The following is a 48,233-nucleotide window of genomic DNA, read 5'->3' on the forward strand; positions in this document are numbered from 1 at the left end:
TCAACACCGTAAACAAAGGGCTGGAGGTCAATGACTTCCTTAACCCAGCGAAATCGATCGAAACCTTCGTTGACGAGCTTAGCAACTGGTACATCCGTCGCTCCCGTGATCGCTTCTGGGGAAGCGGGCTTTCGGAGGATAAACTGGCTGCTTACCAAACGCTGCGGAGCGTTCTGCTTACATTATCGCGCCTAATTGCTCCCTATGCGCCTTTGCTTGCTGAGGATGTGTACGGCAACCTGGGCGGAGAAGGAAGCGTACATTTGGCGGATTATCCGAAGGCAGATGCAGCTGCGATTGACTCGACGCTTGAGCGCGATATGGAAAGCGCGAGGCAGATAGTCGAGCTGGCTCGAAATGTCCGCAATGAAACGGGCATTAAAACGCGGCAGCCATTGTCGGAGCTTATTGTATCGCTTGACCGTGAATTTGACGTAGCGGGTTATGAGGATATTATTAAAGACGAAATTAATGTCAAAGCTATCACCATTCAAAATTCGGACAGCGGCTTTGTTGATTTCACGCTTAAGCTGAATCTTAAGATTGCCGGCAAAAAATACGGCAAGCATGTAGGTCCTATGCAGGCCCGGCTTAAAGCGCTGACTGCTGATGAAACGCGGAGCATCGTTAATGGCGGCAGCTTCGACTTTGCCGCTGGCGATGGTGAACAGCTGGCCGTAACAGTAGATGAGCTTCTCGTGGAGAAGCAGGCGAAATCAGGCTTTGCATCTGCGTCCGACAGCGGTGTGACGGTAGCGCTAAATACCGATATTACGGCTGAACTCGAGCAGGAGGGCTGGGTTCGCGAGGTCATTCGCGCCGTTCAGGATACACGGAAGAAGCTTGATCTTCCGATCGAGAAGAGAATTGACCTTGTTCTTGATGTCGATGACGAGCTAAGAGCGTCGCTCGAAGCTTTCTCCAATGTTCTGCAAGACAACGTGCTTATTCAATCCGTTTCCTATGAAGCCTTAGACGGTATGGAACGAGTAACGCTAGGAGATAAGACAATTGGGATTTTCATACGCGGGTAAGGGTATAGTATAGAGGGGAAAAACAAACGAATAACGAGGCCGCCTTCTGGCAGCTGCTGCAAGCGACAAGTAAGCCCGCTTGACCGCAATGGCTGAAGGGCGAGCCTCGTTTTATTGTTTGCCGAAGGGGATGCCTCTTATGAAACCGAAAAATCATGAAAACACAAAGGATATGAATGAGCTTCAGAACACATTAAACGGGCTCGATAAGCGGCTTCAAAAGATTGCCACAGAAATGGAACATACACAAATTGCGGATTATGTTCAGCTCTTGAATAGACCGCGCACCCTGATTTGGAGAAATCTCCTTGCAGGAATCGCAAGAGGTGTCGGAATCGCCACCGGTTTTACCTTCTTTGCGGCTACCATTCTTTATGTGCTGCAAATATTAGGTGCGCTTAACCTGCCGATCATAGGTGACTATATCGCGGATATTGTACGTATCGTACAAATTCAGCTTGAAGGCAAAACATATTGACACCTACTGCTAGTTGATATCCTCTTGCTCCAAACCATGATCGCCTTCGCCGTTGTGCATGTATTTCGCGTATTCGCGATTTCGTATTACAGAAACATGGCGTCCGGTAATATCAGTAGCAAGAAAGCTTTCAAGAGGTTCCACGAAGCCGTCATTCTCATATGCCTCAATGCCGACATGCTCATAATCTGTCACTTCACGATTTTCTGACATGGCAGGAGAATCCGCATTGCCCCACTGCTCGACAATTTGCCATGCGTCCTCACCATCGAAGCCATTATAGTCATCATTCTCATCCATGCTGGACCGGCCGAAGGGAGGAGTCAGAAAAAGCTCCTCCGCGGGTCTGCGCAGAGACACATGCTGACGAGGAGCGTGTTCGATACAATAGACGGTATCCGGTACAGCATCCAGACGTTCGATAGGAATCGTTTCGCCGCAGGCTCTGCAAATCCCGTAGGTGCCTTCGTCCATAGCTTTCAAGGCAGCTTCTATGCGTTCTAAATGAAGCTCCTCCTGTTCATGAAGCGCGATATCCTTTTCCCGGTCATACAGCTCAGTCGCTGTATCTCCGGGATGATTATCGATAGGAGAAAGCTCCCCGGAATGATCGCGCTGTGAGTCAGAAAGCCCGTAGTGATCACTGTCGTGGATACGGTGTTCAATTTCCTTCTGTTCATCGAGAAGTCTATCCTTAAGCAGGCTTAGCTGTGCATTAGTTGGTCTTGCCATAAGCAACGCCGTCCTTTCATGAGTAGTTATGTTCAATCTTAGCTTTAGCTGCAGCGAAGCTTTTCAGTATGGACTTCGATGGAAGAACAGGGAGGCAGCGCAGCTTAACAAGCAGGCGCTGGCTCTCATTTCATCGGATGTGCTACAATCAATAAGAATCTTTATTATGCTTGGATGCTGAGGAGTGGTTGTGTGCGTATTTATTATTATTGGATTGCCTTATTCGTATTTGTTCTGGACTATGTGACGAAAAAAATCATTGCGACGCAGATGAACATTGGAGATCAAATTAGCGTAATCAGCAATTTCTTTCTTATTACATCGCATCGGAATCGCGGGGCGGCTTTCGGCATTTTGCAAGAGCAGCGATTGTTTTTCATTATTATTACGATTGTCATTGTAATAGGCATCATTTGGTACATTCAGGCCATGCGTAAAACCGCTAAGCCTTGGCTGTTAATCGGATTAGGACTAGTACTGGGCGGAGCGCTTGGTAATTTCCTTGATCGCGCACGTTATGGCGAAGTCGTTGATTTTCTGCAATTTAACTTCGGCAGCTACCAATTCCCGATTTTTAACGTAGCCGATTCCGCAATCGTTTGCGGTGTGGCACTAATACTGATCGATACGCTGCTATCCGCTAAGGATGAGAAGAAGCGTATGGATAACGGAGAGGACAAGGATTCTAACAATCATGAGCAACAGCCCGTATAATGAGGAAGCAGTGGAATGGATCGTTGAAGCGGAGCAATCCGGCGAACGATTGGACAAGTTCGTTACCGATAGCATAGATGATGCTTCGGTATCACGAACACAGGTACAGGAATGGATTAAAGCAGGAGCCGTGAAGGTGGATGGAAAAGCGGCAAAAGCGAATTATAAGGTTGCCGAGAGCAATCGGATCGTTTTGCAAATTCCGGAGCTTGAGGATGCGGCCATTATACCGGAAGCGATTCCACTCGAGATTATTTATGAGGATTCAGACCTCATTGTGATTAATAAGCCGCGAGGCATGGTCGTTCATCCCGCACCAGGTCATTCGTCCGGGACTTTAGTAAATGCATTAATGCATCATTGCAAGGATTTGTCCGGAATCAACGGCATGATTCGTCCAGGTATTGTACATCGTATTGACAAGGATACAACAGGACTACTGATGGCTGCCAAAAATGATCTGGCGCATGTCTCACTGGCAGAACAGCTGAAGGAGCATACCGTAACCCGAAAATATATTGCGCTTGTGCACGGAAACCTGCCTCATGACCAAGGCACCATTGATGCTCCAATTGGCCGCGACTCGAACGATCGTAAGCTGTTTACGGTAACGGAGCGCAACAGCAGGCATGCCGTGACGCATTTTGTCGTACTTGAGCGGTTGGGTGACTACACGGTGGTGGAGCTCCAGCTGGAGACAGGGCGTACCCATCAAATTCGCGTTCATATGAAGTATATCGGACATCCGCTGGCAGGAGATCCCGTGTACGGTCGTAATAAAACCGTAGCATTAAATGGACAAGCCCTACATGCGGCGCTTCTCGGATTCACTCATCCAAGAAGCGGAGAAAGAAAGCAATTTGAGGTGCCGCTCCCTGCGGATTTCGAGCATGTGCTGAACAGTCTGCGATTAAGGTAATGAAAGGTAACACGTGCAAAAGTGCAAACTTTTCATTACTTTATTCATTATTTCGAGCTGGGAAGTAAGTTATTCTAAACAATAACAACGAAAATAATGTTTAATAAGGATAGGTGACACGAAATGACAGCAATTAATCAAAATTATTTGGAGCTTCAGGGCAGTTATTTGTTTTCTGAAATTGCCAAGCGTCGTACTAAGTTTATTCAAGAAAATCCGAATGCGGAAATCATTAGTCTTGGAATCGGCGACGTCACGCGCGGTTTGCCGGATGCTGTACTGAAAGCGATGCACAGTGCAGTTGACGAATTAGCGGCGCCAGGCTCGTTCCGAGGCTATGGCCCAGAGCAAGGCTATGATTTTCTCATTAACGCAATTATTGAAAATGACTATAAAGCTCGCGGCATTGAAATCGCGACAAATGAAGTATTCGTCAGCGACGGCTCCAAATGCGATGTGGGCAACATCCAAGAAATCTTCAGCGAAAACAGCATTGTTGCCGTTCAAGATCCTGTATACCCGGTATATGTGGATACGAACGTAATGGCTGGCCGCTCCGGCAAATACAATCAGGAAACAAAGCGCTATGAGAATATCGCTTATCTGGAATGTACGGCTGAAAACAATTTTAAGCCAAGCCTGCCGGACCGCAAGGTTGACATTATTTATTTGTGCTACCCTAACAACCCGACGGGCATGACGCTCACGAAGGAAGAGCTTAAGGTATGGGTAGACTATGCGAAAGCGAATAACTGCATTATTTTGTACGATTCGGCTTATGAAGCGTTCATCCAAGAAGAGGATGTGCCGCACAGTATTTACGAAATCGAAGGCGCGCGTGAAGTAGCGATTGAGTTCCGCAGCTTCTCCAAAACAGCTGGTTTCACTGGCGTTCGCTGTGCATACACGGTTGTTCCTCGCGACCTGAAGGGCCTCGATGCTGCCGGCAACGAAGTGCTGATCAATGATCTGTGGAATCGACGTCACACTACGAAATTTAATGGTGTATCCTATGTAACGCAGCGAGGTGCTGCGGCGATTTACTCCGAGGAAGGCAAGGAGCAAATCAAATCATTGGTGGATTACTACATGGAGAATGCAGCGATTATCCGTGATGGCCTTGCTTCCCTCGGTCTTGAAGTGTTCGGCGGCGTCAACGCACCTTACATCTGGCTGAAAACACCGAAAGGCATGGATTCATGGTCGTTCTTCGATAAGCTGCTGTCGGAAGCCAATATCGTTGGTACGCCAGGCGTTGGATTCGGTCAAAGCGGTCAAGGCTACTTCCGTCTAACCGCATTCGGCAGCCGCGAGAATACGGAGAAGGCAGTTGAACGTATCCGTAAGCTAAGCCTATAGTAAATTACGCTTGCCTTGTATAGCATCCGGGAATGAATCCACAATAAGCACATGCGGAAATATTCGTTTGCACTTGACATCTTTTGTCGAACGTGGGATAATTCTTATGATATACAGCAGAACCTTTAACTCAGTCCCGAGAGGCTGGCAAGGTAGCGTGAATAACAGGTTTTTAGAAGAGATGAATAGGACATCCTGTAGTGCAGCTTTCTGTGACGGAGGCTGTGGTGGATGCGCCTGATCTTTTCTTGACTGTACACAAGCTCCTTGCGAATAACGCAAGGAGCTTTTTTTGTCGCAACCAGGCGATGGGGCAAGCAAGAAAGGAGAAAGCGGGAATGACGGAGGAAGAGCATTTGGTCATCATGGATGAGACGGCGATTCGCCGGGCATTAACGCGAATTGCTCACGAGATTGTAGAGAAGAACAAAGGCATCGATGATTGCGTAATTGTGGGCATTCGAACACGCGGCATTTACTTAGCGCATCGAATTGCCGAGCGCATCAAGGAAATTGAAGGCAAGCCGGTGCTGGTGAGCGAGCTCGACATTACAAGGTACCGTGATGATCGCAAAGTGTCTATTACAGTAGATGCAGATACAGCAACAAGTGGAGAGAAGGATGGGGCTCCTCTCACCGTGCAGGACAAAAGAGTCATTTTATTCGATGACGTGCTCTACACAGGGCGGACCATTCGCGCGGCAATGGATGCGCTGATGGATTGCGGAAGACCGCAAAGCATTCAGCTGGCTGTTCTCGTGGATCGCGGACACCGGGAGCTGCCGATCCGGCCGGATTTTGTAGGGAAGAACGTGCCGACCTCCAAGCAGGAGCAAATTGAGGTCGAATTAACCGAGATCGATCAAGCAGATCAAGTAACGATCATAAATCATAGGGGGCAGGCCGGGTGACAATGACGCAGCTGAAACAACGGAGTTTGCTCGGTTTGAAGGAATTAAGCATGGAAGAAATCGAATCGATTCTCGACCGTGCGGCTTTCTGGGAAAACCATTCAACCAAAGTACACACAACATTGCAAGGCAAATTTGCCGCAAACATGTTTTTTGAGAACAGTACGAGAACGAGATTTTCCTTCGAGGTAGCCGAGAAAAGGCTTGGAACCGAGGTGCTTAACTTCTCGGCAGCTGTATCCAGCGTTCAGAAAGGCGAATCGATTTACGATACAGTCCGAACGCTGGAATCAATGGGCATTGACGTCGGTATCATCCGTTTGAAGCCGATCGGCGTTCTTGCCGAGCTGGCAACGAAAATCAAGGTTCCTTTAATAAATGCCGGCGACGGCAATAATGAGCATCCGACACAGGCGCTGCTCGATATGTATACGATGCGCAAGCATTTTGGACAACTCAAAGGGCTGACAGTCTCCATCATTGGCGATGTGCTGCACAGCCGCGTAGCCAGGTCAAACCTATGGGCTTTGCAAAAGTTTGGCGTGAACGTCAACTTCTGCTCGCCGGCTAACATGCGAACGTCTGAGCTGGATGTTAAGTATGTCGGTATAGACGAAGCTTTAAAATCGGATGTCGTTATGATGCTTCGCGTCCAGCTGGAGCGCCATGAAAGCGGCATGCTGAGCTCGGCCGAAAGCTACCGCGAGCATTACGGGCTTACAGTCGAGAGAGCGAGCAAGCTGTCTAAGCATGCGATAATAATGCACCCGGCGCCAATCAACCGCAATGTAGAAATTGATGACGAGCTGGTCGAGCATCCGCAATCGAAAATTTTTTCGCAAATGGAAAACGGGGTTCCAATCCGAATGGCCGTCATCGAACGAGCACTCAGCTAAAAGCATGAACAAAGTCCGAATAAAACCGGAGGGTGAACAAACAATGTCATTATGGATTATTAACGGTAACGTATGGAATGAAGCTTTGGGCAGCCTGGAGAGCAAGCATATTCGTGTCGAGGATGGGAAAATTGCAGCGATCGTAGACGGCAGCGCGCTGCCTGATATGGGCAGCGCGGAGGTCATCGACGCACAGGGTAAGCTGGTGTCCGCTGGTTTTATCGATATGCACGTCCATCTGCGTGACCCGGGCTTCGAATATAAAGAAGATATCGCAACAGGAACACGCTCTGCGGCGAAGGGCGGCTTCACAACGATCGCTTGTATGCCGAATACGCGGCCTGTAACAGATACGCCTGAAACGGTTCGCTACATTAAAGATAAAGCTGAACAGGCTGGCATCGTAAAAGTACTGCCTTATGCTGCAATCACCAAAAATGAGCTGGGACGCGAGCTTACGGATTTCGCCGCTTTGAAGGAAGCGGGAGCAATCGGCTTTACGGATGACGGAGTAGGCGTGCAGAACGCGCAAATGATGAAAAATGCGATGGAGCTGGCGAACTCGATGGATATGCCGATCATCGCACATTGCGAGGATGATTCCCTGGTTGAAGGCGCTTGGGCATCGGAAGGCGAATTTTCCCGCAAGCACAATCTGAAAGGCATTCCGAATGAATCCGAAGCGATCCATGTAGGCAGAGATGTACTGCTGGCTGAAGCGACTGGCGTACACTATCACGTGTGTCACGTCAGCACGGAGCAATCGGTCCGGTTAATACGGCTGGCTAAACAAATCGGAGTGCGCGTAACTGCAGAGGTATGCCCGCATCATCTTCTGCTGTCCGATGAGGATATTCCGGGTCTTGATGATGCCAATTGGAAAATGAACCCGCCGCTGCGTACGCCGCGCGATGTACAAGCGGTAATTGAAGCGTTAGAGGATGGAACGATCGACATGGTCGTAACTGACCACGCACCGCACAGCGCGGAAGAGAAGGCGCGGGGGGTACAGCTGGCGCCATTTGGAATCGTCGGCTTCGAGACAGCCTTCCCGCTTTTGTATACAAAATTTGTACAAACCGGTCAATGGACGTTAGGCTTCCTGCTGAAGCGAATGACGACAGACCCGGCCCGCGTGTTCCGTCTGCCGACTGGACGACTAGTGCAAGGAGCTCCAGCTGATCTTACAATCGTGGATCTCGGAAGCGAGCGGATTGTTGATCCAAGCACCTTTGCTTCGAAGAGCAATAACACGCCTTTTAGCGGCTGGAAGCTCAGCGGATGGCCGGTTGCGACAATCGTTGACGGCGCTGTAGTATGGTCTGAATAGCAGTCAGTAACTTGAATTTAGTTTTATAATATAGGGCTAAACCATTAACACCTGAGGAGTGATACGGATGCAAGCAAGATTATTGTTGGAAGACGGTACATTATTTACAGGTCTTTCGTTCGGCGCTGAAGCGCAAATGATGGGCGAGGTTGTTTTTAATACAGGAATTACAGGCTACCAAGAGGTTCTCTCTGATCCATCCTATTGCGGTCAAATCGTGACCATGACCTACCCGCTGATTGGAAACTATGGCATTACACGCGATGATTTTGAAGCGATTCGTCCGTTCATCCACGGCTTCGCGGTACGCCGCCATGAAGAGGTGCCGAGCAACTGGCGCGCACAAATTTCGTTAGGCCAGCTGCTTAAAGAGTACGGAATTCCAGGTATCAGCGATATCGATACACGGATGCTTACTCGCAAGCTGCGTCATTACGGAACAATGAAGGGTCTTATTACGACTGGCAATGAGCGCGTTGAGGAGCTTGCTGAGCGTCTGAATATCTCGAAGCTGATGACGGATCAGGTTGCCCGTACATCAACGCCTAACCTGTTCTCCAGCCCAGGGCATGGCGAGCGCATCGTGCTTGTGGATTTTGGCGCTAAGAGTGGAATTTTACGTGAGCTGACAAAGCGCGGCTGCGATGTCGTTGTCGTTCCGCACAACACAACAGCTGACGAAATTCGTCGCCTCGCTCCAGACGGCATTCAGTTGTCAAACGGCCCTGGGGATCCAAAGGATGTTCCTTATGCTGTGAAGATGGTGTCCGAGCTGCTTGGCGAATATCCGATCTTCGGCATTTGTCTAGGTCACCAGCTGTTCGCGCTAGCTTGCGGCGCAGATACAACTAAGCTGAAATTCGGCCATCGCGGCGGCAACCATCCGGTGAAGGATTTGTCGACAAACCGCTGCTACATCACTTCGCAAAACCATGGCTATACGGTGCTTGAGGAGTCTGTAGCAAATACACAATTGTCTATCACGCACATTAATAACAATGACCGTACCATTGAAGGTCTGAAGCATAATAAATTTCCTGCTTTCTCGGTTCAATACCACCCGGAGGCTGCTCCAGGACCTTATGATTCAAGCTACCTGTTCGATGAGTTCCTGCAAATGATTCGTACGCACAAGATTAATAACCCACAAAAACCTCGTCAAGCGGTGTTATCGGAGACGTTGAAAGGAGAGCTTCAGTATGCCCAAAAATAATGAACTCAAAAAAATTCTCGTGATCGGATCCGGTCCGATCGTCATCGGACAAGCGGCTGAATTCGATTATGCCGGCACGCAAGCTTGCCAGGCATTGAAGGAAGAAGGCTACGAGGTTGTTCTTATAAACAGTAATCCTGCTACTATTATGACCGACACGAACATGGCGGATAAAGTCTATATCGAGCCGATTACACTGGATTTTGTGTCGCAAATTATTCGTCAAGAGCGTCCTGACGGCTTGCTGCCTACACTTGGCGGCCAGACTGGCCTTAACATGGCGGTTGAGCTTGCCCGCGCCGGCGTTCTTGAGCGCGAGAATGTGAAGCTGCTCGGTACACAGCTGACGGCCATCGAAAAGGCGGAGGATCGTGACCTGTTCCGCGAGCTTATGCGTGAGCTGGAGCAGCCGGTACCTGACAGTGACATTGTTACGACAATTGAGGATGCGGTAGCTTTCGCTAACCAAATCGGTTACCCGATTATTGTTCGCCCTGCTTACACGCTTGGCGGTACTGGCGGCGGTATTTGCGCTAACGAAGAGGAGCTTCGCGAGACCGTTGCTTCCGGTATTCGTTACAGCCCGATTAATCAGTGCTTGATCGAGAAATCGATCGCCGGTATGAAGGAAGTGGAGTACGAAGTTATGCGCGATGCGAACGACAACTGTATCGTCGTCTGCAACATGGAGAACTTCGACCCGGTTGGCGTACATACTGGCGACAGTATCGTCGTAGCGCCGAGCCAAACGCTGTCCGACCGCGAATATCAAATGCTTCGTTCGGCCTCACTCAAAATCATTCGCGCGCTTAACATCGAGGGCGGCTGTAACGTACAGTACGCGCTTGATCCGCAAAGCTATCAATACTATGTTATTGAGGTTAATCCTCGTGTAAGCCGTTCGTCAGCGCTGGCTTCCAAAGCAACGGGGTACCCGATTGCAAAGATGGCAGCAAAAATCGCGATTGGCTACACACTTGATGAGCTTGTTAACCCGGTTACAGGTCAAACTTATGCTTGCTTCGAGCCAACACTCGATTATATCGTATCAAAAATCCCACGCTGGCCATTTGACAAGTTCGTTAACGCGAACCGCAAGCTGGGAACACAAATGAAAGCAACGGGCGAGGTTATGGCGATTGGCCGTACCTTCGAGGAGTCCATTCATAAAGCGGTTCGTTCGCTTGAAATCGGGACGCATCGCATTCACTTGAAGGAAGCTTCGTCGCTTGACGATGCCGTACTGCGGGCTCGTCTGGAGAAGCCGGACGATGAGCGGATGTTCCTCGTTGCGGAAGCCTTCCGCCGCGGTTACAAGCTGCAGGATATTCAAGACATGACGAATATCGACTGGTGGTTCCTGGATAAAATCCAATCGATCATTGCCTTCGAGGATCGTCTGCGCAGCGAATCGACATTGACGCAGCAATCGCTTTATGAAGCGAAGCGCAAGGGCTTTACTGACCGTTCCATCGCAGAAATTCGCCGCGAAGGCTTCCCGAACGGCAGCCATACAACGGAAGAAGATGTTCGTGAGCTTCGTTACCAGCACAACCTGAAGCCGGTATACAAAATGGTAGATACATGCGCCGCTGAGTTTGAAGCGTCAACACCGTACTACTACTCAACATACGAAGTAGAGAACGAAGTCATCGAGACGGATAAGCAAAAGGTGCTTGTCCTTGGCTCTGGCCCAATCCGAATCGGTCAAGGGATTGAATTTGACTACTCAACCGTACATGCGGTATGGGCGATTCAAGATGCCGGCTACGAAGCGGTCATTATTAACAATAACCCAGAGACGGTTTCGACGGATTTCAGCACCTCTGATCGCCTGTACTTCGAGCCATTGTTCTTCGAGGACGTCATGAATGTTATCGAGCAAGAAAAGCCGCTTGGCGTCATCGTGCAATTCGGCGGCCAAACTGCGATCAACCTTGCTGCTCCGCTTGCGAAAGCCGGCGTACGCATTCTTGGTTCCAGCCTTGAAAGCATTGACGCTGCAGAGGACCGCAAGAAGTTTGAAGCGCTGCTTCGCAGCCTGAACGTAGCACAGCCTGACGGCAGCACGGTTACTTCGGTAGACGAAGCGGTCGCTACAGCCCAAAAGCTTGGTTATCCGGTGCTCGTTCGTCCTTCCTATGTACTCGGCGGACGTGCGATGGAAATCGTATATTCCGACGAAGATCTTCTAAGCTACATGGAAATTGCGGTTAAGATCAACCCTGAGCATCCGGTGCTTATCGACCGCTATATGCTTGGCAAGGAAGCAGAGGTTGATGCGATCTGCGACGGCGATACGGTTCTTATTCCGGGTATTATGGAGCATGTTGAACGCGCAGGGGTTCACTCCGGCGATTCGATCGCGGTATATCCGCCGCAATCGTTGTCTGACGAGATTAAGCAGCAAATTGTCGATATGACGATCAGCATATCCAAAGCGCTGAATGTCATCGGACTTGTAAATATCCAATTCGTTATTCATCAGGATAAAGTATACGTAATTGAAGTAAATCCGCGTTCGTCGCGTACGGTTCCGTTCCTAAGCAAGGTGACAAACCTGCCAATGGCGAACCTCGCTACGAAAGCGATTCTGGGCACAAAGCTTGCCGACCTTGGATATACAGAAGGCTTGTGGCCGGAGGATGAATATGTATCGGTTAAAGTACCGGTATTCTCCTTCGCTAAGCTTCGCCGTGTTGACCCAACGCTGACACCTGAAATGAAATCAACAGGCGAGGTCATGGGCCGTGATGTGAAATATGCTAAGGCGCTTTATAAAGGCCTCATCGGAGCAGGCATGAAAATCCCTACCTCCGGTGCGATTATCGCGACGGTTGCGGACAAAGATAAAGAAGAAGCGACGGAGCTGCTTCGCGGCTTCTATAACCTCGGCTACAAAATTATCGCAACAGGCGGAACAGCGGCGGCGCTGGAAGCGGCAGGTCTGCATGTGACGACTGTTAACAAGCTGAGCGAGGGCTCGCCGAATATTCTTGACCTGGTTCGCGAGGGTCAAGCGCACTTTGTTGTCAATACGCTGACAAAGGGCAAAACGCCGGAGCGTGACGGCTTCCGGATTCGCCGTGAAGCGGTTGAGAACGGCGTGGTCTGCATGACATCGCTGGATACCGTTCGCGCACTGCTTGTAATGCTTGAAACGATCAACTTCTCCTCGCGCTCGATGCCTGTGCCGCAGAAGAAGTAAAAGAAGCCTACTCGGTTTATAAGCACGGCCAGCGTTAGCGGCCTCGCTTCTCACACTTTTATACAGTGTGAAGCGAGTCGCACGTATGGCCGTTTATTATGCCAATCTATAGAGAAAAAAGGAGAGATGTCGAATGATGCTGACAACTGAGCAAGCAGCCGGTAAGATCATGGTTGCGCTGGATTATCCAGATGCGGCTCCGGCGGAGCGCTTGATCGCGGAGCTGCAGGGGATTCCATGCTATATGAAGGTAGGCATGCAGTTGTTCTATGCAGCAGGCCCTGCTTTCGTGGAGAGCTTAAAGAAGCGAGGCTACTACGTTTTTCTCGATGTGAAAATGCATGATATTCCAAATACTGTAAAGGGTGGAGCGAATAGCGTTACGAGGCTGGGCGTAGATATGTTCAACGTCCATGCAGCAGGGGGAAGCGCGATGCTTGAAGCTGCGATTGAAGGTGCGGATGCTGCAATAACCGGCAGCGGTTTGCGAAAGCCTAAAATTATTGCCGTGACCCATCTCACGAGCACAAGCCAATCGATGCTCAATGAGCAGATTGGCATTGAGGGAACAGTTGAAGCAGCTGTGCTTCGATATGCGCAGATGACCAAAGCTGCCGGTCTTGATGGTGTGGTAGCTTCTCCTTCCGAAGTCGTAGCAATCAAAGCGGCCTGCGGGGCAGATTTGCTAACGATAACGCCAGGCATACGACCGAATGGTGCCGACATGAATGATCAATCGCGTATTTTGACCCCAAGTGAGGCGCATATGCAGGGAACGGATTATATGGTGATAGGCCGTCCCATCACAGCTGCGCCACAGCCGCGCGCTGCTATAGAATCTATTATTGAGGAGTTGATTTCTTGTGAGTAAACTGTCATTGACTGAGCTTCCGAAGAAAATTGCCATGAGTTTGTTGGAGATTGAAGCAGTTGCGCTTCGCCCGAATGAGCTTTTTACCTGGACCTCAGGGATCAAGTCACCCATCTACTGCGACAATCGTTTAACGATGTCTTATCCGGCAATCCGCGATCTGATCGCGGAAGGCTTCGCAACGGTTATTCGCGAGAATTATCCCGATGCTGAGATCATTGCTGGCACGTCAACAGCCGGTATACCGCATGCGGCTTGGGTAGCGCAGAAGCTGAATCTGCCTATGGTTTACATTCGCGACAAAGCGAAGGGACACGGCAAGCAGAATCAGATCGAAGGCCGCATTCTTCCTGGTCAAAAGGTAGTTGTCATCGAGGACTTGATCTCGACAGGCGGCAGCTCGCTTAAAGCAGGGCTTGCGGTTCGTGAAGCAGGCGCGGAGGTATTGTCTGTACTTGCTATATTCACCTACGAATTTGACATAGCAGCAGAAGCTTTCGCAGCAGAGCAAATGCCTCTGGCGACACTGTCGAATTACAGTGCCTTAATCGATACGGCGGTAGAGCTAGGTAAGATCGCTGCCGCTGATGTGGACAATTTGCAGGCATGGCGCAAGGATCCGCAATCGTTCGGCAAATAATAGAATGTAAAGAATGATTTTTTAAAGGGGCTGTCCCATAAGTCACGAATGTGACGGGGATAGCTCCTTTGTTTTTAATGTGCTGGGACAATTGGAGAGAACCCATTTTGTTTTTCGGCATCAAGCCGCTGTGAAGGCTGCTTCAGATGGGGTTAATCGATTTCAAAACAAGCAGCTCGCTGACAGCTTCCTAGAGATTTCGCATTTTAAAGTGAAGTAGTATATAGGAAAAGCTGTGATCGGCAAGCTGCGAAAGTATTTGCCGAAAGCAGTTTTTTTGATTTTTAAAAAGATAAAAAGTTGTTTGTAAATGACGTAACTTTTTGAACATGTCCTTCGTCTATCATGTAAGATTAGAATTATGAAAGCTGATTAAGGGGGACCGGGAGCGCTCATGACCATTCCGCAGGAAGCAGAACAATCAACTGAGCAGCAGCGTGAGCCCGCAGGAGAACGTCGCAGTCTACTTGCCGTTACGAACGTAGAGCGTACATTCCAGGTTGGCGGTTCGCCGCTGCATGTATTGAAAGGCATTCGAATGGAGCTTAAGGAGAGACAGCTTGTCATGCTTCGGGGCCGATCAGGCTCTGGAAAGACAACATTGCTTAATTGCCTGGGGGGGTTGGATACGCCAAGCAAGGGCGAAATTATGTTTAATGGTTTACCTTTTCACAGTATGAGTGACAACCAGAGAACGTTAGTAAGAAGGAAGGATATGGGTTTCATATTCCAGGCATACGCCCTCATGCCGTTGTTATCTGCATGGGAGAACGTAGAGCTCTCTCTGCGCATGGCGGGGGTGCCGCGCGGACAGTGGAAGGAAAGGGTTGCCCAGTGCCTTGAACGCGTAGGCTTGGAGAAGCGGATGCATCATCGTCCATTCGAGCTTTCAGGGGGGGAGCAGCAGCGTGTTGCGATCGCTAAGGCTATTGCCCATAAGCCAATGCTTCTGTTGGCGGATGAACCGACAGCAGAATTAGATACAAATATGTCAGCTCAAATCATGGCGGTTTTTCAAAATATTATTCGCACGGAACACGTTACAATTTGTATGACTACACATGATCCTACGATTTTGGAGGTTGCCGACCATGTCTATGAAATGGTGGACGGGAAATTTATTTAAACGTTTAATAATTGCTGTTATGAGTGTTGCGTTAATATTCGCAAGCGGGTGTTCGCTGTTGCCTGCAGAGGAAGAGGAGGAGGTATGGCCGGAAATCATGCCGCCTCAAATATCGAAGAAGCCGGAGTATGAGGTGACGACAGCCACACTGGAGACGAAGGTCCAAGTAATCGGCAAGTTGATCTCTATGAAAGAAGAGACCTTGTTCTTCACCTTGGACGGCAAGCACTTGAAAGAGCTCTATGTTAAAGCAGGAGATACGATTACAGCCGGTCAAGCGATTGGCGTGCTCGATGTTGATGATTTGTCGAAAGCGTTGCGTCTGGAAAGACTTGCTTTTAAGCGAGAGGAAATGGCTATGAAAGAAACGCTTCGCCAGCGCGATGAGATGGATCCCATCGAATTTGAGGAGAAGTCGATTGCATTCGAAGAGCGGAAGCAGAAGCTGGTCGATATGGAGGAGGAAATCGCTAAGGCGTCCTTAACGGCTCCCTTCGGAGGGACGATTGTAACCTTGAATGTACAGAAGGGCGATCTGATCAAGGCCTATGCTCCAATCGCCATCGTAGCGGATACAAGTCAAATCACGCCTGCCGCCAAGCTCTCTAAAACTGAGCTGGAGAAAGTAGCTGTAGGCATGGAAATATCAGCAAACATTACAAATGTCGGTACATTCAAAGGCACGATCCAGCAGCTGCCGATCCAGACCGATGAACAGGGTAACGGCGGGAATCCAGGCGGCCAGCCTGGCGATACGAAGCCTGAGCGTCCAGAGGACTTTATGCTTGTCAGTATCAAAGATTTGCCTAAAAACTTGAATCGCGGCATGCCGCTTTCGATCAGCGTTATTACGAAGCGCACAGAAAATGCCATTGTGATACCTCCTTCTACGCTTCGTTCAATCGGCTCCCGCACTTATGTGCAGGTGATTGACGAGGATGGCAAGCGTGAGGTTGACGTGGCAGTCGGCCAGCAAACCGCTACTCAGATTGAAATTCTGGAAGGGCTCACGCCGGGGCAGAAAGTAGTAGGTCGATAGCCGATGGGAATTCCTCTGTTTCGTTTTTTGTTTCGCAAAATGTGGAACACACGCTGGCTAACCTTAAGCACGCTTGCGGGATTAACATTGGCCGTTGCGTTTGCAACCAGCATACCGATGTATGCGGACGGTGCCCTTAAGAGAGTTGTAGCTGAATCGCTGCAGCAGAAAAGCACAGGATTGCCGGCGGGGTCATTGCTTATGCGGTATCAATCACCGGCTGGCGAGAAAACGGATATACCGGCGTTAACGGAACTTGACCGTTATATAGCTGAGGGTGTTCCGCATGAAATCGGCTTTCCGTACGAGACGTTTGTCAAAAGCTTTTCCATCCGCAGCTCTGAGGTTGTGCCAGAGGATACGACGAAGGTCGATGCGGGCCGCACTCGTCAGTTGACGATGATGTCGATGTCCGGCCTGGAGAACAATACGGAGCTGGTGCAGGGCAGATGGTTTGTAAATGCAGAGGGAGACGGCGAGCTTCTCGAAGCGGTTATGTTCGAGGAAGCGATGTACCGTAATGATGTACATATCGGTGATGTTTTTGAATATCCGATATACGGCGGACTTGATCTTACGCTTCGGGTCAAGATCGTCGGGGCGGTCAAACCGCTTAGCGATACGAGCACTTATTGGTATCAAGGTCAGGAGGGGCTTCTTAATACGCTCCAAATTAGTGAAGTAGCCTTCAAAAAATCACTGCTCGAAAAGCAAAATATTCCGCTGCATAATGCCAGCTGGTATTATGCATTCGATTTATCGGACATTCAAACGAGCCAACTAACGCCGCTTGGACGCACGCTTGAGCGATTAAACATTGATTTGTATCAGCGTCTAAAGGATACGAGAGTGGAGATATCATTTGCTTCCACGCTGACCGAATTCAAGAAGCAAAGTCTGCAGCTGCAAACGCTGCTGTTCACGCTTGCAGCACCAATGCTTGCGATGGTCTTTTTCTTCATTGCGATGAACGCTCGACAATCGCTTGATATGCAGCGCAGTGATATTGCGGTGCTGCGAAGCCGCGGAGCGGGTACAAGGCAGGTCATTTGGATTTATTTGCTTGAAGGCCTGCTGCTTGGTGGTATCGCTCTTGCGAGCGGACCATTTATCGGTTGGTTCATGGCAAAGAGCATCGGATCGGCCAACGGATTTTTATCCTTCGTTAACCGTAAGTCAATACCTGTAGGCTTCTCGACAGAGGCCTTGATCGCAGGCGGAGCAGCGGTGCTGCTCGCTTTGCTGGCAACTATTATTCCAGCCATCATTTATGCCAGATCCTCGATAGTGAGCTACAAGCAAGAGCTGGCTCGCTCGGATCGCAAGCCGAACTGGCAGCGCTGGTATCTGGATATACTGCTGCTAGGTGCGGCTGGGTATGGCTGGTATATGTTCAATGAAAGACAAATGCTTACGTTTCAAACTGGAATGACAACCGATCAGCTTAACGTACAGCCATTTTTGTTTTTTGTTCCGGCGCTCTCCATCTTTGCGCTGGGGTTATTTTTCTTGCGGCTGTTCCCATGGCTGCTGAAGCTATTTAATTGGCTTGGGCGCAGATTTCTGCCTGTTCCGATCTATTTGACGCTCACACAGCTATCACGATCGTCAAAGGGCTATTATCCGCTAATGATCCTATTAGTACTGACGCTAGGTCTTGGCGTGTATAATGCATCTGCTGCCAGAACGATCGATTTGAACTCGACAGAACGTACCCTTTACAAATATGGTTCCGATGTCATTATTCAAACCGTGTGGGAAGGCACAGCGGAGATTTCGCGTACACCTGATAATGGTTCAGGCGGCGGAAATCCTGGCGGTGGAGCCGGCGGCGGAGGTGGAAATCCTGGTGGCGGCGGTGCCGGTGGCGGTGGGGAGAATCCCGGCGGCGGCGCTGGCGGAGGCGGCCAGACGGTGCCGACTCGTGTTTTGTACAGCGAGCCTCCATTCGAGATTTTCCGTTCCTTAGAGGGGGTAGAAGCAGCTGCGCGTGTGATGCAAACGAAAGGGAATGTTGTCATTTCAGGCAAATCAATCGGTCAAGGTACAATTATGGGGATCGATAATCAAGATTTTTCCAAAGTAGCGTGGTTCCGAAATGATTTGTATCCGGCGCATCCGTTTCATTATTTAAACAATTTAGGCTTTTATGAGCATGCGGCTCTTATTCCTTCGGGAGTTGCCGAGCAATATCAGCTCAAGCTAGGTGATTTGGTTTCGGTTGGTTTTCCGGATGGCATGCTTGAATTTACCATTGTAGGCATTCTGCCATACTGGCCAAGTCAATACCCGGATAAATCACCCTTCGTTATTACGAATCTGGACTATATTTATGATCAGCTGCCGATTATTCCGTATGAGATATGGCTGAAGATGGAACCTGATGCGAAGGTTGCTCCTATTATAGAAGAGCTCCAGAAGGCAGGTGTTGAGCTGGCATCGGTGAAGGATGTGCGATCCGAGCTCATCTCGCAGGCTAAGCATCCGACTAGAGGCGGAGTATTCGGTATTTTGAGCTTAGGCTTCCTAGTCTCCGTTATTATTACGCTGGCTGGTTACGTGTTGTATTGGTTTTTCAATTTATCGGGCCGTGTTGTTCAATTCGGCGTACTGCGCGCGATGGGCTTATCACGCAAGCAGCTAACCGGCATGCTGCTGCTAGAGCAGCTGTTCACAGCTGGACTTGCAATTGGGCTGGGCGTACTTATTGGTAAAGTCGTAAGCTTACTGTTTTTGCCATTCCTGCAGACGACCGAGAACGTTGCCGAGACCGTGCCTCCATTTCGTGTTGTCTTCGAATCAAGCGATACGAATCAGCTGTTTATCGTTGTCGGGGTCATGATGACGATCGGAGCGCTGCTGCTCTTCCTGCATATCCGCAGGCTCAAAGTGCATCAAGCGGTTAAGATGGGAGAGGAGCGATGACGAAGTTGACAGAGCTGACAGAAGCTAAAGAGTCTTCAAAGACAACTGAGACGACAGAGCTGGCAGAAACGAAAGAATCGATAGAAGCCCCAGAAACCAAAGCAATGATCGATTGCGAGGGCTTAGTGAAAATATACAAAACAGAAGATTTGGAGGTCGTTGCGCTTCAGGGCTTGAATTTAAAGGTGAACGAAGGCGAGCTTATGGCTATTATCGGCAACAGCGGCAGCGGCAAATCAACGCTTCTTAATACGTTGGGCGGTCTCGACCGCCCCTCTGCCGGTCAGGTTCGAGTAGGTCCTTGGGATTTACTCAAAATTACAGAAGAGGAGCTCGTGCAGTACAAACGCGAAACCGTAGGCTTTATCTGGCAAAATAATGCCCGTAATCTGCTTCCTTATCTCTCAGCGCTTGAGAACGTGGAAATGCCGATGATGCTTTCCGGCAAAGTGGATCGTGCTTACGCCAAGCAGCTGCTTGAATGGGTGGGACTTAAGGAGCGTATGCACAACAAGCTTCATCAGCTTTCCGGTGGGGAGCAGCAGCGTGTTGCCATCGCGATTTCGCTGTCCAATCGGCCTAAGCTGCTGCTTGCGGATGAGCCGACAGGCTCGGTAGATACGGCAACCTCCGATATGATTATGGGGATTTTCCGTCAGCTTAACCGCGAAATCGGGATAACTATTGTCATTGTTACGCATGACTTGTCGCTCGCGAGCAAGGTGGATCGCGTCGTTGCCATACGCGATGGTTTGACCAGCACGGAGTTTATAAAACGTAATCCGAACATTAATCCAGATGGAGGTGAGGCAGAGCTTCCGACGGCAAGCGGGCTGCAAAATGTGCATGAAGCCTATGTCGTAGTAGACCGAGTCGGACGTTTGCAGGTACCCAAGGAATATTTATCAGCTCTTAACATTAAGGACAAAGCAACGATGGAATTTGACGGTGAGCGGATAATTATTACGCGGCCTAAATCATTGGGGGGTTAAATCGTATGAATAACAAACGGTTGTCAGGACGAGGAATTCGTAAAATTACAATGCTAAGCATAACGCTTGCTTTGCTTGTCAGCTTGCTGGCTGCGTGCACCGGAGGAGCGGAAACGTCATCTGAGACACGCGTACTGCGAGTTGGATTTGTTACGGGCGGTTCGGACATGGAGTCGTATTATCGCCAACAGTATACGGACACGTACGAAATGATGAATCCCAATATCGAGTTTGAAATCGTAAGCGCTGTTAACTATGATGATCAACGTTTCGATCAAACGGAGCCGGGAAAACCGATGTCACAGCCCGATACGTTTGAGAAGCTGAAGGAAATGCTGAACGGACAAAATCCAGTTGATGTGGTTATTTTCGATTATAACCTGCTGCGCCGCCTGACCCAGGATAATTTATTGCAGCCGCTCGATCCGCTTGTTACGCAGGACAAATTCGATCTGAGCGATTATGTGCCAACTGTAATTGAAGGGATTAAAGCGGCGGGTGACAACAATTTGTACGCGCTGACGCCAACCTTCAGCTCATCAGCGCTATTTTATAATAAAAAAATATTTGCAGACGCGAATATCAGTCCTCCAACAGACAAAATGGAGTGGCAGGAAGTACTGAATCTTGCTCGCCAAGTGGCTAAAGGAGAGGGCGAGGATCGTCAGTTCGGCTTCTCGTTTAATCGTTGGGCTTCAGACGGCTTTAATGATACGCAAATGTACAGCCAAGCGCTGCAACTGAAATTGTGGGATGACAACGGCGAAAAAATGCTTGTAAACAACGATCAATGGGTGCAAGTATGGGATACGGTGGCTTCGCTTTATAAAGAAGAGATCGTGCCAACTCAGGATTATATGAACATGATGTACCAGAAGCAAAGTGAAGCAGGAGTCAATGATCCGTTCTACGGCGATTTGTTCATCAAAGGAAAAGTGGCGATGACTATCGGTGATTACGGATATATTACTGAGCTCAAGAGAGCACAAGACAACGCATCTAAAATAAATGATTTCACACCGGTTGATTGGGATGTGGTTACGGTTCCTGTTAATCCAAACGATCCGGAAACAGGCGCAAGTATTACACTAAGCCAATTGATGGGTATTAATGCCAAAGCTCAAAATGATAAAGATGCTTGGGACTTCATTAAATTCACGAATGGCAAGGAATGGGCGAAGCTGAAATCCAGAAGCGTCTACGAAATGGTAGCGCGCAAGGAGTTTCTGAAGCCGATTGGGGGGATGCAGTATAACTTGGAAGCATTCACAACGCTTAAGCCTTTAATGCCTACGACAACGGATCCAGATAAGGTTTATCGCGATAACCCGAATATTTGGGAGGCGCAGCAGTTTGGCTATGAGCTGTTTCAGGCTGTGTTAGACGAGACGAAGTCAGCTAAAGAAGCGCTTGCCGAGTGGGAAACCAAAGGCAACGCTGTGTTGGAGCGTTTGAAAAATGATCCAAATGGCGGAGCTGGCGACGATGTAAGCACGATGCCAATGCCAAGATAAATTAGCGCACGATGAATAGAAAGAAGCCCGTATGCGACATATATTGTCGTATGCGGGCTTTTGCATTTCACAAACCAGTATGCACATCATCCCTTTAGTAAAAAGGACTGATAAGCCGTCCATGAGCCGTTGTCGTTCTGATACAGCAAATGAATACGATCAATATTCGATGTGATGTCAAAGTCCTGCATTCTTAGATTTCCATATACATCGTGAAGCTCATCTGCTGACATTTGCTGCCCGATGGTGAGATGAGGGGTGTACACATACTTCTTCAGAGCTCCAAGCGCTAATGGGCCGCTGCTTACCTCGTTATGAAGCTTCTGCATGGTTTTCGTGTCTTGAAGAGCCAAATAAATAACATGACTCACGGGATAGAAGGAGGATACACGGTTAAAGCGAATCGTGAACGGCTTTATCGAGGAGGATATCTGATCCAGATGGGCAACAGCCACCTGCAGCTGCTCCTCGTTCCACTCCTGCTCCTCCCGAACGGTCAGATGCGGGGGGATGGTCGTATAATGCGGATCATGCCGCTTGCGCCACCCATTCGCCAAATCCTGTACATGCTTTTCCGGGAAAACAACGATACCGAATAACATCGTAATCAGCTCCTTTAAATAACCTAATTTGAGTATACCCGATTTGCTTGTTTTATCCGAATTTGGGGTATTCTAAACGCTACAAGCGTTACAATATGGCGTATATGTTTTTTGGCTATTGAATCAGGGAGGATTCGTATGAGATGGGTGTACTGGGTAAGGCTGTACGATACGAAGTTTCAAGCGGGGTGCCTAGTGAGAAGAATGGAAAACGATTGGTGGATATATGGCTACGATTGTCCGAGAGAGGTTGAAGTGTTTCGTTCACGCAAAGGCCGTTATGGCGTAAGGTTCGTACCTCAATGAAAAGTATGAAAAAAAAATAGAATAATTTGCTTGACTTAAATCATGCATATATAGTATATTATTTTATGTCGCCATTTCAAGTAGCTTTGAAACAAATGGACATACGTCGCGGGGTGGAGCAGCCCGGTAGCTCGTCGGGCTCATAACCCGAAGGCCGCAGGTTCAAATCCTGCCCCCGCAACCAACCTTTCGATGAATACGTTGAAACAGACGTTTTTCGAGGGCCCTTAGCTCAGTTGGTTAGAGCGGTCGGCTCATAACCGATTGGTCGGGGGTTCGAGTCCCTCAGGGCCCACCATTTGATTTGAAAAAAGCACTTACATCATGCCGGGGTGGCGGAACTGGCAGACGCACAGGACTTAAAATCCTGCGGTGGGTGACCACCGTACGGGTTCGATTCCCGTCCTCGGCATACTTAATACCAATGAAATCAAGGGTTTCAGCTCATATGGGCTGGAACCTTTTTTCGTTCGTGGAGCGGGTTTGCTAACATTTTGCTAACGGCGCTTATTTTTTCGCTTTTTCTCGACACTTTCGAAGCTTTTATCTTCAAGTCAGAACAGATTCTATACAGATCAATTGTTGCTTTCCGCGATACGCTCGAGAATTCTGTCACGCTTCATTCTTAGCCGCTGGATTTCTGCTCTGATGACTTCTTTGCGAGAAGGTATAGTGTATTTATCGCCATACTCTAAAGCAAGCTTTACATGGCTTCTAGCGATGTCTAATAGTGAAGCAGTTATTCCAGCATCGTCGAGTGCTCTCCAAACGGCATATTTCATTGAGCAGCGTCCTTTCCTTGGCTTGAGAAGAGGGAGTTAATCTTTGAGGCTGTATCTTTTTTTGTTTCCATATCGATGTGCGTATAAGTGTTCGCAGTTATGTTGATAGTGGAATGACCTAGCCAAACTTGGACTTCTTTTAGTCCTACGCCGTGTTTGACCAGGTAGCTTGCTGTAGAGTGCCTGAGATCGTGAAATCTGATATGCGGCAATCCGTTCTTTGCGAGTATTTCCTTGAATTTATGGTTCAAGTATTCTGTTTTCATCGGGCTCCCATTAGGCACACAGCATACAAGACCGCTGTCGATGTAATCTTTGCCGTATAGCAGTTTGTTTTTCTTTCGCTGCTTCATTAGAATCTGAAGGTAATGCTCGATCTTCTCCATCAACGGTAAAACTCGTTGGCTGCTATCACTTTTTGGCTTCTTGACGACAACCTCTTTGCCGTACTTTACGCGAACTTCTTTAATAGAGACTGTCTTTTCCTCGAAATCGATGCAATCCCACTTCAACCCAAGCACCTCGGAACGCCGGAGACCGTAATGAGCTGCGATATATACTGCCGATGCTATCGGTGTACCCAAACAAACCTCAAATAGCTTTTCGAGCTGTTCTACAGTGTAATAGCTGGCGTTGAACTTCTCCTCCTTAGGAAGCAAGACTCGATCTGCGGGGTTAAACGGAATCAGGTTCATACGTACTGCAAAACTTAAAGCGCTCTTGATATTAGCGTGATGTCTTCGTAATGTTTTAGCGGACAACCCCTTTTTACCTGTTGCTGCATCATCCTGCTGCTTCGTCTCATAATATTTTTGCAGGTGTATTGGTTGTAATTCTTGCAGCAATACATCGTTTTTGCTCATGAAATATTTGTTAATATGCTTTGTTACGATCATCTCGTAGCCTTCCCAAGTGGTTTCCTCAACCTTGCTTTTAATTACGTTATGAAGCCAATCCAGCATGAAATCGGTGAATTTAAGCTTTCGCTGCGGTTGTACGAAGTTGTTATTGTCTATTTTCGTGAGTGTTTCACGCAGAATTTTCTCCGCATCTGATTTCTTCTCGCACTTGGTATTAATCCATTTTTGCTTCCGTTTTCCAGCCTCGTCTTTTGTTTCGACAATGATGTACCAGTATTTATTACGTTTGAGCAAGCTGCCTTTCATGTGCGTCAACCTCCGATATGTTTTTGTGGAAATGAAAAAGACAGGAGCATAAGTGCCCCTGTCAGCAAGACTGGATATTTTTTACATGTATTTGGAGATGTCCATTTGCGCGCTTCTTAGGATGTATTCTTTTACACTCAAAATTGGAATTCGGTACGTATGCCCGATTTTTATTGCATTTATTTCACCAGAGCGTATTAGTCTGTAAGCAGTGTTTCTACCTATCAATAAAATTTCCATGAGACCTTCAACGGTAATAACTTCGGGAAAATCTTGAAGCATAATAGCTATTCACCTCCTGTCCAAGGTAATAATATAGATTTATCAGTTTCGACAATACGGTTCAGAATCGTTATCCCGTACCTTATGTTATTTGTTCATGCCATACGTAGTTTTTTACTATCTTCCTGTGCTTCCTGCGTATAGTAGACTTGAAAGCTATAACTAGTTATAGTTAGAATATACAATCCCAAGAATCCCAATTTCCCCGAAAATCCCAAAGCTATTTATACATCTGCTGATAGTGAATATATATGGGGTAGGCACTATATGTACATTCCTTATTCGATTATCTGATTGTATTGCCTTAAATGATTTTTTACTAAAGATAATAAAAGGGTGACATTATGATTAAGGATGTAGGTATTCATTGTTCAGTAAAACACGTAACGTATATTGATAGAGAATGGTATGATAAGGAGTTTGTTAGACTAAAAGAAACTATAGATGAGATGAATGCGATTTTCTCGGAAATGTGCGAGGATTTTCTGATAAAAGGTGGCAAGATGTTAAAGGTATCGAGAAAAAGAATCGATCAAAATAGAAAAGACAAAAGAGTGAATAATGAGGAGTTAACTCCAGAACAAAAACAAGAAAATAATCGGGTGGAAGGGAAGAGAAAACTACAAGGGACTTACATTGGTAATTTTTTTGTTGTTCCGATAGAGCGTCTTCGCATTTTTGACATACAAGAGCATAAGCGTACAGAAGTAGGGCTTCGTATTAAGGTCTATACTCGAATGAACAAAAAAAAATATAAATGTGTTGAACTTGATTTGCTTAATGAAACGTTAGCTAATCCAAAGTGGATTGATCCAAATTTTCTTGATTATGATTTCTATTTATATCGAGATAATTTATACCCTTATTTATTACGGGCGATTAAGCTTGCTACACGACTGTTAGAAGAGGATGACGAGAAATTAATATTCAATGATGCAGTAGGATGGGTAGAACGGTTAAGAGTGCATGAGGATGGTTCTGTTGGTTACTTAAAAGACGATGGATATTCGATATGGAGTGAATCAGGAATAGTAAAGACAGAACTTGATCCCATGAAGTTGGACGTGGTTAAATTCTTGAAGGCAGTTCGAAATTACGCGAACAAATCTCAATTCTTAATGATAGATGATAAGATGGATGTTAACGCAGACCTTCAAGAAGAATTCGTCGGGTGGGAAAATGAAACGAAATGGTTCTTTGATTATGTACGTTTAAAGTCGTCTGTAACTAATATTCTACAGCAGTCGGGGGAGATGGATTTTACACTCGATAAACCGTTCTATGTATTCCTTTCTATGCATGGAATATTGGATAATGAGGGTAAGGAAGAGAAGAATTTTCGACCTGACAAAAAAATACCTAAAAGTAAGAATCAGCGGGCATTCACACTAGATAAATCACGAGTAGATGAATTCTTATTGAAAAATCAAAATATCATAGAATGAAAATGAAGTACATGAGCATCTAGGCTGCTCATGTACTTTTTTATTGTGCCGCTAACATCACCTTGACACTTAAATAATATACCCTCTCCGGCAGTATGACTTCAGAGGTGCTGCTCTGTGCGGGAAAAGGTCAGGTGATATGAATGGCTATTGACAAGCTATATGTTGTCTATGAGATGACGGAATCCGAGTATCAGGATTCGTTTGCGAAACTAAAGGGTTATTTCAAAGGTAGCCGTCATGGACTGAGGCGGGACAAATGGGACACATCTGTTTATGTTACGAATGGGCTTTCCAATTATGGATTCCAAGAAATACGAATGCGTAGGATATGGAATTATCGTTCAATAGAAATTCGATTACGTCCAGAATTGCTTAATAATATTGACGGCTCAAATTACTATGGTTTGACTCGCATTAGTGATTTTGGCGAGGTCAGTACGAAGTTCAACTATATTATGAAAGATATTATCGATCTTAATGTTCCATGCTTCTATGAGTGGAGAGCCAAAAGAGTGGAGTACACTGTCGATTTGTTAGTCGGTGAAGCATTACTTCCTAAATTAATATACTTGTATAAAAAAGGAAACCCGCCTCTATATATGCTACATGATCCTGTTACACAAAAATACTTAGACTCAGAGACGAATTTGTATCTAAATGCCAAAACGGTAACGGTGCATTGGTATAATAGGTATAAAACGCTACAAGAGAAGGAACAGAAGTCGGGGAAACCATATAAGGATTACAGCATAACGAAGGGGATTATGAGGTTTGAAGTTCAATGCAAGGAATGTGAGGACAAAGTTCGTGACATTCTGTCCTTAGAGCGGTGTCAAAAGCGATTACGTTACTATTACGATTTAATTATCGGTACAGGTGATTATTATACACTGGACAAGGCGAAAGAGATCATTGGTTCGAGGGTCAAGAGTCATGAAAAACGAATAACGTTGACTCGATTTATTGAATTCATCGATAAATGCGGCAGTATTTGGAGGGCTAGATTACAGTTTCCTAATCAATTGGAGTTTGCGAGTGGAAATAGGAGCAGGGAGCAAATTATGGACAGATTCAGCAGCAGACTATGCAAACTGCGGAAGTTGGGCATAAATCCTGTATGCCTTCCTCCTGAATGGGGGGATAGCAGGCTTGAAAATTTGGAAGGTAGGATTTACAACTATTTGGAAGAGCAATAATAGGCTGAAATTAATTATGAAGGGGAATGATTTCCCCTTCTCAAATAAATGATGGAGCTGTGGTTGGAATAGACTTGTAATTGTGAATGTATTTGTCTTTCACCTATTCTGATGATTGTCATCAGCAAGCTTCTTCTCAAATTCTTTAGCCTTTGAGATGAATTCATTGTTAATTGTAATGTAGGTATCAGTGATATTATCCAAGTTAATGAAAGAGCGAAGAATTGTCTCTTCAAAGGATAGCGTTTGTCCGATTAAGTTTGCGATTTCTCCAATAATATCGGGATCACATAATTTATTATTTGCTTTAATAAGGAATCTCAGTTCTAGTCTAGTGAATCGTTTAATTATGGTCAAAGATAGCTTATAGGGACTGGTAACATGTCAGTATTCTCAATGGAGAATTTTGCTCTGTTATTTACTGTAGCTCTAATTCGGTTGTACATTAGACGAGTTTTTTTGGTGTAGAAGGCAACGGCATTACACAGAATCCGGTGACAATATACATACCTGGTTTATTAATTGCAGTTCGATATCCCTGCCTGTTGGTATCAGTATATTTTGTAACATATAAGGTGTTATCTTCGCCAGAAAATATTACTGTCCCATTTGAACCAACAGTATAAGAAGTTCCTAAATTAATGGCATCATTCTTCCCGTCAGTCCGATTATAAGGTCGTCGTGTTTTGGATACGTAAATAATCATATTCTTAGCACTCACTATATAGAGAACCTCGCTTTCTCAAATGAATCTAAAATGAAACAATCAGCATATTTTATAAAACTTATGGTTAGTTATCTTGTGCCTCCTAATTCACTAATGTTAGTGTGGGAGGGATAAATTAATTATGGACTATACAATACTGGGTGCTCGGATTCGCCAAGAGCGACAAAAGCATAACCTGACGCAGGAAAAACTAGCCGAGAAAATAGATGTTTCGCACGCTTATATTGGACAAATTGAGCGAGAAGAACGAAGTTTAACATTAGACACTCTTGTCAAAATCTCTAATCAATTAGCAGTGACGGTAGATTACTTGCTTTCAGAAGCGATTGAACATCAAGACAAGTACTATATCAATAAGATAAATCAAGTAATGTTAAATCGTTCGTTGGAAGATCAGAAATTGATTTTGGAAATGATCGAATTAATGTTTGCCCACATGGATAAAGGTACGCGTACATAAGGGGAATGGTATTAACCTATTGATTCGTTAGTTTTTAAGGCCGTATCTTATCCAACACATGTAAACTACTCCCAAAAAGTACGCAAAACCCATTTACGAACAGGAACTGCGATAACAGCAAAAATAAAAGCTCCGCTTAGACCACCTTGAAACCCTGTTCCCGACATAATGCCAACAATAAATCCAATAATAGCTGCAATAAGCATCCATTTAATAATCAAGAGTCATCTTCCTTTCAGCAAATTTGGATCTTTACTAGCACTTAGGTCTTTATTGATCCTAAAGACCTGTAAGCAATAGAACCAATCGCACACAGTGTACATCAAATGAAACTTATGGTAAATAAAATTGAACTATAAGTATTATATCAATCCTTGTTCTTTAAGGCTTATGAAATTAGGGCTGCCTATTATAACGTGGTCGAGGACTTCAATCCCTACTATCTCACCAGCATTTATTAATCGTTTTGTTAGATTCACGTCTTCAGGTGAAGGGTTAGGATCTCCGCTCGGATGATTGTGTACGCATATGAGGGATGCGCTACAGCGTTTAATAGCTGCACGGAATACTTCTCTTGGATGTACAATTGCAGCATTCAGAGAGCCAATAGAGATGGTCTCAGTGCATATCACTTTATTCTTAGTATTTAAGAAAATGCAGATAAAATGCTCTTTGGTAAAGTGTCTTAAATCTGGCTCTAGAAGATCAAATACGTCTTTAGGCTTACGAATGGTGTAGTTAGCTTGAGCAGGAACTGCAAGTGCTTTTGCTAATTGAAGCATTGAGGTAATTTGACGTGCTTTACTGCTGCCGATTCCTTTGATGGTAATGAGCTGCTGTTCTGAAACATCCAGTAGTTCAGTTGTTGTGGGGAACTGATGGAAGAGTTCTTGAATAACGTAGCTGTCCTGTTTTTCTCGTAATGATTCTGAGATAAGTCTTTTTAGTTCTTCTTTGTGGTATTGGTTCATTGGTTTTTCCTCCTGAATATGGTAGTTGAAAATAGAAAGCCGAACACGTAGAAACGTGTTCGGCTTTCTGTTTATTTAGTCTCTTGAGAGGACTACCTATCATGCATAGGTATCAGGGATATAATATGTAAATTCAATAAGGAGTTATACTAATATAGTCAACCCATGGTAGTAGTGGAATTTACTTATTTAGAAAAAAAGGAAAATGACGGAAAACGTCGAAATTAGTACTTTAGTCATATACAAATAAATCCTGCGAATACAGGGAGGTAAGTTGTGCAAAACATACTAAACTTAAATTTAAGAGAAAAAGCAGGATCAGATTCATATAATCGCTTTGAGTATCAGGCGCATTGGATTCTCTATCATATGTTAGAAAATATTCAAAATAAAAAAACATTTTTAGTATTCTGCGAATTTCATGATGATATGGCAGAAAGTGAATATAGCCCTTCATCAAATAGCATGAACTTTTACCAAGTAAAAACAACCTCTACTAAAGAAGAATGGAAATTAAGCTCTCTGTTTCAAAAATCTAAAAGAGTAGATGGTAGTTATAAAAACTCTTTTTTAGGATTCATTTTCTACAACTTTGATAAATTTTCTACAGATTGTAGTAGTTGTCATTTTGTTTCTAATGCAGATTTTGATGATGATGTTTTGCAATGGCAATCAGTAGTGAAAGATCATAAAGAGTTGAAAAAAGAAAATTTAGCATTGTACACGAAGATTAAAAATTATCTTCTAGTTGAATACCCAACGATGCCAAAACAGCAATTGGATATTGTATTTGACAGATTTATTCAAAACACTTTTTTTACAAAAAGTCCTTTATCGTTAGAGGGACACGTTGAACAAGTTAAAGGAGTCTTCTTTGAAGTAGCCAGTAGATTTAATTTAGATATGAAAAGCGGGTATCTTTTGCTGACTAATATTATTGATTCAGTTAGAAAAAAGACAAGAACAATAATCAGAACTCCTATAAGTTACGAGGAATTAAAAATGAAGAAGGGAATCTCTTCAGATATTTTTAATGAATTGGAAGAAACATTTAGTTCGATTCCAAAACTTGATGAGATGTACGAATTAATTGGGAATTATTTAAAGAAGAATGAACTATCGAATATAAAGATAAATGCAATTTTAAAAGCAATAAAGAAGCATCATAAGAAGGCTTTAGATATTAATGATGCTTTATACCAAGATATTATCCGCGCTTTTATACAAGAAATTGATGAAATAGTGGAGGATAATTTTTACTTAATTGATGATTTTAATATACAAAATAACTTACTAGAAAATTTAATCGAAGGTTTTCTGGAAAAACAAATTCACCAAGAAGTTAATTCATTAGTATTGAGAGGAGTGTTTTATGAAGCGATCTTATCAGGTCAAAGTAGTGACGTATAAAAGGCTTATTCGAAATTTAAGGCTTAAATTTTTAAAAGAAGGTGAACTCAGTGAGCAACGAGCTAATGATAAGAAAGATAATCATAATAAGTAAAACAGAAGAGTCATCAATTGAAGTTGCTTTTACGAAAGGATTAAATATTATTATTGGCAAAAATAAAACGGGAAAATCGTCCTTAATTAAAACGATTTTTTATTCACTGGGTTGTGAATTGAAATTTGATGATGATTGGGAAAAACTGAATAAACGATCAATTATAAGTTTTAGTATTGGAGATTCGTTCTTTTTAGTTGAACGAGTAGACAGTATATACACTCTGTTTTCGAGCTCAGAAGATCTAAATTTAGTTTCTTATATTGGAACTTACACTTACTCGGAGTTCTCTGCTAAATTTTTAGAATTATTTGATATACATGTTGGGTGGATCATTAAAAATGGTGATGACAAGCCAGTTGCTCCTCCATATATATTTTCATTTCAATATATTGATCAAGATAAAGGGTGGCATTCGATTGCAAAGAGCTTCGAAAAATTGTCATATGTTTCTAATTGGGAAAAACAAATAATAAAGTACATAGTTGGTTATCAAAATGAAGAGTATTTCAAGCTAAGAAAGGTGTTAGAGAAATATAGGATATTAATAAAAGATATTGAGTTGAGGATCAAAACTGTAGAAGAGTTTGTAATGAATATTTTAACAAAGGAAAGACGAAAAAATTCGAATGTACAGGATACAAGTATATTGGATAGTGACTTTGAGAAAAGCAAGATAATTTTAGAACAGTTAACTTCGTTAGAAAAAGAGCGATTATCAATAAGTAATCAGATAAGTCAACTTCAGAATGAAGAATATGAAAGAAAATTGGTCATTAATGCTTTGAACAAATATTCAGAGGAAATTGTAGCTGATCATACTTTTGCTTCAAGTTTAGATGAAAATATTACTTGTCCGTTTTGTGGAGTTGTTCATTCTAATGAATTAGTTGAGAAATCAGAGTTGATTAAAGATGTTCAAACAGCAACCAACATACTAACGAGTGCTATTTATGATTTAGAGAAACTGCAAGGAGAAATAAAGGTTTATCAAAAAAAATCTATTGAAATTGAATCAGATTATATAAGCATGAACCAAGAATTGCAATTGCTAGAAGAGAAAACAAATGCAATAGATACCATAAAGAATCAGGGTAAGAATGATTTGATTAATACGAGTCGCTCAGAGATCGAAGATATTAAGAATGAAAGAGATGGATATTTGGGCATCAGAGAAAGCACACAGAATAGTATTAAAGATATTGAGTCGGCGACGAGAAGGAATAAAATATCTAAAGATATAAAAGTACTTATGGGAAGTTTACTAGAAAGGCTGGAGTTGTCAGGAACCAATGTAAAGCTTAATAGTTTCTTACCTGTATTAAAGCACACTGGAAGTGAGTTACCTAGAGTAATTTATGCTTATTATATATCACTTTATCTATATAATCTAAATCGACTTGATAATCCTTTTAAATTGTTTGTTGTGGATACTCCTAATCAACAAGGGCAAGATGATGAGAATTTAAATAATATAAATAAAGTTCTGGAATTGCTTATGGATCTAAGAGGACAAGTAATTGTAGGTACTGAAAGGTTAACAGGAGTAGAGGACACTGCGGCAAATGTAGTTAAATTGAAAGAGTATAAAAGATGTTTGACTAAAGATAGATATGCTGAACATATTCAATTCCTCAAAAAACTGGATCACCAGAAAGAAGAAAATATTGTGAACGAAGAAACTAAATTCGAATAATGAATTTAAGTCGATATAACAGTATGTTGACAAAACGATAGCATCAAATTCAGAGCAAATGTTAAGCTATTCAAACGAGAATATTAGGAATATCTGTAAGAATTCTGAAAGTGTAAGTAAGGCCACATTAGAATTTATTAGTCATGAAAAATTCGGACTTTCTCACATTATTAAAAGCATGCTGTAAAGAAAAAGTTACACAACTTATTTTAGCTGCTCTTAATAATATGGAGATACTCGATTCTTTTGGTAACAAGGCTAAGAAGTAATTAATGGTGGTTATTTTTTGGCTCACACTTTTAATTTTCTGAGCTTTGCTGAAGACTCGATCTCTTTAATGGCACCAATGTGGTCAGAGGTTCGATTCGGCTTATCCCCACACCATATTCCAGACAAATTGCCTTCAAATACTAATTTGAAGGTTTTTTTTGATACTTCATAACCTTGATGTATAATGAAGTTAACAGGCTAAATATTATGAGGGGGATAAAAAATGATTAAAAAATTTTCAGTTCAAAATTTCAGAAATGTTAACATAGATAATATCGAATTTAATCAGATAAATATACTAATCGGGCCTAATAATTCAGGGAAAACAAATTTTATAAAGGCGCTTTCTTTTTTTGCTAATATGATTATTGGTGGTAAAGATAATTCATATGATAGTGCTTTTCTTTCTGAGGTTGATCGAAATGGTTGGGGGAAATTATTCAATAAAAATGAAAAAGAAACATCAGAAATTACTTTTAATTGGAATATTGAACTAGATGGTGAAGTGTGTGATTATCAATTTGCATTTCACACTGGACAAGAAATTCAACAATTTTTTATTACGAAGGAAGAATTAAGTGTGTCTGATACACCCATGAAGGAGTCTCGTCCGTTTAATTATTTTAAATGTCATACAGACAAAAAAGGGGTTTGTATATTCTCAACTGCTATAAAAAAAGGGCAGCCTAACAAAAGAGTCGAAATGCCAGTAACGAATCAAGATACGGTTTTACTTCAATTTAAGGATACTTTATTTGAAAAAAATCAAATTGATGATATTAAAATTATTCGCACAAAGCTTAATCCGAAATTCGATCAATTGTTAAAATACTTTAAAGGGTTTTCATCATATTCAAGCGCTCAATTCAACTTATCTGCGATCAGACAACCAGTTGAAACTAAGTTGAAAGGCACATCCTTATATAAGGATGGTAGCAACTTTGTAAATGTATTTAACAATCATAAAAGCAAGGACTTGTACTTTAAAGTAAAGTTTGAAGAAAGTTTAAAACAATTAATGCCACATATAACAACCACAGATATTTCACATGAATTTGAAAAACTCGTATTTCGTATGGGGTACAATTACAATCAATTTGATTTAAGTGATGTTTCTGACGGAACAATTAAAGCAATGTTGCTGACTTTATTATTAACTCTTCCAGAAGATAGTTATTCTTTAATGGCACTGGATGAGCCTGAAATGAACATGCATCCTGCTTGGCAAAAAATAATAGGTAAATGGATTTTAACGCAGCAAAGTAAACGTCAATATTTTATCAGTACTCATTCACCAGATTTCTTGGATGTATTTACTGATGGGTTCCAAGCAGGTCAAGTTGGGATTTTTGTCTTCAGCGATAAACCAGATCAGGGTATTAGAAAGCTCTCTTATGATGAAATACAAGATGATTTAGGGGATTGGCAACTAGGTGATCTTTATAGAACCAATGATCCTGTAATTGGTGGTTGGCCAACATGGTAAAAGAGATAGGATGTTTTGTTACAGGAGCTTGGACGGAAGCTGGAGCTATGACTTCCTTTTTGAAAAAAGTAAATGGTAATTATGAATATACTCAATTGTTACCTAACAAACCCAAATTTCGAAGAGGATTAGATCCGAAAGTAAGCGGTCTTACAGGAGATTCACTGATAGAAGAAATGTATGTAAGGATGAAGAGATATAAGAGTGAATATGCTAAATATGCTGCATTCATTATAGAAGATGATTTAGATTGTCGTTTTCATGATAAGAATGACGTTCAGATTCATGAAATAAAAAAAGGTATTCAACACGAAGTCAATAATATAATTGGTAAAGACATACCGTTAATTTTTCTGCTAGCCTCACCCGAGATCGAATCATGGTTTTTGACAGATTGGAGTAATACATTCTCAAAATTATATAAAAATGATTTTTTTTTAAATCGACTAAGAATATATATTGATAGACATATTATAAAAGATTACTGGGAAATCGGCATTGAGAGGTATGGGATTATTGAAGGAAAGTATTTTAAATTAAGCGATCAAATTATGGATGCAGTTCAAACAGGTGTTAAAGAAGAATTATTACTCAAAATTTCAGGAAATTACAAGAAAAAAGTACAAATGATTTTCGAAGATAGGTCATTATATTATTCTAAACGTACTCATGGAGATCAAATGCTTCGCTTATTATCTCCAGAAAACTTATTAGATAAATGTAATTTGTTTTTCGCACCAGCGTATCGAGAAATAAGTAGTTTACATCTAACCACATAGAGTTAGATGTAAACTACTTTAATTATTCAGTTTCGATTAAACGATAGTTACATATAACCAGAGCAATTTAGATACTTATTAAATTAAATAGAATTATCAGCTATAAACTCAACTGGGGAGAACGAAGTGTTCATTTACACTATCCCAAAGAATTGTAGAACAAGGTTTTCTACTCCAATATCTGTGGTGCTTAGAGTAGATAGCCGATCGCTGAAGATAAGCTCCGATCTGATGTCACTCTGATGCTAATAATGACTTTCGGTCACATTTTTGGGCTCACTTTTTCTTTTTTTAGCCGCAGAGCAATCGAGTGTAGAAGCATTAATCCCCAAAAGGTTTTATATGACAAGGCTTTCCCCCGTATTTTCCTTAACCTACAAAACACTATCGCTCCACTGGCAGCATAGAGGTCAATTGATTTACAAAGGGCAGAAGCATATAACTTCTGCCCTTCGTATTGCTAACATTTTTGCTAACATAAATCTGTCCGACATATCTCGGACTTAGAGGATGAGGAATATAAAAAAGTACCTTTAACCCGTATGGTTAAAGGATTTATGCTCGATATCTCTATGGTTTTCATAAAGGGTTCAAAAGACTGTTTCAGGACTTAAAATCCTGCGGTGGGTGACCACCGTACGGGTTCGATTCCCGTCCTCGGCATACCTACAAAACCTTGAGATTTCAATGGTTTTCACGAAGTACATAAGCTGTGCTATGTCATAGTCCTGTGTGTTTAAATTAGATACACAGGACTCACGTAGAAGTCGATAAACCTCCTTTGCAGTATCTGACTAATCAGATGCCGGCGAAGGAGGTTTTTTCTTTGTCTATGCGCTTAACAAAGATTAAAAAAGCGGCACCAGCAACAATGAAAGAAGCATTAACACAGTTCATCAATTGGAAGAAAGCAAACAATCTAAGTGAACAAACCATTCTTGATTACACTACGCACGTTAATCTGCTATTTAAACGATTTCCCGATGCAACTAAATCTTATGAAATGAATATTTCGGTGCGGCAGAGCCGCTTGGTTAATGAATGAGAGCCACTATGTTAATGAAATAGAGCCACCTTATCGGAGGGGAGAGCCACCCCGGTTTGGGGCAGCCCTCGGAACATTATCTTAGAACTGAGGTGCTTTCCTTTTTCTCATGGAATCTTCGCCGTCGATTAGCATTTGATATGAATTATGCACAATTCGATCCAGGATTGCGTCGGCCATTGTATGTTCGCCAATCTTCTCATGCCAACCATCCGGAGCGTATTGGGAGATGAAGATCGTCGAGGCGCTCTGGTGGCGGGCTTCGATGATCTCAAGCAAATCTCGGGCTTCTGTTGCAGTCAGGGGAAGCAGCAACCATTCGTCGATAATGAGAAGGCTGATCTTCTTGTATTGGGCAATAACCTTCTTATATGTTCCATCTCCACGGGCGATAGCCAGGTCCGTTAGGAGCTCAGGCAACCGGATATACTTCGTTGCATATAAATGACGACAAGCTGCGTTGCCCAGCGCACACCCGATAAAGGTTTTCCCCGCGCCTGATGCGCCCATAATGATGACATTGTGCTTCTCATGAATATAATTGCCAGTTGCGAGCCGCAGGATCTGAGGTTGCTCTAAGCGTCGGTCTGAATGATATTCAATGTCCTCGACGCATGCACTCGGATAGCGTAGCGTTGCCTTTTTGAGAAGCCTGCTTAGCTGGTTCGTCTTCCGGCGTGCCCATTCTGCATCCACTACTAGCCCGAAGCGTTCCTCAAAAGACAGTGTGGAATAAGACGGGTTCTGCATTTGCTCCCGCAGGGATTCAGACATGGCGCTTAAACGCATTTCATTTAGCTTCGTAATCGTCGTATTGGTTAACATTTAGGATTTCCTCCCGTAATAGTCTGCACCGCGTGTAAAGCCATGAGTATTCACGGAAGGCGCGCCTAGTTGTTCGATCGTTGCATTTTCCTCAAGAGTGTCCAACCCTGATTTCAGGATGGTGCTGATATGCCTGTAGCTAGGATTGGGTGTGTAGCTAAGAGCCCGTGCACAGGCGGATTCAAGACGAACCAAGGAATACCGGTCTGCCAGCTTTAATACGCCCATGCAAGACTTGTATCCTTGTTGCTCTACCCGGTGACCCGCAAGTATGGCTTTGATGGCTGTACTTGTATAAGGCCCCACCTGTTTTGCCCATGCGACAAAGCGCTCTGCATTCCATTCCACATACTGCTTATGCTTTTCCGGCATGTGATCTGAAACGGTATGATATTGTCCCGGACGACCGTAAAGCCGGGGATGAGAGCAGATCCGATGATGGTTGTAGAACACTTCGATAACGCCGCGCGTAATTCGGACGTCTACCTTGTGTTTGATATATTCATAGGGAACGCTGTAATGCATATTGTCTACAGCTATGTGATAATTGAACTGTACGGTGGCAACTTTCCAGGTGGCACATTCGTACGCAGAAACAGGTAGCGGCTGCAGAGTGTGCTTCTCCTCGTCAAGAAAGGCACTCAGCCTGCTGCCTGGCTTTTTCTGAAATGGCTTACGGTTGAAGGTTTCGAGCTTCACTGAGATGGCTTCGTTCAATTCGGAAAGAGTGAAGAATGTCTGCTTACGCAATGCCGCCAGAATCCATGTGGAGATGATCCCAACCGTTCCCTCCACGCTAGGTTTATCTTTGGGTTTTCTGACTCGGGCAGGGATAACAGCAATACCGTAATGCTCTGCCATTTCATGATAGGTCTTGTTGATAACGGGGGAGTACCAAGAGGATTGTTCCACTCCAGTTTTGAGGTTGTCCGGAACAAGGATTTTGGGGACGCCTCCGAAATGATTGAAGGCATTGACGTGCGCGGAAATCCAGCTTTCTTGTGCTTGAGAAAGAAAGCCTTCCACATATGCGTATTGGCTGGATGGAAGTGTTGCGACGAAGATGTATACCGGCATGATTTCGCCGGTTTCCCGGTCTACCAAAGCAGCTGTCTGACCGGCCCAGTCGACCTCCATATGCTCGCCTGGCTTACGCTGAATGTGCATGGTGGCTTTAGTTGTCGCGGCGTACTTTCGATAGTAATTGCAAAACTGAGTGTACATGAGGGGGATTTCGCCGCTTAAACGGCAGCTCTCGCAGTACTCGTTCCAGAGTAGACTAAGGGTCACGCCGCTCTTGGCTAGCTCTCGATGGATGTACTCGCAGTCCGGAATCTTGCGAGATGAGACTTGGGCCTTCTCGGGGTAAAGCAAATACTGAAGGTCTGCTTCGACTACATCCTCCGGCAGCGGCCAGGACACCCCCTTCACTTTCGCTCTGGTTAATACCTCTGAAACCGTGTTCCGCGAGCATTGCAAGCTTGATGCAATGCTGCGCTGGCTCAATCCCATGCTGTTGAGCCGTAAAATATCTCGGTACTTGGTCATTCGATGACCTCCCATTGGAATTTGTGCTCTGATGACCAGCGGCACATTTCTCCATTCTACCAACGGGTGGCTCTCGCGACTAACATGATGGCTCTATTTGATTAACACGGTGGCTCTCACAGATTAACCAGATGGCTCCTCAGCAGCGAAATATTCATATGAAAAGCTTGAAAAATCCGTATACGAACACTTAGGGCAAGAAAATATCAAACCAGCAACGTATAATAATCGACTTGTTTATTTGCGAAGTTTCTTTATGTGGTGTGTAGAACAAGGCGTATTATCTGATAATCCACTGGCAGGGTTTAAAAAACGTAAAGATGAAGGAAGAGTAGTTCAAATTGATGAAAAAGTGCTAGTCGATTTATTATAATTACCTGACCAGAGCACATATGCAGGTTTACGTGACTATGCGCTTTTGCTTGTTTTCTTGGACAGTGGTATTCGTCCGAAAGAAGCTTTCAGCCTTATGGAATCTGATTATAATAATCGAGCATGTGAACTGATTGTAGATGCGGATAAAGCTAAAACAAGAACGTCTCGTACCCTACACATGATGCCGCAAACAGCAAAGGCAATAGATGAGTTATTGTCGGTTCGACCAGATGAGTGGAAGGAAAGAGCTCCGATATTCTGTACTAATGAAGGAAGACCACTTAACAGGCATACATGGGGTGACCGCATAGAGATGTACTGTAAGAAGCTTGGCACCCGCTTCCATTCGTATGCACTACGCCATGCCTTTTCAATTATGTTTCTGCGTGGAAAAGGTAATGCTTTTGCTCTTCAAATGATGTTAGGTCACGTAGATATGATTATGACCAAACGTTATGTCAGATTAACGAATAGTGACATGAAAGAGCAACATACTATGGCTTCTCCTATTAATAGAATCCTTCCTCAAAATAAGAAATTAAGAAATCTTCGTGGGAAATGAGGGGGAACATGAATAAATTGATTTATTATGCTATGCAGGATGATGATACAGCCTCCTAACTTATAAGAATCGTTAGAAAGCATTGTAAGCTTGCTTTAGAGCATGGGAGCAGTAATACATAATGCATCTCCTGACAGACGAATAACCCTTGGCAAGGAAATAGAGAACCTATGAGCCGCTAGAAACGCTATTCTAGAGAAGTTTTCGGTGCGGGAACACATATGATTAAAGAACATGACTATAAGACATAGCCGCCCATTATGAGCTTCTTGTCATCAAGGCAGATGAATTGCATAGGCAAGCAAGCACATGCTTAGACGCCGATAAGGCTATACAGAGCTTTCTTGCTCATGGTCAGCCTATAGACTATATTCGTGTTATTATCGATTCAATTACAAAGTATGGGGGATGATTTTTTGAAAGTCGTAAAGTCGTTTTTGTTTGTCATTATTGCAATGGCAGTAAGTATCTCACTGGTGGCATGTTCTATTCAATCCAGTTCCAACAAGTAGCTTTCGGAAAAGGAATATTCAAAATTGATTAACGAACACCTAAACGAACTAGACGAAGAACTAGCAAACCAAATGCAGTTGGTAACAAGCAAGAAAGCAAATGCAGAATCCGTTAAGAAGTACCAAGATTTTATTTGGGATGAGCAGACCTCAATTGTCGCCATTTCCCCGTTTAGTAACAAAAGTCGGGAAATGGACACTTGGAGGCCTTAGTGGAACACCAGGTAAGTCAATAACTATGAACTTTAGCCACGCCGCTTATTTTTTAAATCACAGTTGGGTTGATAGTTCTGGAATCCAACATACAAATGTTTCGGATCTTATTTCCACCATTAAAACGAACTCCCCTTGAAATATTTTCTAAATTAAATAATTCCCCTGTATATAATAAAATATATACAGGGATTTCCATTGTGAGGATGGTTGAAGTGAAAAAGAGGATAGCGCAGTTTTTTACGATCTTCATTATTGGTTTTATTATTTATCAGGGTTGCAATTGGTATGACGATAGTCGCGTCTCACCTGTTGGATCAACGATGTCTGAAGACAATCTTTTTCATGATATTAAACTGATACTAAAGAAACGTTTGAGAGTTAATACTGTTCAGTATTTTGAAAAATATGAAGATCCTGATACATTAGGAACGGCGAAAAAGGGCTATAACATGACAAACGTACTCGATATTACGGCTAGAATCCCTGGCTACAATGAAAACAGTGATTTACGAACACCCTTTAATGTTCATGCAGCCATGCAAGTTTGGCTTTATTTAAAAGACAGAGAAGCACCGTATCCAATCGAAGGTATCAATGTTGGTGTAAGTAGGGGGAGGTTTATTATGGATTCATTATGGCGAGTAATGGTTACTCGCGAGGAATTTGAAACCCTTTATGCTTCTATGCAAAATGTAGAAATGGATTCCCAATTAATGATCGAGAAACTGGCTGCCAAATGGGTTGAGGAATCCAAGTATACGGGATGGTGGGGGGAAGTGATGAAGTAACATCTCTAAGTGTTATTCAAGCATCTAATAGGAAGATAAAATGAAGAACCTTGATAACCAGATTCTTGGGTATATCAAGTTTTAATTCCTTCATGCGCTTTCCGATGTGTACTTAGCTCTTCCTATCTATCGCTGCTACCTTCACGTGTCCCGCTTCGTTTATCGAGATTCGGTCTATCCTGCCGGTGATCGCGTATCGATCACTTGGTTCATGATCTGTCATTTTCGGTTTAGGTTTTCTCCTTTCCCAACCCGGTTTTCATTTTAGCGCAGCGCGCCGGCCCCCCCTACGACCAAAAATTGTAACTAGATCCATTACGAAATATATATGTCACCAGTCGAAAGTTGATCGTTCTCAGATTTCTATTGCCAAAAGTTATTTGGGGTAAATCAAAACATGCCAATAGTTCAAATTGAGAATGATTTATATTAGGTTATATGCAAGAAACCCACGCAGCTTAATAGCTGCGCGGGTTTCTTGCATTGGACATTTTATAAGTTAAGTTACACGTACAATTCCTCCTTTGCAGTATCTGGTTAAAACAGATGCGGTCGAAGGAGGTTTTTTCGTTGGTAATGCGATTGAACAAAGTGTTCAGAGCAAATAAAGTATTAGACTGTGTTTATGGACTGCTATTGCATTATTTAGCGCGATTAATCCTTTCGATATGAAAGCCCCTAAACCAGCAAACCTTACTCAGTCGGTTTAATTCTCAATCAGACTATCTAAAGAAACAGTCATTTCTTGTTCTGAATGATCAAGCGGATATATTCTCGCTGTGTCATTATCATAAACATGCTGAATATAAATGGGAGTTCCTTGATAGGTCACATTTTCCATTATCGGTGATTCGGATATTTCAATGGCTCGTTGTTTGTTCATGATATTCTCCTTCTTATTTGATCTAAAAGTAGTATCTGAATCAGTAAGTTCATTTATTCCTGCTGTTTAAGGCATTGAAGATTTCTTCATACAAGCCAAATAAACATACCCTCACATGACCAAACTCACAAGCAGGTTTCAATGTTTGTTATTTATCTGCAAAAAGGGTTTAATAAAAAGAAGAAAAATAAAGCTGCTTAACGAAAGGGGAAATAGGCAATGTTTTCGAATCAAAAGGAGTTATCCTTTAAAGAAAGCTCAAGATTATTGTTTGCACAGGTTGATGCATTGAAGGATAGCTTATATGCGGATCTTAAGGAAAGATTCAAGCAGGATAACACCATCACAGAGCAGGAGCAGAAATGGAAGCTGGCCATTATGGTATCGTCTATTTCTACTGCTTTATTCAGCAGTTCACTTGTAGGGAATAAGGAATATCCAGTCCTGTATACTTACTTTAAAATAAAAATAAACGAATACGATTCAAATGGCGAGGCTGCACTCGAGGATTGTATGGGTTTAATTGCTGACTTGATGGCAAGATCGGAATATGACCCAGGTCCATTCACAGATACGATTGCCATGTGGCTTTATTTTCATATGAGAGGGAAAGAGGAGCTCGTGCTGGAGGAGTCGGCGGCTTACATGCTGGTCGCTCAATTCATTCATAACAACTTTTATAATTGGTTTGATTCTGCTAGGTAGACGCTGATGTGTGAGGAGGCGATTCGCGTGAAAGACATGTTGAAAAATGATTGGTCACAAATATTAAATAGCGAGCTGACAGCACCGTATATGTACGAGCTGCTCGAGCTGCTTGAGCATAAATATAAGACGGAGACGGTTTATCCGAATAAGAGCGATATTTTTAATGCGCTGCACTATACCCCTTATGAACAAACGAAGGTTGTTATACTAGGGCAGGATCCTTATCATGGACCTGAGCAAGCGCATGGGCTGAGCTTTTCCGTCCGTCCAGGTCTAAAGCTGCCCCCATCGCTCAAAAATATTTATAAAGAGCTGGTAGAGGATACAGGTTGTCCCGTTCCTGATCATGGAAGCCTAGAGTCATGGGCGAGGCAAGGTGTGCTTCTGCTGAATACGGTGCTGACGGTTGAGGCGGGAAAGCCAAATTCGCATCAACGTATGGGCTGGGAGAGGTTTACTGATGCCATTATCGATGCTTTGAATCATCGCGACCGGCCAGTCGTATTTATGCTATGGGGTAAGCATGCCGAGGCGAAAGCAGCCAGTATCGATAAAGGTAAGCATCATCTTATTGTTTCGCCCCATCCGAGTCCATTTGCGGCGCGAAAAGGTTTTTTTGGGAGCAAGCCATTTACTAGGGCAAATACCTATCTGGAGAGCATGGGAATTGAGCCTATCGATTGGCGTATTCCTTCATCGGTCGTATAGCTAAAGAAGGCTTCTCAGCTGTCTGATTTGCATCAGACAAGCAGAGAAGCCTTCTTGCATTATTCGACTGCAGTGCCGTTGTCAGTAGAATTTGTTTCGCTGCCAGCAGAGCTTCTACTCGAGTCAGGGGACTCCGGAAGCACCGGCTTGAAGGCAGAGTCTACATACGCGGATACTTGAACATCAGTAATCACCTGAGGATACATTTTGTCTGGGTCAGGCATAACCGTCTCTACATAAATAATGGCTTGATCGCCTTCGAATTCAATAGAGGCAATGCGTATTCCGTAGCCAGGATGCGGTACCTGCGTGCTCACTGTTACTTTATTGATATCAGCATTGACGGGTGTGACAGAAAGCTTCAAATCAAAGCCAAGATGCGCCTGCAGTTCGGGGATAGGCTTAGTCTCCTTTACGAAGGAAATAGCGTCGTACAACCAGCCTGCAGCATCGCTGCGGGTAATGGCTTGCTTCGGATAAAATTTGTTCGAGCTATCCAAAATGACAATTTTACTTATGATCAGCTTTTGAACGCTGTCCATATATTCACCTTTTACTTCAGCCTCATCCTCAAGCAGTAAGAAGATTTTAATAAAGGCGTAGTCGCCTTTAGTTAGCACGGCCTTGAACAAGTAATGTGCAAATTGCTCGCGTGTCATGACATCGTTAGCTTTGACTGATTCAGGTATGTCTAGACCGTTCAAGTGCGCGATAATGAACGCTTGCGAATACCAAGCATTATCCTTCAAATGAGGGAAGGAGTCGCTTGCTTTTGGTTCCTTGATGAAGCGGATATGATTAATATTGAGGTCAAGACCTTTTACAATTAAGGATACGCCCTCCGCATAAGTCAGCTTGCCATGCGGCTTGAAATTATCGTTCTTTGAGCTTCCTTTTAGAATGCCTTGCTTCTTAAGTTCGGCAATTTTTTGCTGATTGGGATCACTTTTAATGTCATTAAATGCCCAAACAGATTGACTAAGCGTAAGGAACAGCATTGCTACCAGAGTCAAAATAAGTATCGGTCGTTTTTTCATATGCTCACCTCATAGATTATTTGCTGCAGCACTTATTTTGACGAGAGGGAGAGATAGAAGGTTGCAATTCAGATCTACTCAGTATGGCCTATTTTTAATAATCAGAAACGATGTAGGCTAAAACAAGAGTACTTAGAGATGCGAAAAATGAACGAAAAGTTATTCGGAAAGTGTTGACTTCCTTTTCTTATCCTGATATATTATTAATTGTCGCTAATATGATCTGGTAGCTCAGCTGGGAGAGCACTATCTTGACAGGGTAGGGGTCACAGGTTCGAACCCTGTTCAGATCACCATAACTTAATCGCCGAAAGCCTTGTCCAGCAAGGCTTTTTTTGTTGTGATCAACCATTGCCATGTCAACATAGTCCCTCCTTGGGTATCCGTGGTAGCAGCGTGGTAGCAAGCAATTCTGACTGAATAGTTTTAGATTAGAAAAGCATCTTTGCTAGCTCAGCAGCGGCTTCCTCTTGCATGTTAGGGAACAGATGGGAGTACAAATCGATTGTAATCTTGATTGAACTATGCCCCAACCTTTCCGACACGACTTTAGGATGCGTATTGTTCTTGAGTAGCAGGGAGGCATGGGTGTGCCTAAGGTCATGAAAAGTGATTTTCTTCAATTCACTTTTCTCCAGCAGCTTGTACCATATCCGATTGATGTTTCTTGGATTAGCTTTCGTACCCAGTCCGTTACAAACAACCAAATCCTCACGATCAAATGGCTTTCCGAGCGCAAGCATTTCACGTCTAACCGTTCGCATGTGCTTTTGAAGGACAGTGGCTGTATGTGAATCGAAAGATATTGTACGTATACTTGTAGCTGTCTTTGCTCCGTGAATGATTTCTTTCCCATTATGGCTTAACGTTTGTCTAACGGATATCATATTCCTATCGAAATCGACATCCATCCAACGAAGACCGAGTATTTCGCCTTGTCTCATCCCTGTGGTTAGAGCTAAATGAAAGGCAATGTAGTATCTAGTAAAGGTTCGTGCATAATTCAAGAATGCTTGCACTTCATTTACATCCCAAACTTCGACTTCTTTCCTTTTAACTCTTGGCTTATCGATTAGGGAAGCGGCGTTACGATTGATGATTTGCTGCTTGACTGCTGCATTCAATGACGTATTGACGATGTTATATATTCGTTTAATGGTTGAATCCGCCAAGCCTTTGTCCTGGAGAGTGCTCAAGAATCTCTGAATGATCAATGGATTTGTCAACTGCAAACGAAAATTACCCAGAATCGACACTTGAATTTTCCCCATTAAGTGCAATGTAAAGGCCCCGAGGGGGCGGCGAAAATCGGTTCATTCTGTTTTCCCATCTTCGGTATCAGGTCGAAAGAAGCCTGCCTTTTTCTTCTCTTTAATCCTGTAACTCTCCCCCTTGATGTTAATCGTAGTGGAGTGGTGAAGCAGGCGATCGAGAATCGCTGTGGCTAATACAGAATCACCGAAAATCTCTCCCCAAGCGCCGTAGGACTTGTTGGAGGTGAGTATGATGGAGCCAGACTCGTAGCGCTCAGCAATGATCTGAAAGAAAAAGTGGGCAGCTGTTTCATCCATCTTCCGGTAACCGATCTCGTCGATGATCAACAGGTTTGGCTTGGTTAACGCCCTCATTTTCTGCGTAATCGTATTGTTCTGATGCGCCTGCTGGAGGGTTTGCACCAAATCGTGTGCAGTCGTGAAATACACCGTGTACCTTCGTTTAATCGCTTCTAGTGCAAGGGCAACGGCCAAATGTGTTTTACCCACACCGGGCGGTCCTAGAAAGACAAGATTCTCCTGATGCTCCACAATGCGGAGTGTCGCTAGGTCCCGGATGCGTCGTTCCTCGACCGACGGTTGGAAGCCGAATTCGTACTGATCGAGTGTTTTGTGGTAGGGCAAGTGAGCCATCCGCGTTTTCATGCGAATAAAACGGTCGTGCTTGGCGGATAGTTCTTCTTGCAGTAACCCATCGAGAAACTCTAAGTACGTCCGGTTCTTCGTAGCTGCCTCTTCGGCATGTTGATGCAAAATCTCGGGAATCCGACTCCATCCTAGATGGTCGAAAGCCTCTTGCAAGCGTTCAGTCACCACCATCACTGGATCACCGCCTCATCCAGAAACTGTTCATAGACCGACAGATCACGTACGACGACGTCAGGTAGCGCCTGCTGCACCAGTCGCGGCATCGGCAACTGTGCAGGCTTGCCGGCTGCGGAGCGGATGCCTTCGGTATGCTTCCGGTCAAAGATGACTTCATGATGCCCAGTGTACTTTTCATGTTCGGCAATGAACTTATCTTGAGCAAAGATCCGGATACGACCGTTACGTTCGTCCTGCAACTCCACGGTCTGACCGACATACCGCCAGGGCACCGAATAACGGTTGGCAGCGTAAGAGATAAGCGCATCATTGGATACTTTACGTGGATGCCGCTCCGCCTCATCGAAGGGAACAAGATTGAACGGTTTCAGTTCTTCCTGCAGCAAGCGCTGCTGTGGTACTTCATGAGTGGTGCCGTGTATGCGGAGCCGTTTTCCACTTTACCTTTGGTGCGTGGGCGATAAGGGGCACAGAGCCTAAACAGGAATCCGTGATGGTTGGCAAAGCGCGCAAACCGTTCATTCCATATGGGATGACCCTGTTCATCCGCACCAGTTACGACCGTCTTCATGTTGTCATAGAGAACCGTCTCTGTTCTCCCGCCGAAGTACTGCATTGCCCGGACATGGCAACCCATTAAAGTATCTAGCCGCTCATCTTCCGTATATTCCAGATACATCATTCTAGAGTGGCCGAGAACCATGACAAAAGCGTACAGTCGCTTGGTTTCGCCATTCCATTCGACTTTGAAGTGTCCCCAATCGACCTGCGCCTGCTTGCCGGGCGGTGTTTCATAACGTTCGGTCGCTTTAGCAAGCACTGCGGGTCTAAGCGGTTCCATGAAGGTACGCAGCAACCGGATCTGTCCTGGATAACCTTTGACTTTAATCTCATCGAAGAGCACAGCTGCATTTAGGCAGCCTTCTTCCATTCGAGAACGTATATAGTCCCGGTAGGGTGCAAGAATGCTAGGCTTATGTGTTTGGCGCTGATACTCTTTTGGTCCCTCTTCTTGAAGCCACTTACCGATGGTCTTCCGATCACGACCAAGTTCTTCGGCAATTTGGGTCTTATTCATCCCTTTTTGTTTCATATGTTGGATCATGAAAAACTCCCCATTCTTGATCATTATCTCTCTCCCCCATAAGGAAGAGTGTCTGCCGATTATGGGGAATTTTCAAGTGCCGTTATTGGGGATTTTACCACTGCCGTTCACAGCATTACATTTGTGTGCTGGTAAATCTGTTTAATCGAGAAATCATTGGTCATCGTGCAGGTCCCAACAAGGACGCTGCTCTGATTACCCGTGCCTTCGCGACCGTTAAGAGTGATCTACGCCAGATTCAATGGT

44 protein-coding genes, 4 tRNA genes and 1 pseudogene (1 of these 49 only partly in view) are annotated in these 48,233 nt (G+C 44.1%); 34 read left to right on the forward strand and 15 right to left on the reverse strand.

Annotated elements, in window-relative coordinates; translation table 11 throughout:
* On the forward strand, positions 1-1,034 hold the 3' portion of the coding sequence (ileS, locus tag ACO9K6_RS14645) for an isoleucine--tRNA ligase (RefSeq protein WP_424768306.1). 2,065 nt of this gene lie to the left of the window's left edge; 1,034 of the gene's 3,099 nt are visible here — the last part of the coding sequence; its start codon lies beyond the left edge, outside the window; the stop codon is at positions 1,032-1,034.
* A gap of 139 nt (positions 1,035-1,173) precedes the next feature.
* Positions 1,174-1,512, forward strand: coding sequence for a DUF5665 domain-containing protein (locus ACO9K6_RS14650; RefSeq protein ID WP_424768307.1), 339 nt, complete (start codon positions 1,174-1,176; stop codon positions 1,510-1,512).
* Between the two features lie 9 nt (positions 1,513-1,521).
* Here the strand turns inward: ACO9K6_RS14650 and ACO9K6_RS14655 are convergent, their stop codons facing one another.
* On the reverse strand, positions 1,522-2,244 hold the full coding sequence (locus ACO9K6_RS14655; RefSeq protein ID WP_424768308.1) for a TraR/DksA C4-type zinc finger protein: 723 nt from the start codon (positions 2,242-2,244) through the stop codon (positions 1,522-1,524).
* 198 nt (positions 2,245-2,442) lie between these two features.
* On the opposite strand from ACO9K6_RS14655, the gene lspA reads away from it, so the two are divergent.
* From lspA to ACO9K6_RS14730, 15 genes are all read left to right on the forward strand, one after another.
* Entirely contained in the window at positions 2,443-2,958 is a 516-nt protein-coding gene (lspA, locus tag ACO9K6_RS14660; RefSeq protein WP_424768346.1) for a signal peptidase II, read from the forward strand.
* Positions 2,939-3,877, forward strand: coding sequence for an RluA family pseudouridine synthase (locus ACO9K6_RS14665; protein WP_424768309.1), 939 nt, complete (start codon positions 2,939-2,941; stop codon positions 3,875-3,877). Before lspA ends, ACO9K6_RS14665 begins: the two co-directional genes overlap by 20 nt.
* Before the next feature lie 123 nt (positions 3,878-4,000).
* Complete coding sequence (locus ACO9K6_RS14670; RefSeq protein WP_424768310.1) at positions 4,001-5,236, forward strand: LL-diaminopimelate aminotransferase; 1,236 nt, start codon at positions 4,001-4,003, stop codon at positions 5,234-5,236.
* Between the two features lie 338 nt (positions 5,237-5,574).
* Positions 5,575-6,147 carry a bifunctional pyr operon transcriptional regulator/uracil phosphoribosyltransferase PyrR gene (pyrR, locus tag ACO9K6_RS14675; RefSeq protein WP_424768347.1) on the forward strand — a complete coding sequence of 191 codons (573 nt, stop codon included), beginning with the start codon at positions 5,575-5,577 and terminating at the stop codon, positions 6,145-6,147.
* A gap of 2 nt (positions 6,148-6,149) precedes the next feature.
* Positions 6,150-7,043 carry an aspartate carbamoyltransferase catalytic subunit gene (locus tag ACO9K6_RS14680; protein WP_424768348.1) on the forward strand — a complete coding sequence of 298 codons (894 nt, stop codon included), beginning with the start codon at positions 6,150-6,152 and terminating at the stop codon, positions 7,041-7,043.
* A 43-nt stretch (positions 7,044-7,086) separates the two neighbouring features.
* Positions 7,087-8,373: a dihydroorotase gene (locus ACO9K6_RS14685; RefSeq protein WP_424768311.1), complete on the forward strand. Its 1,287-nt coding sequence runs from the start codon at positions 7,087-7,089 to the stop codon at positions 8,371-8,373.
* A 67-nt stretch (positions 8,374-8,440) separates the two neighbouring features.
* Positions 8,441-9,586: a glutamine-hydrolyzing carbamoyl-phosphate synthase small subunit gene (gene carA / locus ACO9K6_RS14690; protein ID WP_424768312.1), complete on the forward strand. Its 1,146-nt coding sequence runs from the start codon at positions 8,441-8,443 to the stop codon at positions 9,584-9,586.
* Entirely contained in the window at positions 9,573-12,794 is a 3,222-nt protein-coding gene (carB, locus tag ACO9K6_RS14695) for a carbamoyl-phosphate synthase large subunit (RefSeq protein WP_424768313.1), read from the forward strand. Before carA ends, carB begins: the two co-directional genes overlap by 14 nt.
* 133 nt (positions 12,795-12,927) lie before the next feature.
* Positions 12,928-13,665, forward strand: coding sequence for an orotidine-5'-phosphate decarboxylase (gene pyrF / locus ACO9K6_RS14700; protein WP_424768314.1), 738 nt, complete (start codon positions 12,928-12,930; stop codon positions 13,663-13,665).
* Positions 13,666-13,699: 34 nt separating this feature from the next.
* Positions 13,700-14,305, forward strand: a complete 606-nt coding sequence (gene pyrE / locus ACO9K6_RS14705) for an orotate phosphoribosyltransferase (RefSeq protein ID WP_424768349.1) — start codon at positions 13,700-13,702, stop codon at positions 14,303-14,305.
* A 394-nt stretch (positions 14,306-14,699) separates the two neighbouring features.
* Positions 14,700-15,431, forward strand: coding sequence for an ABC transporter ATP-binding protein (locus ACO9K6_RS14710; RefSeq protein ID WP_424768315.1), 732 nt, complete (start codon positions 14,700-14,702; stop codon positions 15,429-15,431).
* Positions 15,397-16,470 (forward strand): efflux RND transporter periplasmic adaptor subunit, encoded by a 1,074-nt coding sequence (locus ACO9K6_RS14715; RefSeq protein ID WP_424768316.1) that lies wholly within the window; start codon positions 15,397-15,399, stop codon positions 16,468-16,470. The genes ACO9K6_RS14710 and ACO9K6_RS14715 overlap by 35 nt, the downstream gene beginning before the upstream one ends.
* Before the next feature lie 3 nt (positions 16,471-16,473).
* On the forward strand, positions 16,474-19,395 hold the full coding sequence (locus tag ACO9K6_RS14720) for an ABC transporter permease (protein WP_424768317.1): 2,922 nt from the start codon (positions 16,474-16,476) through the stop codon (positions 19,393-19,395).
* 104 nt (positions 19,396-19,499) lie between these two features.
* Positions 19,500-20,387 carry an ABC transporter ATP-binding protein gene (locus ACO9K6_RS14725; RefSeq protein ID WP_424768350.1) on the forward strand — a complete coding sequence of 296 codons (888 nt, stop codon included), beginning with the start codon at positions 19,500-19,502 and terminating at the stop codon, positions 20,385-20,387.
* A 5-nt stretch (positions 20,388-20,392) separates the two neighbouring features.
* Entirely contained in the window at positions 20,393-21,901 is a 1,509-nt protein-coding gene (locus tag ACO9K6_RS14730; RefSeq protein WP_424768318.1) for an ABC transporter substrate-binding protein, read from the forward strand.
* Between the two features lie 86 nt (positions 21,902-21,987).
* On the opposite strand, the gene ACO9K6_RS14735 is transcribed toward ACO9K6_RS14730, so the two are convergent.
* Entirely contained in the window at positions 21,988-22,503 is a 516-nt protein-coding gene (locus ACO9K6_RS14735) for a 2'-5' RNA ligase family protein (RefSeq protein ID WP_424768319.1), read from the reverse strand.
* Positions 22,504-22,641: 138 nt separating this feature from the next.
* On the opposite strand from ACO9K6_RS14735, the gene ACO9K6_RS14740 reads away from it, so the two are divergent.
* From ACO9K6_RS14740 to ACO9K6_RS14755, 4 genes are all read left to right on the forward strand, one after another.
* Positions 22,642-22,809 (forward strand): hypothetical protein, encoded by a 168-nt coding sequence (locus tag ACO9K6_RS14740; protein ID WP_424768320.1) that lies wholly within the window; start codon positions 22,642-22,644, stop codon positions 22,807-22,809.
* Between the two features lie 107 nt (positions 22,810-22,916).
* Positions 22,917-22,993: transfer RNA gene (locus ACO9K6_RS14745), tRNA-Met, on the forward strand.
* 37 nt (positions 22,994-23,030) lie between these two features.
* Positions 23,031-23,107 (forward strand) — tRNA-Ile (locus ACO9K6_RS14750).
* 28 nt (positions 23,108-23,135) lie between these two features.
* A tRNA-Leu gene (locus ACO9K6_RS14755) sits at positions 23,136-23,221 on the forward strand.
* A 163-nt stretch (positions 23,222-23,384) separates the two neighbouring features.
* Here the strand turns inward: ACO9K6_RS14755 and ACO9K6_RS14760 are convergent.
* The 3 genes from ACO9K6_RS14760 to ACO9K6_RS14770 form a co-directional block, all read right to left on the reverse strand.
* A complete protein-coding gene (locus tag ACO9K6_RS14760; protein ID WP_424768321.1) occupies positions 23,385-23,591 on the reverse strand; it encodes a hypothetical protein in 207 nt (68 codons plus the stop codon).
* Positions 23,588-24,757, reverse strand: a complete 1,170-nt coding sequence (locus tag ACO9K6_RS14765; RefSeq protein WP_424768322.1) for a tyrosine-type recombinase/integrase — start codon at positions 24,755-24,757, stop codon at positions 23,588-23,590. Before ACO9K6_RS14765 ends, ACO9K6_RS14760 begins: the two co-directional genes overlap by 4 nt.
* A gap of 81 nt (positions 24,758-24,838) precedes the next feature.
* Entirely contained in the window at positions 24,839-25,039 is a 201-nt protein-coding gene (locus ACO9K6_RS14770) for a helix-turn-helix domain-containing protein (RefSeq protein WP_424768323.1), read from the reverse strand.
* Positions 25,040-25,383: 344 nt separating this feature from the next.
* On the opposite strand from ACO9K6_RS14770, the gene ACO9K6_RS14775 reads away from it, so the two are divergent.
* From ACO9K6_RS14775 to ACO9K6_RS14785, 3 genes are all read left to right on the forward strand, one after another.
* Positions 25,384-26,484, forward strand: coding sequence for a hypothetical protein (locus ACO9K6_RS14775; protein ID WP_424768324.1), 1,101 nt, complete (start codon positions 25,384-25,386; stop codon positions 26,482-26,484).
* A gap of 143 nt (positions 26,485-26,627) precedes the next feature.
* On the forward strand, positions 26,628-27,683 hold the full coding sequence (locus ACO9K6_RS14780) for a hypothetical protein (RefSeq protein WP_424768325.1): 1,056 nt from the start codon (positions 26,628-26,630) through the stop codon (positions 27,681-27,683).
* 848 nt (positions 27,684-28,531) lie between these two features.
* Positions 28,532-28,870 carry a helix-turn-helix domain-containing protein gene (locus ACO9K6_RS14785; RefSeq protein ID WP_424768326.1) on the forward strand — a complete coding sequence of 113 codons (339 nt, stop codon included), beginning with the start codon at positions 28,532-28,534 and terminating at the stop codon, positions 28,868-28,870.
* Positions 28,871-28,935: 65 nt separating this feature from the next.
* Here ACO9K6_RS14785 and ACO9K6_RS14790 read toward each other — a convergent pair whose 3' ends face one another.
* Both ACO9K6_RS14790 and radC read right to left on the reverse strand, forming a co-directional pair.
* The gene (locus tag ACO9K6_RS14790; RefSeq protein ID WP_424768327.1) at positions 28,936-29,091 is read right to left on the reverse strand and encodes a hypothetical protein; all 156 of its coding nucleotides are present in this window, start codon (positions 29,089-29,091) and stop codon (positions 28,936-28,938) included.
* Positions 29,092-29,232: 141 nt separating this feature from the next.
* The gene (gene radC / locus ACO9K6_RS14795; RefSeq protein ID WP_424768328.1) at positions 29,233-29,841 is read right to left on the reverse strand and encodes a RadC family protein; all 609 of its coding nucleotides are present in this window, start codon (positions 29,839-29,841) and stop codon (positions 29,233-29,235) included.
* Positions 29,842-30,117: 276 nt separating this feature from the next.
* Between radC and ACO9K6_RS14800 the strand changes: the two genes are divergently transcribed.
* From ACO9K6_RS14800 to ACO9K6_RS14820, 5 genes are all read left to right on the forward strand, one after another.
* Positions 30,118-31,251, forward strand: a complete 1,134-nt coding sequence (locus ACO9K6_RS14800) for a dsDNA nuclease domain-containing protein (protein WP_424768329.1) — start codon at positions 30,118-30,120, stop codon at positions 31,249-31,251.
* 50 nt (positions 31,252-31,301) lie between these two features.
* Entirely contained in the window at positions 31,302-33,041 is a 1,740-nt protein-coding gene (locus ACO9K6_RS14805) for a hypothetical protein (protein ID WP_424768330.1), read from the forward strand.
* A 493-nt stretch (positions 33,042-33,534) separates the two neighbouring features.
* Positions 33,535-34,797, forward strand: coding sequence for an AAA family ATPase (locus ACO9K6_RS14810; protein WP_424768331.1), 1,263 nt, complete (start codon positions 33,535-33,537; stop codon positions 34,795-34,797).
* Positions 34,791-35,576 carry a hypothetical protein gene (locus ACO9K6_RS14815; protein WP_424768332.1) on the forward strand — a complete coding sequence of 262 codons (786 nt, stop codon included), beginning with the start codon at positions 34,791-34,793 and terminating at the stop codon, positions 35,574-35,576. The genes ACO9K6_RS14810 and ACO9K6_RS14815 overlap by 7 nt, the downstream gene beginning before the upstream one ends.
* 826 nt (positions 35,577-36,402) lie before the next feature.
* Positions 36,403-36,621 (forward strand): hypothetical protein, encoded by a 219-nt coding sequence (locus ACO9K6_RS14820; RefSeq protein ID WP_424768333.1) that lies wholly within the window; start codon positions 36,403-36,405, stop codon positions 36,619-36,621.
* Between the two features lie 81 nt (positions 36,622-36,702).
* Here the strand turns inward: ACO9K6_RS14820 and istB (ACO9K6_RS14825) are convergent, their stop codons facing one another.
* Together istB (ACO9K6_RS14825) and istA (ACO9K6_RS14830) are read right to left on the reverse strand one after the other, a co-directional pair.
* On the reverse strand, positions 36,703-37,446 hold the full coding sequence (istB, locus tag ACO9K6_RS14825; RefSeq protein WP_424768334.1) for an IS21-like element helper ATPase IstB: 744 nt from the start codon (positions 37,444-37,446) through the stop codon (positions 36,703-36,705).
* On the reverse strand, positions 37,447-38,994 hold the full coding sequence (gene istA / locus ACO9K6_RS14830; RefSeq protein WP_424768335.1) for an IS21 family transposase: 1,548 nt from the start codon (positions 38,992-38,994) through the stop codon (positions 37,447-37,449).
* A gap of 406 nt (positions 38,995-39,400) precedes the next feature.
* Here istA (ACO9K6_RS14830) and ACO9K6_RS14835 point away from each other — a divergent pair.
* A pseudogene (locus ACO9K6_RS14835) lies at positions 39,401-39,931 on the forward strand (site-specific integrase); the annotation flags it as partial.
* Between the two features lie 940 nt (positions 39,932-40,871).
* Positions 40,872-41,447, forward strand: a complete 576-nt coding sequence (locus tag ACO9K6_RS14840; RefSeq protein ID WP_424768336.1) for a hypothetical protein — start codon at positions 40,872-40,874, stop codon at positions 41,445-41,447.
* Positions 41,448-42,153: 706 nt separating this feature from the next.
* Here the strand turns inward: ACO9K6_RS14840 and ACO9K6_RS14845 are convergent.
* Positions 42,154-42,330, reverse strand: a complete 177-nt coding sequence (locus tag ACO9K6_RS14845; RefSeq protein ID WP_424768337.1) for an H-type small acid-soluble spore protein — start codon at positions 42,328-42,330, stop codon at positions 42,154-42,156.
* Between the two features lie 219 nt (positions 42,331-42,549).
* On the opposite strand from ACO9K6_RS14845, the gene ACO9K6_RS14850 reads away from it, so the two are divergent.
* Both ACO9K6_RS14850 and ACO9K6_RS14855 read left to right on the forward strand, forming a co-directional pair.
* Positions 42,550-43,035: a hypothetical protein gene (locus ACO9K6_RS14850; protein ID WP_424768338.1), complete on the forward strand. Its 486-nt coding sequence runs from the start codon at positions 42,550-42,552 to the stop codon at positions 43,033-43,035.
* A gap of 27 nt (positions 43,036-43,062) precedes the next feature.
* On the forward strand, positions 43,063-43,746 hold the full coding sequence (locus ACO9K6_RS14855; RefSeq protein ID WP_424768339.1) for a uracil-DNA glycosylase: 684 nt from the start codon (positions 43,063-43,065) through the stop codon (positions 43,744-43,746).
* 59 nt (positions 43,747-43,805) lie between these two features.
* On the opposite strand, the gene ACO9K6_RS14860 is transcribed toward ACO9K6_RS14855, so the two are convergent.
* Entirely contained in the window at positions 43,806-44,783 is a 978-nt protein-coding gene (locus ACO9K6_RS14860; RefSeq protein WP_424768340.1) for a protease complex subunit PrcB family protein, read from the reverse strand.
* A 220-nt stretch (positions 44,784-45,003) separates the two neighbouring features.
* Here ACO9K6_RS14860 and ACO9K6_RS14865 point away from each other — a divergent pair.
* Positions 45,004-45,079: transfer RNA gene (locus ACO9K6_RS14865), tRNA-Val, on the forward strand.
* Positions 45,080-45,214: 135 nt separating this feature from the next.
* On the opposite strand, the gene ACO9K6_RS14870 is transcribed toward ACO9K6_RS14865, so the two are convergent.
* The 4 genes from ACO9K6_RS14870 to istA (ACO9K6_RS14885) are packed head-to-tail and all read right to left on the reverse strand — an operon-like array spanning position 45,215 to position 48,011.
* A complete protein-coding gene (locus ACO9K6_RS14870) occupies positions 45,215-46,039 on the reverse strand; it encodes a tyrosine-type recombinase/integrase (RefSeq protein WP_424768341.1) in 825 nt (274 codons plus the stop codon).
* A 57-nt stretch (positions 46,040-46,096) separates the two neighbouring features.
* Entirely contained in the window at positions 46,097-46,876 is a 780-nt protein-coding gene (istB, locus tag ACO9K6_RS14875) for an IS21-like element helper ATPase IstB (protein WP_424768351.1), read from the reverse strand.
* A complete protein-coding gene (locus ACO9K6_RS14880) occupies positions 46,876-47,268 on the reverse strand; it encodes a Mu transposase domain-containing protein (RefSeq protein WP_424768342.1) in 393 nt (130 codons plus the stop codon). Before ACO9K6_RS14880 ends, istB (ACO9K6_RS14875) begins: the two co-directional genes overlap by 1 nt.
* Positions 47,250-48,011, reverse strand: coding sequence for an IS21 family transposase (istA, locus tag ACO9K6_RS14885; RefSeq protein ID WP_424768343.1), 762 nt, complete (start codon positions 48,009-48,011; stop codon positions 47,250-47,252). The genes ACO9K6_RS14880 and istA (ACO9K6_RS14885) overlap by 19 nt, the downstream gene beginning before the upstream one ends.
* Positions 48,012-48,233 lie beyond the last annotated feature (222 nt).

The sequence above is a fragment of the Paenibacillus praedii genome (genome assembly GCF_049725345.1).
Classification (GTDB): Bacteria; Bacillota; Bacilli; order Paenibacillales; family Paenibacillaceae; genus Pristimantibacillus.

Bases quoted from the DNA above. Each gene is read 5' to 3' on its own strand.
- ACO9K6_RS14650 (WP_424768307.1), top strand. From the start codon at position 1,174: ATGAAACCGAAAAATCATGAAAACACAAAGGATATGAATGAGCTTCAG.
- ACO9K6_RS14655 (WP_424768308.1), bottom strand. From the start codon at position 2,244: ATGGCAAGACCAACTAATGCACAGCTAAGCCTGCTTAAGGATAGACTT.
- ACO9K6_RS14665 (WP_424768309.1), top strand. From the start codon at position 2,939: ATGAGCAACAGCCCGTATAATGAGGAAGCAGTGGAATGGATCGTTGAA.
- ACO9K6_RS14670 (WP_424768310.1), top strand. From the start codon at position 4,001: ATGACAGCAATTAATCAAAATTATTTGGAGCTTCAGGGCAGTTATTTG.
- pyrR (WP_424768347.1), top strand. From the start codon at position 5,575: ATGACGGAGGAAGAGCATTTGGTCATCATGGATGAGACGGCGATTCGC.
- ACO9K6_RS14680 (WP_424768348.1), top strand. From the start codon at position 6,150: ATGACGCAGCTGAAACAACGGAGTTTGCTCGGTTTGAAGGAATTAAGC.
- ACO9K6_RS14685 (WP_424768311.1), top strand. From the start codon at position 7,087: ATGTCATTATGGATTATTAACGGTAACGTATGGAATGAAGCTTTGGGC.
- carA (WP_424768312.1), top strand. From the start codon at position 8,441: ATGCAAGCAAGATTATTGTTGGAAGACGGTACATTATTTACAGGTCTT.
- carB (WP_424768313.1), top strand. From the start codon at position 9,573: ATGCCCAAAAATAATGAACTCAAAAAAATTCTCGTGATCGGATCCGGT.
- pyrF (WP_424768314.1), top strand. From the start codon at position 12,928: ATGATGCTGACAACTGAGCAAGCAGCCGGTAAGATCATGGTTGCGCTG.
- pyrE (WP_424768349.1), top strand. From the start codon at position 13,700: ATGAGTTTGTTGGAGATTGAAGCAGTTGCGCTTCGCCCGAATGAGCTT.
- ACO9K6_RS14710 (WP_424768315.1), top strand. From the start codon at position 14,700: ATGACCATTCCGCAGGAAGCAGAACAATCAACTGAGCAGCAGCGTGAG.
- ACO9K6_RS14715 (WP_424768316.1), top strand. From the start codon at position 15,397: ATGTCTATGAAATGGTGGACGGGAAATTTATTTAAACGTTTAATAATT.
- ACO9K6_RS14720 (WP_424768317.1), top strand. From the start codon at position 16,474: ATGGGAATTCCTCTGTTTCGTTTTTTGTTTCGCAAAATGTGGAACACA.
- ACO9K6_RS14725 (WP_424768350.1), top strand. From the start codon at position 19,500: ATGATCGATTGCGAGGGCTTAGTGAAAATATACAAAACAGAAGATTTG.
- ACO9K6_RS14730 (WP_424768318.1), top strand. From the start codon at position 20,393: ATGAATAACAAACGGTTGTCAGGACGAGGAATTCGTAAAATTACAATG.
- ACO9K6_RS14735 (WP_424768319.1), bottom strand. From the start codon at position 22,503: ATGTTATTCGGTATCGTTGTTTTCCCGGAAAAGCATGTACAGGATTTG.
- ACO9K6_RS14740 (WP_424768320.1), top strand. From the start codon at position 22,642: ATGAGATGGGTGTACTGGGTAAGGCTGTACGATACGAAGTTTCAAGCG.
- ACO9K6_RS14760 (WP_424768321.1), bottom strand. From the start codon at position 23,591: ATGAAATATGCCGTTTGGAGAGCACTCGACGATGCTGGAATAACTGCT.
- ACO9K6_RS14765 (WP_424768322.1), bottom strand. From the start codon at position 24,757: ATGAAAGGCAGCTTGCTCAAACGTAATAAATACTGGTACATCATTGTC.
- ACO9K6_RS14770 (WP_424768323.1), bottom strand. From the start codon at position 25,039: ATGCTTCAAGATTTTCCCGAAGTTATTACCGTTGAAGGTCTCATGGAA.
- ACO9K6_RS14775 (WP_424768324.1), top strand. From the start codon at position 25,384: ATGATTAAGGATGTAGGTATTCATTGTTCAGTAAAACACGTAACGTAT.
- ACO9K6_RS14780 (WP_424768325.1), top strand. From the start codon at position 26,628: ATGGCTATTGACAAGCTATATGTTGTCTATGAGATGACGGAATCCGAG.
- ACO9K6_RS14785 (WP_424768326.1), top strand. From the start codon at position 28,532: ATGGACTATACAATACTGGGTGCTCGGATTCGCCAAGAGCGACAAAAG.
- radC (WP_424768328.1), bottom strand. From the start codon at position 29,841: ATGAACCAATACCACAAAGAAGAACTAAAAAGACTTATCTCAGAATCA.
- ACO9K6_RS14810 (WP_424768331.1), top strand. From the start codon at position 33,535: ATGATTAAAAAATTTTCAGTTCAAAATTTCAGAAATGTTAACATAGAT.
- ACO9K6_RS14815 (WP_424768332.1), top strand. From the start codon at position 34,791: ATGGTAAAAGAGATAGGATGTTTTGTTACAGGAGCTTGGACGGAAGCT.
- istB (WP_424768334.1), bottom strand. From the start codon at position 37,446: ATGTTAACCAATACGACGATTACGAAGCTAAATGAAATGCGTTTAAGC.
- istA (WP_424768335.1), bottom strand. From the start codon at position 38,994: ATGACCAAGTACCGAGATATTTTACGGCTCAACAGCATGGGATTGAGC.
- ACO9K6_RS14845 (WP_424768337.1), bottom strand. From the start codon at position 42,330: ATGAACAAACAACGAGCCATTGAAATATCCGAATCACCGATAATGGAA.
- ACO9K6_RS14850 (WP_424768338.1), top strand. From the start codon at position 42,550: ATGTTTTCGAATCAAAAGGAGTTATCCTTTAAAGAAAGCTCAAGATTA.
- ACO9K6_RS14860 (WP_424768340.1), bottom strand. From the start codon at position 44,783: ATGAAAAAACGACCGATACTTATTTTGACTCTGGTAGCAATGCTGTTC.
- istB (WP_424768351.1), bottom strand. From the start codon at position 46,876: ATGGTGGTGACTGAACGCTTGCAAGAGGCTTTCGACCATCTAGGATGG.
- istA (WP_424768343.1), bottom strand. From the start codon at position 48,011: ATGATCAAGAATGGGGAGTTTTTCATGATCCAACATATGAAACAAAAA.